This window comes from Bradyrhizobium sp. sGM-13, from assembly GCF_018398875.1.
Lineage (GTDB): Bacteria > Pseudomonadota > Alphaproteobacteria > Rhizobiales > Xanthobacteraceae > Bradyrhizobium.
In genome coordinates this window covers 1-54,972 of sequence record NZ_JAGWDK010000013.1, presented here as the reverse complement: position 1 = coordinate 54,972, position 54,972 = coordinate 1, and the positions used below count along the sequence as shown (strand labels likewise).

General features: G+C 63.2%; 57 protein-coding genes. 29 read left to right on the top strand and 28 right to left on the bottom strand.

The genetic code is table 11. The features are described from left to right. Positions 1–121: 121 nt before the first annotated feature. From KJQ96_RS20900 to bfr, 3 genes are all read left to right on the top strand, one after another. Positions 122–301, top strand: a complete 180-nt coding sequence (locus KJQ96_RS20900) for a hypothetical protein (RefSeq protein WP_213288429.1) — start codon at positions 122–124, stop codon at positions 299–301. Between the two features lie 30 nt (positions 302–331). Beyond that, positions 332–607, top strand: coding sequence for a bacterioferritin-associated ferredoxin (locus KJQ96_RS20895; RefSeq protein ID WP_213288428.1), 276 nt, complete (start codon positions 332–334; stop codon positions 605–607). A gap of 146 nt (positions 608–753) precedes the next feature. After that, a complete protein-coding gene (gene bfr / locus KJQ96_RS20890) occupies positions 754–1,239 on the top strand; it encodes a bacterioferritin (RefSeq protein WP_057841789.1) in 486 nt (161 codons plus the stop codon). Between the two features lie 207 nt (positions 1,240–1,446). Here bfr and KJQ96_RS20885 read toward each other — a convergent pair whose 3' ends face one another. The 4 genes from KJQ96_RS20885 to KJQ96_RS20870 all read right to left on the bottom strand — a co-directional run bounded on the left by KJQ96_RS20885 (position 1,447) and on the right by KJQ96_RS20870 (position 4,063). Next, positions 1,447–2,049 carry an MSMEG_1061 family FMN-dependent PPOX-type flavoprotein gene (locus KJQ96_RS20885; protein WP_213288427.1) on the bottom strand — a complete coding sequence of 201 codons (603 nt, stop codon included), beginning with the start codon at positions 2,047–2,049 and terminating at the stop codon, positions 1,447–1,449. A gap of 65 nt (positions 2,050–2,114) precedes the next feature. After that, positions 2,115–2,468 carry a hypothetical protein gene (locus tag KJQ96_RS20880; RefSeq protein WP_213288426.1) on the bottom strand — a complete coding sequence of 118 codons (354 nt, stop codon included), beginning with the start codon at positions 2,466–2,468 and terminating at the stop codon, positions 2,115–2,117. A 193-nt stretch (positions 2,469–2,661) separates the two neighbouring features. Then, positions 2,662–3,726 carry an alpha/beta fold hydrolase gene (locus KJQ96_RS20875; protein WP_213288425.1) on the bottom strand — a complete coding sequence of 355 codons (1,065 nt, stop codon included), beginning with the start codon at positions 3,724–3,726 and terminating at the stop codon, positions 2,662–2,664. Positions 3,727–3,823: 97 nt separating this feature from the next. Then, positions 3,824–4,063: a DUF2188 domain-containing protein gene (locus KJQ96_RS20870; protein WP_213288424.1), complete on the bottom strand. Its 240-nt coding sequence runs from the start codon at positions 4,061–4,063 to the stop codon at positions 3,824–3,826. A 127-nt stretch (positions 4,064–4,190) separates the two neighbouring features. Between KJQ96_RS20870 and KJQ96_RS20865 the strand changes: the two genes are divergently transcribed. Further along, positions 4,191–4,457: a DUF2277 domain-containing protein gene (locus KJQ96_RS20865; protein WP_028347019.1), complete on the top strand. Its 267-nt coding sequence runs from the start codon at positions 4,191–4,193 to the stop codon at positions 4,455–4,457. Between the two features lie 34 nt (positions 4,458–4,491). Here KJQ96_RS20865 and KJQ96_RS20860 read toward each other — a convergent pair whose 3' ends face one another. Both KJQ96_RS20860 and KJQ96_RS20855 read right to left on the bottom strand, forming a co-directional pair. Then, entirely contained in the window at positions 4,492–5,250 is a 759-nt protein-coding gene (locus KJQ96_RS20860) for an SDR family NAD(P)-dependent oxidoreductase (protein WP_213288423.1), read from the bottom strand. 186 nt (positions 5,251–5,436) lie between these two features. Further along, the gene (locus KJQ96_RS20855) at positions 5,437–5,691 is read right to left on the bottom strand and encodes a hypothetical protein (RefSeq protein WP_057841778.1); all 255 of its coding nucleotides are present in this window, start codon (positions 5,689–5,691) and stop codon (positions 5,437–5,439) included. A gap of 179 nt (positions 5,692–5,870) precedes the next feature. Between KJQ96_RS20855 and KJQ96_RS20850 the strand changes: the two genes are divergently transcribed. Next, complete coding sequence (locus tag KJQ96_RS20850) at positions 5,871–6,419, top strand: DUF2380 domain-containing protein (RefSeq protein ID WP_213288422.1); 549 nt, start codon at positions 5,871–5,873, stop codon at positions 6,417–6,419. Positions 6,420–6,469: 50 nt separating this feature from the next. Here the strand turns inward: KJQ96_RS20850 and KJQ96_RS20845 are convergent, their stop codons facing one another. Then, the gene (locus tag KJQ96_RS20845; RefSeq protein WP_213288421.1) at positions 6,470–6,859 is read right to left on the bottom strand and encodes a RidA family protein; all 390 of its coding nucleotides are present in this window, start codon (positions 6,857–6,859) and stop codon (positions 6,470–6,472) included. A gap of 377 nt (positions 6,860–7,236) precedes the next feature. On the opposite strand from KJQ96_RS20845, the gene KJQ96_RS20840 reads away from it, so the two are divergent. Next, positions 7,237–7,677: a hypothetical protein gene (locus KJQ96_RS20840; RefSeq protein WP_213288420.1), complete on the top strand. Its 441-nt coding sequence runs from the start codon at positions 7,237–7,239 to the stop codon at positions 7,675–7,677. Positions 7,678–7,808: 131 nt separating this feature from the next. Here the strand turns inward: KJQ96_RS20840 and KJQ96_RS20835 are convergent, their stop codons facing one another. Further along, on the bottom strand, positions 7,809–8,312 hold the full coding sequence (locus KJQ96_RS20835) for a DUF1993 family protein (protein ID WP_213288419.1): 504 nt from the start codon (positions 8,310–8,312) through the stop codon (positions 7,809–7,811). Between the two features lie 170 nt (positions 8,313–8,482). Next, positions 8,483–9,832 (bottom strand): lytic murein transglycosylase, encoded by a 1,350-nt coding sequence (locus KJQ96_RS20830; RefSeq protein WP_213288418.1) that lies wholly within the window; start codon positions 9,830–9,832, stop codon positions 8,483–8,485. Between the two features lie 293 nt (positions 9,833–10,125). Here KJQ96_RS20830 and KJQ96_RS20825 point away from each other — a divergent pair, with 293 nt between their 5' ends. The 5 genes from KJQ96_RS20825 to KJQ96_RS20805 all read left to right on the top strand — a co-directional run bounded on the left by KJQ96_RS20825 (position 10,126) and on the right by KJQ96_RS20805 (position 15,457). After that, positions 10,126–10,995 (top strand): xanthine dehydrogenase family protein subunit M, encoded by an 870-nt coding sequence (locus KJQ96_RS20825; RefSeq protein ID WP_213288417.1) that lies wholly within the window; start codon positions 10,126–10,128, stop codon positions 10,993–10,995. Between the two features lie 3 nt (positions 10,996–10,998). Continuing rightward, on the top strand, positions 10,999–11,475 hold the full coding sequence (locus KJQ96_RS20820) for a (2Fe-2S)-binding protein (RefSeq protein WP_213288416.1): 477 nt from the start codon (positions 10,999–11,001) through the stop codon (positions 11,473–11,475). A gap of 17 nt (positions 11,476–11,492) precedes the next feature. Then, positions 11,493–13,766 (top strand): xanthine dehydrogenase family protein molybdopterin-binding subunit, encoded by a 2,274-nt coding sequence (locus KJQ96_RS20815; protein WP_213288415.1) that lies wholly within the window; start codon positions 11,493–11,495, stop codon positions 13,764–13,766. A 119-nt stretch (positions 13,767–13,885) separates the two neighbouring features. Then, a complete protein-coding gene (locus KJQ96_RS20810) occupies positions 13,886–14,455 on the top strand; it encodes a DinB family protein (protein ID WP_213288414.1) in 570 nt (189 codons plus the stop codon). A gap of 588 nt (positions 14,456–15,043) precedes the next feature. Then, a complete protein-coding gene (locus KJQ96_RS20805; RefSeq protein WP_309142445.1) occupies positions 15,044–15,457 on the top strand; it encodes a VOC family protein in 414 nt (137 codons plus the stop codon). A 169-nt stretch (positions 15,458–15,626) separates the two neighbouring features. On the opposite strand, the gene KJQ96_RS20800 is transcribed toward KJQ96_RS20805, so the two are convergent. The 3 genes from KJQ96_RS20800 to KJQ96_RS20790 form a co-directional block, all read right to left on the bottom strand. Beyond that, entirely contained in the window at positions 15,627–15,908 is a 282-nt protein-coding gene (locus tag KJQ96_RS20800) for a hypothetical protein (protein WP_213288412.1), read from the bottom strand. A 270-nt stretch (positions 15,909–16,178) separates the two neighbouring features. Then, positions 16,179–16,424: a hypothetical protein gene (locus KJQ96_RS20795; RefSeq protein WP_057841767.1), complete on the bottom strand. Its 246-nt coding sequence runs from the start codon at positions 16,422–16,424 to the stop codon at positions 16,179–16,181. 502 nt (positions 16,425–16,926) lie between these two features. Next, positions 16,927–18,372: a short-chain fatty acyl-CoA regulator family protein gene (locus KJQ96_RS20790; protein ID WP_213288411.1), complete on the bottom strand. Its 1,446-nt coding sequence runs from the start codon at positions 18,370–18,372 to the stop codon at positions 16,927–16,929. A 186-nt stretch (positions 18,373–18,558) separates the two neighbouring features. On the opposite strand from KJQ96_RS20790, the gene KJQ96_RS20785 reads away from it, so the two are divergent. The 3 genes from KJQ96_RS20785 (at position 18,559) to KJQ96_RS20775 (ending at position 21,280) form a co-directional block, all read left to right on the top strand. Beyond that, positions 18,559–20,196, top strand: a complete 1,638-nt coding sequence (locus tag KJQ96_RS20785; protein ID WP_213288410.1) for an isocitrate lyase — start codon at positions 18,559–18,561, stop codon at positions 20,194–20,196. A 73-nt stretch (positions 20,197–20,269) separates the two neighbouring features. Next, positions 20,270–20,479, top strand: coding sequence for a hypothetical protein (locus tag KJQ96_RS20780; protein WP_028347002.1), 210 nt, complete (start codon positions 20,270–20,272; stop codon positions 20,477–20,479). Between the two features lie 246 nt (positions 20,480–20,725). Then, positions 20,726–21,280, top strand: a complete 555-nt coding sequence (locus KJQ96_RS20775; protein WP_213288409.1) for a hypothetical protein — start codon at positions 20,726–20,728, stop codon at positions 21,278–21,280. On the opposite strand, the gene KJQ96_RS20770 is transcribed toward KJQ96_RS20775, so the two are convergent. Further along, on the bottom strand, positions 21,277–22,167 hold the full coding sequence (locus KJQ96_RS20770) for a metallophosphoesterase (RefSeq protein WP_213288408.1): 891 nt from the start codon (positions 22,165–22,167) through the stop codon (positions 21,277–21,279). The genes KJQ96_RS20775 and KJQ96_RS20770 overlap by 4 nt on opposite strands. A gap of 95 nt (positions 22,168–22,262) precedes the next feature. Between KJQ96_RS20770 and KJQ96_RS20765 the strand changes: the two genes are divergently transcribed. From KJQ96_RS20765 to KJQ96_RS20755, 3 genes are all read left to right on the top strand, one after another. Further along, positions 22,263–22,751, top strand: a complete 489-nt coding sequence (locus KJQ96_RS20765) for an NUDIX domain-containing protein (RefSeq protein ID WP_213288407.1) — start codon at positions 22,263–22,265, stop codon at positions 22,749–22,751. A gap of 671 nt (positions 22,752–23,422) precedes the next feature. Continuing rightward, positions 23,423–24,358 (top strand): glycosyltransferase family 2 protein, encoded by a 936-nt coding sequence (locus tag KJQ96_RS20760; RefSeq protein WP_213288406.1) that lies wholly within the window; start codon positions 23,423–23,425, stop codon positions 24,356–24,358. A 69-nt stretch (positions 24,359–24,427) separates the two neighbouring features. After that, positions 24,428–24,940, top strand: coding sequence for a GNAT family N-acetyltransferase (locus KJQ96_RS20755; protein ID WP_213288405.1), 513 nt, complete (start codon positions 24,428–24,430; stop codon positions 24,938–24,940). 30 nt (positions 24,941–24,970) lie between these two features. On the opposite strand, the gene KJQ96_RS20750 is transcribed toward KJQ96_RS20755, so the two are convergent. The 3 genes from KJQ96_RS20750 to KJQ96_RS20740 all read right to left on the bottom strand — a co-directional run bounded on the left by KJQ96_RS20750 (position 24,971) and on the right by KJQ96_RS20740 (position 29,820). Further along, positions 24,971–26,767: a cation:proton antiporter gene (locus tag KJQ96_RS20750; protein ID WP_213288404.1), complete on the bottom strand. Its 1,797-nt coding sequence runs from the start codon at positions 26,765–26,767 to the stop codon at positions 24,971–24,973. Between the two features lie 133 nt (positions 26,768–26,900). Further along, complete coding sequence (locus KJQ96_RS20745) at positions 26,901–29,291, bottom strand: TonB-dependent receptor (protein ID WP_213288403.1); 2,391 nt, start codon at positions 29,289–29,291, stop codon at positions 26,901–26,903. 106 nt (positions 29,292–29,397) lie between these two features. Next, complete coding sequence (locus tag KJQ96_RS20740) at positions 29,398–29,820, bottom strand: DUF2946 family protein (protein WP_213288402.1); 423 nt, start codon at positions 29,818–29,820, stop codon at positions 29,398–29,400. 317 nt (positions 29,821–30,137) lie between these two features. On the opposite strand from KJQ96_RS20740, the gene zigA reads away from it, so the two are divergent. Next, complete coding sequence (gene zigA, locus KJQ96_RS20735) at positions 30,138–31,346, top strand: zinc metallochaperone GTPase ZigA (protein ID WP_213288401.1); 1,209 nt, start codon at positions 30,138–30,140, stop codon at positions 31,344–31,346. Positions 31,347–31,473: 127 nt separating this feature from the next. On the opposite strand, the gene KJQ96_RS20730 is transcribed toward zigA, so the two are convergent. The 4 genes from KJQ96_RS20730 to KJQ96_RS20715 are packed head-to-tail and all read right to left on the bottom strand — an operon-like array spanning position 31,474 to position 38,293. Beyond that, positions 31,474–33,537: a hypothetical protein gene (locus tag KJQ96_RS20730; protein ID WP_213288400.1), complete on the bottom strand. Its 2,064-nt coding sequence runs from the start codon at positions 33,535–33,537 to the stop codon at positions 31,474–31,476. 3 nt (positions 33,538–33,540) lie between these two features. Continuing rightward, positions 33,541–36,351 carry a DUF4159 domain-containing protein gene (locus KJQ96_RS20725; RefSeq protein WP_213288532.1) on the bottom strand — a complete coding sequence of 937 codons (2,811 nt, stop codon included), beginning with the start codon at positions 36,349–36,351 and terminating at the stop codon, positions 33,541–33,543. Continuing rightward, on the bottom strand, positions 36,351–37,295 hold the full coding sequence (locus KJQ96_RS20720; RefSeq protein ID WP_213288399.1) for a DUF58 domain-containing protein: 945 nt from the start codon (positions 37,293–37,295) through the stop codon (positions 36,351–36,353). Before KJQ96_RS20720 ends, KJQ96_RS20725 begins: the two co-directional genes overlap by 1 nt. After that, complete coding sequence (locus KJQ96_RS20715) at positions 37,295–38,293, bottom strand: MoxR family ATPase (protein ID WP_213288398.1); 999 nt, start codon at positions 38,291–38,293, stop codon at positions 37,295–37,297. Before KJQ96_RS20715 ends, KJQ96_RS20720 begins: the two co-directional genes overlap by 1 nt. 261 nt (positions 38,294–38,554) lie before the next feature. Here KJQ96_RS20715 and KJQ96_RS20710 point away from each other — a divergent pair, with 261 nt between their 5' ends. From KJQ96_RS20710 to KJQ96_RS20690, 5 genes are read left to right on the top strand one after another with little or no spacing between them, the layout of a single operon-like run. Then, positions 38,555–39,196 carry a DUF1285 domain-containing protein gene (locus KJQ96_RS20710; protein WP_213288397.1) on the top strand — a complete coding sequence of 214 codons (642 nt, stop codon included), beginning with the start codon at positions 38,555–38,557 and terminating at the stop codon, positions 39,194–39,196. Between the two features lie 8 nt (positions 39,197–39,204). After that, on the top strand, positions 39,205–39,867 hold the full coding sequence (locus tag KJQ96_RS20705) for a CoA pyrophosphatase (RefSeq protein ID WP_375293191.1): 663 nt from the start codon (positions 39,205–39,207) through the stop codon (positions 39,865–39,867). After that, entirely contained in the window at positions 39,864–40,127 is a 264-nt protein-coding gene (locus KJQ96_RS20700) for a DUF6111 family protein (RefSeq protein WP_065745882.1), read from the top strand. Before KJQ96_RS20705 ends, KJQ96_RS20700 begins: the two co-directional genes overlap by 4 nt. Then, a complete protein-coding gene (locus tag KJQ96_RS20695; RefSeq protein WP_213288395.1) occupies positions 40,124–41,383 on the top strand; it encodes a CCA tRNA nucleotidyltransferase in 1,260 nt (419 codons plus the stop codon). Before KJQ96_RS20700 ends, KJQ96_RS20695 begins: the two co-directional genes overlap by 4 nt. Further along, positions 41,380–42,141, top strand: a complete 762-nt coding sequence (locus tag KJQ96_RS20690; protein ID WP_213288394.1) for a sulfite exporter TauE/SafE family protein — start codon at positions 41,380–41,382, stop codon at positions 42,139–42,141. Before KJQ96_RS20695 ends, KJQ96_RS20690 begins: the two co-directional genes overlap by 4 nt. A gap of 6 nt (positions 42,142–42,147) precedes the next feature. Here KJQ96_RS20690 and KJQ96_RS20685 read toward each other — a convergent pair whose 3' ends face one another. The 8 genes from KJQ96_RS20685 to KJQ96_RS20655 form a co-directional block, all read right to left on the bottom strand. Continuing rightward, positions 42,148–43,188, bottom strand: coding sequence for a hypothetical protein (locus KJQ96_RS20685; RefSeq protein ID WP_213288393.1), 1,041 nt, complete (start codon positions 43,186–43,188; stop codon positions 42,148–42,150). Positions 43,189–43,345: 157 nt separating this feature from the next. Further along, entirely contained in the window at positions 43,346–43,705 is a 360-nt protein-coding gene (locus KJQ96_RS42065; protein WP_375293190.1) for an HAD family hydrolase, read from the bottom strand. 12 nt (positions 43,706–43,717) lie between these two features. Then, positions 43,718–44,071: a hypothetical protein gene (locus tag KJQ96_RS42060; RefSeq protein ID WP_375293188.1), complete on the bottom strand. Its 354-nt coding sequence runs from the start codon at positions 44,069–44,071 to the stop codon at positions 43,718–43,720. Between the two features lie 73 nt (positions 44,072–44,144). Next, the gene (locus tag KJQ96_RS20675; protein WP_213288392.1) at positions 44,145–44,498 is read right to left on the bottom strand and encodes a YodC family protein; all 354 of its coding nucleotides are present in this window, start codon (positions 44,496–44,498) and stop codon (positions 44,145–44,147) included. Between the two features lie 69 nt (positions 44,499–44,567). Continuing rightward, entirely contained in the window at positions 44,568–45,452 is an 885-nt protein-coding gene (gene hemF, locus KJQ96_RS20670; protein ID WP_213288391.1) for an oxygen-dependent coproporphyrinogen oxidase, read from the bottom strand. Between the two features lie 6 nt (positions 45,453–45,458). Next, entirely contained in the window at positions 45,459–45,824 is a 366-nt protein-coding gene (locus KJQ96_RS20665; RefSeq protein WP_213288390.1) for a 6-carboxytetrahydropterin synthase, read from the bottom strand. 16 nt (positions 45,825–45,840) lie between these two features. Further along, positions 45,841–46,473 (bottom strand): 7-carboxy-7-deazaguanine synthase, encoded by a 633-nt coding sequence (gene queE, locus KJQ96_RS20660; protein WP_213288389.1) that lies wholly within the window; start codon positions 46,471–46,473, stop codon positions 45,841–45,843. After that, entirely contained in the window at positions 46,470–46,955 is a 486-nt protein-coding gene (locus tag KJQ96_RS20655) for a tRNA (cytidine(34)-2'-O)-methyltransferase (protein WP_057841743.1), read from the bottom strand. The genes queE and KJQ96_RS20655 overlap by 4 nt, the downstream gene beginning before the upstream one ends. Positions 46,956–47,231: 276 nt before the next feature. Here KJQ96_RS20655 and petA point away from each other — a divergent pair, with 276 nt between their 5' ends. The 6 genes from petA to KJQ96_RS20625 all read left to right on the top strand — a co-directional run bounded on the left by petA (position 47,232) and on the right by KJQ96_RS20625 (position 54,790). After that, the gene (petA, locus tag KJQ96_RS20650) at positions 47,232–47,762 is read left to right on the top strand and encodes a ubiquinol-cytochrome c reductase iron-sulfur subunit (RefSeq protein ID WP_057841864.1); all 531 of its coding nucleotides are present in this window, start codon (positions 47,232–47,234) and stop codon (positions 47,760–47,762) included. A gap of 67 nt (positions 47,763–47,829) precedes the next feature. Beyond that, a complete protein-coding gene (locus tag KJQ96_RS20645) occupies positions 47,830–49,902 on the top strand; it encodes a cytochrome c1 (RefSeq protein ID WP_213288388.1) in 2,073 nt (690 codons plus the stop codon). A 143-nt stretch (positions 49,903–50,045) separates the two neighbouring features. After that, positions 50,046–50,720 (top strand): dienelactone hydrolase family protein, encoded by a 675-nt coding sequence (locus tag KJQ96_RS20640; protein ID WP_213288387.1) that lies wholly within the window; start codon positions 50,046–50,048, stop codon positions 50,718–50,720. A 33-nt stretch (positions 50,721–50,753) separates the two neighbouring features. Then, positions 50,754–51,656 carry an NAD-dependent epimerase/dehydratase family protein gene (locus tag KJQ96_RS20635; RefSeq protein WP_213288386.1) on the top strand — a complete coding sequence of 301 codons (903 nt, stop codon included), beginning with the start codon at positions 50,754–50,756 and terminating at the stop codon, positions 51,654–51,656. Positions 51,657–52,068: 412 nt separating this feature from the next. After that, on the top strand, positions 52,069–54,234 hold the full coding sequence (locus tag KJQ96_RS20630; protein WP_213288385.1) for an anthranilate synthase component I: 2,166 nt from the start codon (positions 52,069–52,071) through the stop codon (positions 54,232–54,234). Between the two features lie 16 nt (positions 54,235–54,250). Further along, entirely contained in the window at positions 54,251–54,790 is a 540-nt protein-coding gene (locus tag KJQ96_RS20625) for an adenine phosphoribosyltransferase (protein WP_057841738.1), read from the top strand. Positions 54,791–54,972 lie beyond the last annotated feature (182 nt).

The following is a 54,972-nucleotide window of genomic DNA, read 5'->3' as shown; positions in this document are numbered from 1 at the left end:
ACGTGAGGCAGGTCACGGTGCGAAGATACCGAAATGCTCTCCTTTTCTTGAGAAACCACGACACGACGACGGTGAGCGGAATGGCGGTATTCATGCTGGCGGGCACTGAGCGGAGGAGGCGATGGCAACGGCGGCGACATGGCAGCGACTGATGCCGGAAACACCGGGAAATCAGCGTCCATTTGATTTACCGCAACGCCGCCTTTTAGATTCATTCCAGTATTTCCCCGGCATCAGTTTGGAATTGCTTGAAAATGCGGCTTTTCCTTTTGCATCTCGCAGCTCTCTTCCATATCGATGAGCAGGCATCACCAAGGGTTCTACCGGTTTCATGATCGTCTGTTCCTGCAACGTCCTGAGCGACCACGATGTCCGTAATGCAGTGAATGCAGCTTCGGACCTGCCGCGAAATCCCAAACAGATTTACGGTTGCCTCGGTTGCAGCGCCGAGTGCGGTCGCTGCGCGCGCACGCTCAAGACCATCATCGACGAAGCGCTCGGCGCCTGCGCCAAGGAGTGCTGCGAGGGTTGTCCGCACACGCGTCAGGCCGCCAACGACGAGCCGGCGCAGGAAACCGCTCCGGCCTTCGCCCTTGCGGCCTGCTGAAATCTAAAATCCCCTCTGAAACGCCCTGATTTCTCAGGTTCCCACCGCTTTTTCCGCGGAACAGTTGCCCTCGGCACCAAACTGATTTAGAAGCGTTCTAAATGCAGTGTCGGGCCGCGTCTGGCCTGGGAAAATTGGAGTGGACCATGCAGGGCGATCCCAAAGTCATCGACTATCTCAACAAGGGCCTGCGCAGCGAGCTCACCGCGATCAACCAGTACTGGCTGCACTACCGGCTCCTGAACAATTGGGGTCTTTTGGAATTCGCCAAGGTCTGGCGCAAGGAATCCATCGAGGAGATGGAACACGCCGACAAGTTCACCGATCGGATTCTGTTCCTCGACGGTTTTCCCAACATGCAGGTGCTCGATCCGCTCCGCATCGGCCAGAACGTCAGGGAAATCATCGAATGCGATCTAGCAACCGAGATGACCGCGCGCACGCTCTATCAGGAAGCGGCGACCTACTGCCATGGCGTGAAGGATTACGTCTCGCGCGACTTGTTCGAGACCGTCATGAAGGACGAGGAACATCACATCGACTTCCTCGAAACCCAGCTTGACCTGATCCAGCGTATCGGGCTTGAGCTCTATACCCAGAAGCACGTCGGCGGCCTCGAGAACGGGGATTAGCCTTTTACCCTCCCCTGGAGGGGTCCGAGACGAGCGAAGCTCGCTCGTGGGTCGACGCGAAGCGGCGGGGCGGGGTGACGGTCTCTCCGCATCGAATACTGCCCGAGTGGAGAGATCACCCCACCCCGTCTCGCATTTCGCTTCGCTCTATGCGAGCCGACCCTCCCTCTCCAGGGGAGGGTGATCCGATCTCGCCCAACAATTTCCTTACAACTGCGTCTTGTAGCGCTCGTAGATCTCCGCCTGGCTTTCGCGCTCGCCAAGTCCGGTCTGGTCGTGGATCACTTCGCCGATGCTCGGCATAACCGAGCGTTCGACCTGCGTAGCCGCCCACAGTTTCGAGCGCATCAGCGCCTTGCCGCAGTGGAAATAGGCTTCCCTCGCGTCGATATGCAGCACCGCGCGCGGCGGCTTGCCGAATTCGATCATCGACGCCATCAACTCCGGATCGACAGATAGCTTGCCCTTGCCGCCGACGCGCAGCGTCTCGTCGATTCCGGGCACGAAGAAGATCAACTGCACGAAGCCTGATCCCTCGACGATGTTGCGAAAACTGTCGATCCGGTTGTTGCCCGAACGATCCGGCATCAACAAGAGGTTCGGTCCGCCGACATGAACGAAGCCGGGATTGCCGCCGCGCGGCGACGCATCGACGCTGCCGTCCGAACCTGAAGTCGCTAGCACGCACAACGGCGACATGCCGATGAATTTTTTCGCATGCGCATCGATCTCTGGCCGCGCCTTAGCGATCACGCGCGGCGTGGGAGCGGGATAGATCGTGGCAAGATCAGAAGGGGCAAGATCGGACAAGGGCGGCTCCTTTGCGATTTTCCATCAGATTATCATCCGCCGGTGTCACCGTCATCTTGAAGAATCTAAACCGCGTCCGCCGGCACGAAGCAGCTAATGATGATGCTGCCGCGGTGGTGCACGTACCACACTACGGCTTCGCCGATCGGGTTGCCCTGGTCGCGAATGACCGCGCGCTCGGGCACCTGCATCCATTGGCCCTCGATCGGCACCCAATAGGCGCCGCCGCGAACGTCGTAGCTGGTGCGATGGCCGTCGGAAATATCGCAACAGGGTACGCCGTTCGGCGCGATCACGCTCTTGAACCAGGCGCGGATATCAGGTGGCACATGGTCGTACTGGCCCCTGTCGACGGCGAGCGCTGCGCCGGCCGACATCGAAAGGCAGGCCAGCAGGACCAATGGCGCAAGCCTTCGCATCCGATCCTCCGCTGCTTGTCCTCGCGACGGCGCAGGCCATCGGCGATTCGTAATGCAAGGACAATTCAAGCGGAGCCCCCTTGTCGATGCACGCTCAAATAATGAGCGATGAAAGCGAGGCAGGTTTGATGCGGTGCGAAATCATGGCTTCTTCTTGTTGCGCGCGCATTGCGCTCCTTCCAAAGGCCCAGGCTTACATCGCCCGCTGCGGCGCGCTCTGCAGCAATTCCTGCAGCTCCTTCTTGTAGAACTTCGCATTGCCGGTGGTGAGATGGCCGCGCGTCTCGCTGGAGGCCGGGATCAGGAACAGTCGACCGTTCTTGACGCGCTTCATCGCCGCCTCGGTGACGCCGGTTTCCGGCGGATTGCGCTCGTCGTCGGCGGCATTGATCAAGAGCAACGTGGCTTCGATCTTCTCGAGCGAAGGCGCCGGATTGTAATCGTGCGAGGCTTCCCACTGGTAGATGAAGTCGTTGGCATCGGCAGTGATCGCGGTTGCCAGCCGGTCGTCGACCAGCTTGTCAGCTTTCGCCGCCGTCGGCGCCAGCTCTTGATAGGCCAGCGTGCCGCCGCCGGTCGCAGTGCCGAAGGCGTTGATGGCGTACTTCATCATGCGCGGCTGGGTGATGTAATTGCCGCGATTGTAATCGGGATCGTTCTTGATGGTGTCCAGCATCATCCGCCGCAGCATCCAGTTGCGCGCCGCCATCTCGGTCGGTTGCGAGGCCATCGGCACCAGCGCGTCCATGAAGTCAGGATATTTGCCGCCCCAGATCCAGGTGTGCATGCCGCCCATCGAATTGCCGATCACGAGCCGCAGATGCTTTACGCCGAGGCCTTCCGTGACCAGGCGATGCTGCGCGTCGACCATGTCCTCGTAATTGTATTTCGGAAACGCCGTCTTCATGCCGTCCGAAGGCTTTGACGATTTGCCGTGGCCGACACTATCCGGAATGATGATGTAGTACTTCGTTGCATCCAGCGGCTGGCCGGGGCCGAACAACTCGCCGCCGAAGGTGGCCGTCAGCATGCTGGCCGCCGAGCCGCCCGAGCCGTGCAGCACCAGCACCGGCTGGCCGGTCGGCTCGCCGATCGTGGTGTAGTGCAACCGTAGCTCCGGCAGCGTCTCGCCGGTGTGAAATTTGAAATCTTTGGCGATCCAGTCGCCCTGCTTAGGTCTGGGATAGTCGGCTGCGAAAGCAGTGATGGTGGTCAGGGCCAATGCGGCGGCCGAAAAGGCGGCGTGCGAGAAATTCATCATAGTCTCCCCAAAGCTGCGGCTATCTTTGCGAACCGCTTGGCGGGGAACCTAGCACACCGGCTATTTCTCCGTCACGACATCGCCGCACAATGCACTAACCGTCCACCTCGGTTTCCGGCCGGTCGTTGCCGGCGGCGGTCTCCGAGTGCCATCGTCCGTCAGCGGTTTCGTATTCGATCACCTCGGTGCGGCCGGGCACCCGCTGCTCGGCGGCCGCGCGCCGGGCGGCTGCCAGCGCCGCGGCGCGGTTCGGAAACGGCTCGGAAAACACACCGTCGACGGTGTAGGCCCAGCCGCCATCATGTTCGACGATCTTGTAGGTCACACGGGCCATCGGGAACTCGCTGTTCCAGGTACCACAGGGTGAACGCGCCACTGGATTCATGACAGAATAAGCCACGCTGTCGGATTTTGCACCGGCCGTTCGTCCTTGATCGAAGACCTCTGCAGAAGAGAGAACCATGTGCCGTAACATCAAGACCCTGTTCAATTTCGATCCCCCGGCCACCCACGCGGAGATCCATGCCTCCGCGCTGCAATTCGTGCGCAAGCTTTCCGGCTTCAATTCGCCGTCGCAGGCGAACGCCGAGGCGTTCAACCGCGCGGTTTCCGAAGTCTCCGACAGCGCGCGGCGTCTGCTCGCCTCGCTGCAGACCAACGCGCCGCCGCGCGACCGCGAGGTCGAGGCCGAGAAGGCGAGGGAGCGCTCGCGGGCGCGGTTTGGGTAAATCCTGGGGAAGCAATATCCCGAGCGATCAGACCTCACACCGCCCGATAGCCGCCGTCGACCATCACGATCGATCCGGAGACGTAAGCTGACAGATCGGATGCCAGGAAGATCGCGGGGCCGACGATGTCCTCCGCGGTGCCGGGCCGACCGAGCGGGGTGTGATCCATGAAGGTCTTCACCAGTTCCGGATTGTTGGCGCGGGCGGTGGCGTTCAGTGGCGTTGCGATGAAGCCCGGGCCGATTGCATTGACGCGGACGCCTTCCTTGCCGAGTTCGGCGGCGAGCGCCTTGGTGAAGCCGAGCACGCCGTGCTTGGAGGCGGTGTAGGCCGGCGAGCTCGGCGTGCGCACATGCACGAAGGACTGGATCGAGCCGATGTTGACGATGCGCCCCTTGCTTGCGCGCAAGGGATCGAGAAAGGCATGCGTCACGTTGAAGACGCCGGTGAGGTTGATCGCGATAATGTCTTCCCAGTCGCTGATCACGGCCTCCGCTGCGCCCAGCATGCCGTTGCGGCGGACGATGCCGGCATTGTTGACGAGGATCGAGACTTGGCCGACCTTATCGGCGACCTGCTTAGCCATCGCGACGCAATCCTCGCGTTTTGCGACGTCGAGCGCAAAGCTGACGGCCTTGTCGCCGATTTCCCTTGCCGCTTCTGCTACAGCGTTCTCGTCCCTGTCGAGCAGCACGACCCGCGCGCCCTCTCGTGCATAGCCGTTCGCAATCGCGCGCCCGATACCGGAACCTGCGCCGGTAACGACGGCGATGTGATTTTGGAGAAGGGGCATGGCGCGTTTCCTCTTGCTTGGTTTTGCCGGAGGATAGCAAGCGCGCCCGCTTGTACAAGGTCGTTGGCGGCGACTACGTCAGGAATTGAAGGGTGGGCAAAGCGACAGCGTGCCCACCATTCAGATCACCGGTTGGAATGGTGGGCACGGCGCTCGCGCGCCTTTGCCCACACGACAGATGTCGGGTCAGAACGAGCAGGTGCCGTTGCGCAGCATGCCGTCCTTGAACACCAGCGCGTCGCCGAACGTCGGCACCTCTGAGCCCGCGATCACGGCGTAATTCCCGGGATACGGCGCGGTCGGGATGCTCCGGTCCCAGATCTGGCAGAAGCCGGTGTCCTGCCAGCGGATCAGATGATACGAGGCCTGGGCCGGGCTCGACGCGGCAAGCGCGGTGAAACCGATAGCGGCAACGGCGCAAAGGGCAAAAATGCGACGCATCTTCAATCTCCTGTTTTGAGTACGGGGCTGAGCGCCCGATCACCGATTGAGTAGCGACGAGGGCGAGAAGGTTCAAAGACTGAGCCGCGGAATGGGTTAGCGAAATCCTTAGGCCCTGTTACAATTTGCTCCCGTCGGCAGCAGGGCGATGCCGACGTCGGAGTTGAAGGAGGCCAGGCATGACGCAAACGGCAACCGGATGGCGCGCCTCACGCCGGCGCAATGGCGCGAGCGCCGTGCTGACGATGCTCTGCGCGCTGGCCGCATTGTCGCTCGCATCGAGCGGATCGCCGGCCGCCGCGCCGATCGCGGTCGCGGTAGCGGATTTCGATTATTTCGATACTTCCGGCGAAGTCGTGGACCAGAGCGCGGAGCATCGCGCCCGCGTCGCGTCGTTTGCCGCGTTGCTGCGCGATAATCTCGCAGCGCAGGGCGGTTATCGCGTGGTGCCGATCGAATGCCCCGATCACCCCTGCACCGCCACCAGCATGTCGCAGGACCTCTTCATCGCTGCCGCCCGCAAGGCCGGCGCGCGGCTCGTGGTCTATGGCGGCATCCGCAAGATGAGCACGCTGGTGCAATGGGGCGAAATCCAGTTGCTCGATCTCGAAGCCGAGAAATTGCTGATGCGGCGAACGGTGACGTTCCGCGGCGACAACGATGCCGCCTATCGCCATGCCGCCGATTTCGTCGGCAATACGCTGAAGGAATCCATGCCGAAGCCGTGAGGTCGCACCGACGATCGCGAGATTGGCGGATTACGCTGCCGCCAATCCGCCTACGCCTTCGTCAGTGAGGCAACGGCTTCGATCTCGATCAGCATCTTCGGGTCGGGCAACGCCTGCACCACGCAGGTGGTGCGGGCCGGGTAGGGCGCCGGCCCGAACGCCGACGCATACAGCACGTTCATCGTGGCGACGTCGGATGCGCGCGTCAGCAGCACGTTGACCTTGACCAGATCGCGAAACGTCGCGCCGGCCTCGTCGAGCACGCGCTTGATATTGGCGACGACGAAGCCGAACTGCGCCTCGAAACCATCCGCCAGCGCGCCCTTGTCGTCAAAACCCGGAATGCCCGAGATGAACAGCAGGTCGCCGGTGCGCGTGGCAAAGGATAGCGGCGGGGCCTTGACGCCGGCGGGCGGCGCAAAATGCTGGATCGGGGGCATGGGACACCTCGTGGATGGTTCGGTGCCTTGAAGCCTAGCGCGCCGCTGCCTCGCTGGAAAGGCAGCGGCGCACGCGCTTCACGACCCGCCGATTGGTTTGACGGTCCCGCCCGTCAGGGAAATTCACCCGACACGACATAGCGGGTTACGCTTGCTGCGACAGTAATGCAGTTCACGGGTCCGCAATTTTTTGTTCGTGCAATCGTGATGAAATTGTGTCGGGCGTACGGCGCGGGTCGGTACAGAGCGCGTCGCGCAGGGCCTGAATATGCTTTGCCCCTTGCGCCGGTCGGCTACAATCCGATAGTTGCGACTCAACCTGCACCGCAACGCCCGCCACACTTTTCCGATTTGCAACACCTCCGGAGATACGATCCATGAACATGCCATCCGCCATTCGCGCCACCGTGCTCGCGTTTGCGGCCTTTGCCGGCGTCACGCTGTCCTCCGCCGCGCATGCCGACGAAGGTTTCGTGCAGCTCACGATCTACAAGGCGGGATGGATCATCGGCGGCTCCGGCGGCAGCGGCGTTCTGAATTTTCACGGGCGACGCTATCCGCTGTCGACCGGCGGGCTCGACTACGGCCTGGTGTTCGGCGGATCGAAGACCGTGCTGCGGGGGCGCGTCAGCAACATCTGGCGCCCCTCCGATGTCGCGGGCGTCTACGGCGCAGCCGGCGCGGACCTGGCGGTCGGCCGCGGCGCGCGCGCGATCGTGCTCACCAACCAGAAGGGCGCGGTGCTGGAATTGACCGGGCACCAGGTCGGGTTGATGGCGAACGCCGATCTCAGCGGACTCGCGATCACCATGCGGTAGAATCTTGTAGGGTGGGCAAAGGCGCGGAAGCGCCGTGCCCACCATCCGGCATCTCGCTAGCAATGGTGGGCACCGCTTCGCTTTTGCCCGCGAAAACCTTGCGCGCGAGCTGGCCGCTTTTTCGCTGACGATTACCTCACCCCGAGAAAATCCCGCTTGCCGATTTCCACGCCATTATGGCGCAAAATGCCGTGCGCGGTGGCGGCGTGGAAGTAAAAATTCGGGAAGGCGAAATTGACGAGATATTGCTGGCCCTTCACCGTCATGGTGTTGCTGGGGCCGATCGGGAAGGTCACCTGGCGCGTCTCGCCGCCCTCGAACTGCGCCGGCTTGAATGCCTTCACATAATCGGTCGTTTTCGCGATCCGCTGCTGCAATTCCTCAAAGGTTTTTTCGGTGTCCGGCGTGGACGGCACTTCGCTGCCGGTGAGGCGCGCGCAGGTCTTTGCGGCAAAATCGCAGACAGTCTGCACCTGGCGTGTCAGCGGATACATGTCCGGGTAAAGCCTGGCATTGAGCAGCACCTCGGGCTGAATGTTCTTTGCCTTGCAATGCGCTTCTGCCTTGGCGAGCAGGCCCGAAAGGCTGCCGAGAATCTGCAGGAAGGCCGGCACGGTTAGGTCATGGAAAGACATGCGATGCTCTTTTCGTGATGTGGAAATTCATCTCGAGAGGATGAGGTGTTGTTCGAGATGGGAAGTGCCCTAGGAAATGCAACTCGGGCAGGATGCTGATGCAGCGAAATATTCCGAACGCGCGTGACACTGCTGAACCTCGCCCCGCGAAGAGCGGGGAGAGAGAAGAGCTACCGCGCCGCGGGCATCAGCAGGCCGGCGGGCTGCGCCTGGACGCTGGGGCCGCGCATCCGCGCCAAGAGCTCCGCCGTCGGCCAGGAATCCGCCGGCAGGCCGTATTTGATCTGCATCGCCTTCACCGCCGTGCGGCTCAACTGTCCCATCACGCCGTCGACCTTGCCGACATTGTAGCCGGCGCGCACCAGGAGCTGCTGCAGCTCCTTCAGCTCGTTGAGCGGCAGTTGTGCGACCGGCGCCGATGGCTGCCGCATTGGCGGGGCGCCGGCGATGCGGCTGGCGAGATAGGCGGCGGTGGTCGAATAGATCAGCGAGTTGTTCCACTCGGTATAGGCGGCGAAATTCGCATAGGCCAGAAACGCCGGTCCGGTGCGGCCCATTGGCAAGAGCAGCGAGGCCGGCAGGTCGTCATTCGGCAGCGGACGGCCGTCGGGATAGGTGACGCCGAGCTGCGCGAATTTTGCGCGCGGCAGTTTTGTCGTGAGGTCAGCCTGCTCCCACGGAAAATTTTGCGGCGCGCGCACTTCCTGCAGCCACGGCTCGCCGCGCCGCCATTTCAATCCGTTGGCTATATAGTTTGCGGTCGAGCCGATCACGTCGGACGCGCTGCGCAACAGGTTACGGTGGCCGTCGCCGTCATAGTCCACCGCGTAGTTGAAGTAGTGCGTCGCCAGGAACTGCGTCTGCCCGAGTTCGCCGGCCCATGCGCCGATCATCTCGCTTGCCGTGAGATCGCCGCGGTCGATGATCTTCAGCGCGGCGATGGTCTCCTTCTGGAACATCTCGGAGCGGCGGCAGTCGTAGGCCAGCGACACCAGCGAGCGCAGCGTATGCAGATTGCCTAGCTCGGCGCCAAAACTGCTCTCCAGCCCCCAGAACGCGGCGATCACGGCCGGCGGCACGCCATATTCCTTCTCGGCGCGGTTGAACGCAGCCGCATGCATCCGGATTCGCGCCTGCGCATTTTTTGCTGCGCCATCGGAGGCCCTGTTCCGCGCGAACTCGGTGAACACCTGGCCAAACACGCGCTGGCCGCGGTCGCGGTTGACGATGCCCTGGTCATAGACGAGGTAGGGCGCCGCTTCGGCCAACGTGCGCTGCGACACGCCCTCCGCGGCGGCCTGCTGCTTGAGGTCGGCCAGGAAGCGGTCGAACGATAGGCCATTGTGGCAGGCCGCGCCGCGAGGTGCGCGCGGAGCGGCGGCCGGCGGCTGCTGACCGGGTGCCGGCGCGACCACAGGTCTCGGTGCGGGACGAACTGGGGCGGGGACTGGTTGGGCGATGGCGAGAGATGAAAGAAACAGGGACGCCGTGGCAGCAACGAGGGATCTGTGAAGCAGCATCAATGTCACCGGCGAGCAGGAATTGTAGGGTGGGCAGAGCGAAACGTGCCCACCATTTCAAATCCGGCCAGTTCAATCAATATGGTGGGCACGGCGCAAGTGCGCCTTTGCCCACCCGCCTCGGAGCAATCGGCCGCGCAAGCCCCGTCACGCGCATAGGAGCCTGCCGTATCAACCTGATCTCGCAGGCTGTTCCAACCGCTTTTCCCCGTGTAGGCTTGGCCTCTGCCCGACTTTTGAAGGTGAGCCGACAATCACTGGGGCGGGCGGAACGAGGGAGATGGCGGAAGACCATGACGGAACTCCGATATTTGGCGCCTGATACGCTTGACGAAGCGGTCGGTGCATTTGCGAAAGCCGGCAGCGCCGCGCGCATCCTGGCCGGCGGCACCGATCTTCTGGTGCAGATGCGATCGGGCGTGCTCAAGCCCGGCGTGATCGTCGACATCAAGAAAATCCCCGAACTGACGGCAATCGAACAGACCACCGATGGCGGCTTTCGCATTGGCGCCGCTGTTTCCGGCATGGCGCTCGCGGAACACGAGACGTTCGGCAAGGTCTGGCCCGGCGTGCTCGAAGCGGTCAACCTGATCGGTTCCAAGCAGGTGCAGGGCCGCGCCTCCGCCGGCGGCAATCTTTGCAACGGCTCGCCCGCCGGCGACAGCGTGCCCGCGATGGTCGCGGCCGGCGCCATCGTCACCGTGCAAGGCCAGGATGGCCGCCGCGAGATGAAGGTGGAAGACGTCCCCGCCGGCCCCGGCCGCACCAACTTAAAGCCTGGCGAAATCCTCGTCAGCTTCACGCTGCCGCCGCGCCCACCCGGATCGAGCGATGCTTACTTGCGCATGATACCGCGCACCGAAATGGACATCGCCGTGGTCGGCTGCGGTGTCAGCCTCACCATGAAGGACGGCGTCGTCACATCAGCCCGCGTTGGCTTAGGGGCGGTGGCGCCGACCGTGCTGCTGGTGGAAGACGCCGCAAAGGCGCTGATCGGCTCCAGGCTCGACGACGCCGCGCTGGCGAAGGCAGCCAGCGCCTGCTCCGCCGCCTGCCGCCCGATCGACGACAAGCGCGGCACCATCGCCTACCGCACCAAGGTGGCCGGCGTGCTGCTCAAGCGCACCGCCGCGATCGCTGCCCAACGCGCGCAAGGAAAGTAGTTCATGGCCAAAGTTCACGTCACGACCACCATCAACGGCGAGCCGATGGAATTTCTGTGCGAGCCCAACGATACCATGCTCGACGCGCTGCGCGGGCCGCTGGGCTTGACCGGCTCCAAGGAAGGCTGCGCCTCAGGCGATTGCGGCGCCTGCTCGATCACGATTGACGATCGGCTGGTCTGCTCGTGCCTGATGCTCGCGGTCGAATCCGAGGGCCACGAGATCAGGACCATCGAGGGCCTGGCGCAGGGCGAGCGTCTGCATCCGCTGCAACAGAAATTTCTGGAAATGGCCGCGCTCCAGTGCGGCATCTGCACGTCGGGCATGCTGGTCGCCTCCGACGCGCTGCTCAAGAAACATCCGGACCCGAGTGAGGAGGAAGTCCGCTTCTGGCTCGCCGGCAACCTCTGCCGGTGCACCGGCTATGACAAGATCGTCCGCGCGGTGATGGAAACCGCTGCCGAAATGCGCGCGCAATAGTTTCGGGAGACAACCCAATGAACGTCGTCACCAACAACAAGTGGATCGGCCAGCGCACCATCCGTCCCGACGGCATGGACAAGGTTACCGGCCGCGCGCAGTTCGCCGCCGACACCACCATGCCCGGCATGATCTGGGGCAAGGTTTTGCGCAGCCCGCATCCGCATGCGCGCATCAAATCGATCGACACCTCGAAAGCGGAGAAGCTGCCGGGCGTGAAGGCCGTCGTCACCTCGAAAGACATCGTCGATTTCCCAATCGAGAAGGGCGCAGTCATGCTGGGCATCCAGGACATGCGCTGGATGTGCCGCAACGTGATGGCGCGCGACAAGGCGCTGTTCCCCGGCCACCCCGTCGCCGCCGTCGCCGCGACCACGGAAGCGATCGCTGAGGAAGCCTGCAAGCTGATCGAGGTCGATTACGAGGTGTTGCCGTGGTCGATCGAGATCGACGATGCGCTCAAGCCCGACGCGCCCATCCTGCACGAGTTCAACAAATTCGACGGCAAGCCCTCCAATATCGTCGGCCGACTCGAGCACAAGAAGGGCGACATCGCGGAAGGTTTTAAAAAGGCCGACGTCGTCATCGAGCGCACCTTCACCACGCGCCCGGTGCACCAAGGCTATATCGAGCCGCATGCCTGCCTGATTTCGGTGGCGCCCGACGGCAAAACCACGATCTGGAGTTCCAGCCAGGGCCAGTTCATGGTGCGCGCGATGACGGCCTATCTCACCGGCATACCGCAGAGCGATATCCGCGCCATCCCCGCCGAGATCGGCGGCGGTTTTGGCGGCAAGACCATCGTCTATCTCGAACCGCTCGCAACCTTGCTCGCAAAAAAATCCGGCCGCCCGGTGAAGATGGTGATGACGCGCGAGGAGGTGATGCGCGCGACCGGTCCCACCTCAGGCTCGAAAAGCACGGTGAAGATCGGCGCGACGAAGGACGGCAAGATCGTCGCCGCGCACGGCACCTTCTACCTGCAGGCCGGCGCGTTTCCGGGCTCGCCGATCCGCGGCGCCGCGGGCTGCAGCTTCACGCCCTATGACATTCCGAACCTGCTCTCGGAAGGATATGACGTCTGCTCCAACCGCTCGAAGGTCGCAGCCTATCGCGCGCCGGGCGCGCCGATCGGCGCCTATGCGGTGGAATGCGTGCTCGATGAAGTCGCGGAAGCCTTGAAGATGGACCCGCTCGACTTCCGCCTGAAGAACGCCGCCATGGAAGGAACGAAGGCCGCGCACGGCCCGGTGTTCCCGCGCATCGGCTATATCGAGACGGTAGAAGCGGCGAAAAGCTCGCCGCATTACGCCGCGCCGCTCGGCGACAGCCACGGCAAGCTCAGGGGGAGGGGCGTGGCTAGCGGCTTCTGGTTCAACGCCGGCGGCGAATCTTCCGCGCAGGTCAACATCACCGAGGATGGCAACGTCGTCGTCACCACAGGGCATCCTGACATCGGCGGTTCGCGCGCGGGCATCGCCAACATCTGCGCCGAGTTGCTCGGCATCGATTACCGCCGCGTCTCTGTCATCATCGGCGACACCCAGACGGTCGGTTTCTCCAACTTGACCGGCGGCAGCCGCGTGCTGTTCGCGTCTTCAATGGTGGTGACGCAGTCGACCGAAAAGATCATCCAGACGCTGCGCGAGCGCGCGGCCAAGATCTGGGAGATCGATCCCGAAGCGGTGAAGTGGGAGAACGGCGCGGCGCATCCGGCGAGCCCGAACGCCGGTCAGTTCGAGCCGCTGACGCTGGAAGAGCTGGCCGAGAAGGCGCCCGCGATGGGCGGCCCCATCGGGGCCGGCGTGCAGCTCAACACCCAAGGCGCCGACGGCGGTTTCGGCACGCATGTCTGCGACGTCGAGGTCGACGTCGATCTCGGCATCGCACGCGTGATCCGCTACACCGCCGTGCAGGATGTCGGCCGCGCCATTCACCCCGGCTATGTCGAGGGCCAGCTCCAGGGCGGCGTCGCGCAAGGCATCGGCTGGGCGCTGAACGAGGAATACATCTACACGAAGGAGGGCAAGGTCGATAATCCCGGCTTCCTCGACTACCGTATGCCGGTCTGCTCCGACCTACCGATGATCGACTGCATCATGGTCGAGATCCCGAACCCGAAACACCCGCAAGGCGTCAAGGGCGTCGGCGAAGTGCCGCTGGTCCCGGTGATGGCGGCAGTGGCGAATGCGATCTACAACGCGCTGGGCAAGCGTTTCTACGCCCTGCCGATGTCGCCGCCGAAGGTGCTGGAGGTGCTGGAAGCGCCGACGCAGCAGGCGGCGGAGTAGGATGAGCTTCGTAGGATGGGTTGAGCTCTTGCGAAACCCATCATCTGCCACGAAACGCAAAAGATGGATATCGCTTCGCTCCACCCATCCTACAGATTTGCGCAGACCCGACGACGCCAATGAATGACGTGCTTCCCTATCGCACCATGGCGTACAACAATGCCTGGGCAAACCACCGCCTCCTCACCGCCTGTGCGCGGCTGTCGCAGGATGAGTTCATTGCGAAGCGAACCGGCTTCTTCCCAAGCCTGCGCGCCACGCTCAACCACATCCTGATCATCGACCACTTTTACGTCGACGCGATGGAAGGCGGCACGCTCGGCCCGGCCGCCTTCGCGGATCGGGAGCCTTGTGCAACGGTCGCCGCGCTGAAGGAAGCGCAGGCCGCAGTCGATCAACGTTTGCTCAACGTCGTTGAAGCGCTCGACGCCGCAGGCTTGCAGCGCATCGTGTCGGTGCATCGCGGCACTTCCATCCAGCGCGAGCGAATGGACCGTTTGCTTCTGCATCTGTTCCAGCACCAGGTGCATCATCGCGGTCAGGCTCACTGCATGCTGAGCGGCACGTCCGTGAGCCCGCCGCAACTCGATGAGTTCTTCTCGGCGGGTGAAGCGCCATTGCGGGCGGCGGAATTCGCGGAACTGGGTTGGACGGAGGAGAGGATCTGGGGTTCGAACGCCGAGACCTGATCGAATCCGATGCAGCGCGCGTTGGGCGGACTGTCAAACTGTCGTCCGTAGCCGGGATAGGTAGAGCAATATCCGGGCCTTGTTGTGCCGATTCCCGCTTGTGCGGCCTACTGGTTCACTTGATCTTATTGATCCGCCGCAAATCCTGATCGATCCGCGACTGCCATGTACTTCTCGATCAACTGGCCGGATAGCCGAAACGCCACCAGCTTTTTCGTCGGAGCCTTGTAAGCAGCTTCCTTTCCTTCCGGCCTTTTGCGCCATTTCGCTTGCGCAGCGGGCGCAGCTCCGGGTGAGCGAGGCGCCATCCGGAGCTTCCTTCTGGTTCCCGCATGTCGCAACGCTCATGCGGGCTACACGTGGCCGAGGATATATGCTCTTCTAGCGTGTATGACTAGAATCCGAAAACCCGCCTCCGTTAAGCCGACGATGCATCGGCGCCAAAAGCGGGAATCCTGTCGCTTGAAGGGCGCTCTGACCGGCGAGACTCTGAGTGCCGCGATGCAGACATCGCCCCTGTCGCGATATCAATATCGAACCTGAACGGATGCCAATGTCCGTACGCAACGTCTCATTGTGGAAACGCTCGTGAACGAACCGCAGCCATCCACCCCATCCCCCTTCCACTCCATCCGCGCCGTCGACTACACCGTCATCTTCGTGCGCGACATGGCGGCGATGCGCCGCTTCTATGAGGGCGTCCTGTGCTTTCCGCTAACGCGCGAGCTATCGGCGGGATGGATCGAATATCAGATCGGGGGCAACACGCTCGCGCTGGCGCGGCCGGGCCGGACGGCGAAGGATGCGCCGACGCCCACGGGGAGCGCTTCGCTGCAGCTCGCGTTCAAGGTTGCCGCTGATGACGTCGATCGCTGCGCCGACGAGCTGGTGCGGCACGGCGTCGATCTGCTCGAGCCGCCGACCAACCAGCCCTTCGGCCATCGCACGCTGTTCTTCAGGGACCCGGATGGGAATTTGCTGGAGGTGTATGCGGAGATCTAGCGGCGTGCTGGAGTAGCCCGGATGAGCGACTTGTCCGCCGTAGCTCAACGAGCGTAGGCGGAAGCGATATCCGGGATTCTACGGGTCCCGCATATCGCGGAGCCTGTCACCGAGCGCGCGTTCATGCGATCCGTCGGCTCATGCGGGCTACAAACAGTTTTACTGCCACCTAGTTCAGCCACACCAGGTTGCAGTCGGTGTGACAGGTGTTGCAGCGCGCCGGCTGGTTGAACGTGTTGGCGAGCTGCCATTCCTGCGCTTCGTTGCTCCATTGCGCCGTGGCATGGCAGATGATGTCGTCGGAACCGCAGGCGGCGCAGACCGGCGTGGAACGGGCGGCGCGATTGATCACCTTGCGTTCGATCGGCTGCGGCCGGTCGTGGGTGATCCGGTCTTGGGTGACCCGGTCTTGGGCGATTTCGAACGGGTTCATCAGCTTGGCGAGTCGCAACATCGGTCCTGCATCCATTTGCGAGTTCTGAGAATCGCTACTCTCAAACTAGCGAATCGGCTTGGCCGTTCCATCGCAAAATTGCGGAATACCCACGTTTTAAATGTGATCGTCACCAGCGGGACACAGATGCGGCTTTCCGGTGAGAGAAAGCGGTCCATTGATGCATCGCACTGCGCCAATGACGCGAGACCTGCAGAAAGATCGAGCCTGTGGAGACGCGCACGCAAAACGGCCCGGCATCGATGCCAGGCCGCTGTTGGAGTAGGACTAGTATTTCTTCTTCGTAGCGGATCCGGTTGTCGTCTGCTTGCCGGGCGCGCTTTCCGAATGGCCCTTCGCCGTCTTCTTCTGATGTCCCGGCGCATATTCCGATGCACCCGGTGCGGTCGAAGTCTTGCTCTTCTGCATCTTCTGTCCCGGGGCGTATTCGGACGAACCCGGAGACTTCGTGCCCTGCGCAAACGCAGCCGTGGTGAGCAGCACGGTCGAAACGGTAATCAAGGTCTTCAGCATTGGAGGTCTCTCCTGTTGTAGGAAGCCAAGCAAACGCCGCGCTCGCGGTGGTGTTCCACTTTTTCCCGCCTGCGGTCGCAGCCGGCGCAATGCTGATGAACATCCCTTCATCTTCCGGGCAACCACACGATCCCGCGACGGCGATTTTTCGTACGCAGGCGGCGGTGCGGGGTGCTGCGCGTAAGGGAAGGTCGGTTGTTTCGGCTGATACCTGTATGTGCGTTCCTTAGCGCTTATTGCACACGAGACCGCGGGTGCCAGCCAGCACCCGGCCTTCCCTGCGCCCTCTAATTTCGGGGGTGAAGAATTCAAGCAAAGCCTGGGCGCGCGGTGCGTCGCAGGAATGCGAACGCATATCCATCCGTCGTCCCTGCGAACGCAGGGACCCATAACCACAAATGTTCATGTTCTGCCAGGCCGTGGCTACAGCGCCTCTCACAACGTCCGCCGGTGGCTATAGATCCCTGCGTCGCAGGGACGACGGCACGAGAGAGCTCGGCCCTCACAACTCCCGCGCATTCGAGAACGCGAACGACGACACCCGCCGCGTGTTCTCGTCCAGGATCAGCGTCCGCGTGATCGGCGGCTCGGCGCGCTGGCTGCAGTTTTCGCGTTCGCAGAGCCGGCAGTTGACGCCGATCGGCGTGCCCTCCGCCTTCTCCAGATCCATCCCGGCGGCGTAGATCAGCTTCGAGGCATGACGGATTTCGCAGCCCAAGCCGATCGCAAAGCGCGGCTGCGGCTGCGGGTGCGGCGCGATCGGGCGGCGCACCATCTGCGCGATGGAAAAATAACGCGTGCCGTCGGGCAGTTCGATCACCTGCTTGAGCAGGCGGTCCGGTGTGTCGAAGGTCGAATGCACGTTCCAAAGCGGGCAAGTGCCGCCGAACTTCGAGAACGGAAACGTGCCGGAGGAGAATCGCTTGGAGACATTGCCGGCATTGTCGACGCGCAGCAGGAAGAACGGCACGCCGCGCGCATTCGGCCGCTGCAGCGTGGTGAGTCGATGGCACACCTGCTCGAAGCCGGCATTGAAGCGCTGCGCCAGCACGTGCACGTCGTAGTTCAGGTTTTCCGCAGCGGTGTGGAACGGCTGATAGGGCATCATGACGGCGGCGGCGAAGTAGTTCGCCAGCGTAATCCGGTAGAGCCGCCGCGGCGTATCATCGAGCGGGCCGGCGCGGTTCACGATGGCGTCGATGGATGCGCCGCATTCGGCGAGCCCAATCTGCAGCGCGAGCTGGAAGGCCCGACCCGAGCTGTCGACCAGTTCGGAAATCAGAAGCTGCCGGCGATGGCGGTCGAACCGCCGCAGCGTCTCACGCATGACGTCGACCGGCATGATGCGGGTGACGATCGAATGCTTTTCGCGCAAGCGCGCCGAGAGCGCGGCAAACAGTTCCTCGGCGGAGGCGTGGAGTTCGTCGCGCAAATTTTCCGCGGCCTGTTCGAGCTCCGGAAAATAATTGCGGTTGGCTTCGATCAGGTCGCGCACGCGCTCGATCGGGTTGGCCTCGAAGCGGGCACCCTCATTGCGGTCGGCCATCTGGGCCGCCACCAGCGTCTCGCCGCGGCGGGCCTCGGTATAGGCGGCGTAGAGGCGCTGCAGCGAATGGGTCACGCCCGGGCAGAGTTCGGCGAGGTCGCGCAGTTCCTGCTTCGGCAGGTCGATCTGGCGGAACAGCGGATCGGAAAAAATCTCATTCAGCTCGGCAAAAAAGCGGTCCTCGTCGGCGGTGGCGAGATCGCGCAGGTCCAGATCATAGGTTTCGGCGAGCCGCAACAGGATCTGCGCCGTTACCGGGCGCTGGTTCCGCTCGATCAGGTTGATGTAGCTCGGCGAAATCCCGAGCCCCTCCGCAATCTGGGTTTGCGACAGCCCGAGCTGCTGGCGGATCCGCCGGAAACGCGGGCCAACGAAGAGTTTTTTTCCGGATTCGGTGGCCATGGGAGTCCTGGATGTGACAAATTTTACAAAATGACATCTGCTACAAGTTCATATGTTACATGACATCACTAATAAAAGACAAGGCATCTATACGGATTTCTCTTTTCCGCGTTTAGCTCTCAGGACGTTTCGCAATGCACTGTCAACAATGTCGATCGAAGACAGTGGAAGACAAGGATTACGCACATGAACTACCAGCCACGTGGAATCAGTGACCGGACTATCCAGGGACCGGCTTCCTATCTGAGCGAGATTAAAGCTGCTGAGGCGCTCCTTAAGGCCCAGCCGACCTGGAATGGCGTCACCGCCGAAGCCGTGGCGCGCATGCGTCTGCAGAACCGCTTCAAGACGGGCCTGGACGTCGCCCGGTACACCGCGGCGCTGATGCGCAGCGATATGGCTGCCTATGACGCCGATCCCACCAAATACACCCAATCGCTGGGTTGCTGGCATGGCTTCATCGCGCAGCAGAAGCTGATTTCGGTCAAGAAGCATTTCGGCACGACCGATCGCCGCTATCTGTACCTCTCCGGCTGGATGATCGCCGCGCTTCGCTCCGAGTTCGGACCGCTTCCTGATCAGTCGATGCACGAGAAGACCTCGGTGCCGGCCCTGATCGAAGAGCTCTACACCTTCCTCCGTCAGGCGGATTCCCGCGAGCTCAACGATATCTTCCGCGCGCTCGATGCGGCCCGCAAGGAAGGCGACAAGACGAAGGAAAAGGCGCTGATCGAAAAGATCGACAACTTCCAGACCCATGTCGTGCCCGTCGTCGCCGACATCGACGCCGGCTTCGGCAATGCCGAGGCAACCTACCTGCTCGCCAAGAAGATGATCGAAGCAGGTGCGTGCGCGCTGCAGATCGAGAATCAGGTCTCCGACGAAAAGCAGTGCGGCCACCAGGACGGCAAGGTGACCGTGCCGCACGAGGTGTTCCTGGCGAAGATCCGGGCCTGCCGCCATGCCTTCCTCGAATTGGGCGTCGAAGACGGCATCATCGTGACCCGCACCGACTCGCTGGGTGCCGGTCTCACGCAGCAGATTGCCGTGAGCCACAAGCCCGGCGACCTCGGCGATCAGTACAACAGCTTCCTGGATTGCGAGGAAGTGACAGCGGCCAATGCCAAGAATGGCGATGTCATCATCAACCGCAACGGCAAGATGATGCGTCCGAAGCGGCTTGCCAGCAATCTCTATCAGTTCCGTGCCGGCACTGGCGAAGATCGCTGCGTGCTCGACTGCATCACCTCGCTGCAGAACGGTGCCGACCTGCTGTGGATCGAGACCGAGAAGCCGCATATCGAGCAGATCGCCAAGATGGTTGACCGCATTCGCGAGGTCATTCCAAACGCGAAACTGGCCTACAACAACTCGCCGTCATTCAACTGGACGCTCAACTTCCGTTGGCAGGTGTACGATGCGATGAAGGAAGCCGGCAAGGATGTCAGCAAGTACAACCGAGCCGACCTGATGAAGCCGGAATACGACGATACGCCGCTGGCCATTGAAGCCGACGAACGCATCCGCACCTTCCAGGCCGATTCAGCAAAGCGTGCTGGCATCTTCCACCATCTGATCACGTTGCCGACCTATCACACGGCAGCTTTGTCGACTGATAATCTCGCGAGGGAGTATTTCGGCGAGCAGGGCATGCTGGGCTATGTGAAGAACGTTCAGCGCCAGGAGATCCGTCAGGGTATCGCCTGCGTCAAGCATCAGAACATGGCCGGCTCCGATATCGGCGACGATCACAAGGAATATTTCGCGGGTGAAGCCGCTCTGAAGGCGGGCGGGGCCCACAACACGATGAACCAGTTCGGCTAACGCTGGAATTGATCAGTCTGGGGCCTAGCCGGATTCCAGACTGATCACGCTACTCGGACAACAGGAGACGAAGATGACCAAAGGCAGCAATTTCTGGGTGATCGGCGGCGAGTTCGGCTCGATGAACTTCCACAAGCTCGTCGAAGGCTCGGCCCAGGTCAGAGGCCCGTTCAAGACCCGCAAGGAAGCCGAGGAGTGCTGGAAGGAGGTCTCGGAAGAGAGCCGCCACAAAGCCGGCGTACGCTTCTCGATCGTCGAAGAGCCCTCGCGCGTCTCGGCCTGACCGGCTGCTGCCGATCTATCAGAAGAAACGTCCAAGGACAGGCGGCCCCATCCGGAATTCCGGCTGGGGCCGTTTTGCGCTCAACTCCCCCTCTCCCGCTTGCGGGGGAGAGCCGGGGTGGGGGTATCGCCGCGCACTCGAAAGCCAGTGGATCGCTAACCCATTGCAACTAAACAGCCTTTGCGCGCAACATAGTTGCTGCTAGGTTAATCCCGCCAACCCCCTGCAGGATAAAGGCGGCTCCCGATGTCAAACGCGCAAAATACCGGCAACGAAGCCCGCGACATGCGACCGACCCGGCTGCGCGACGCGCTTCGCCAGGCCCGGATCGAGGCCGCCGATCGGACCGGCGTCGTGGTCGAACTGCGCGATGCCGAGGTCGCCCGGCTCGAGATCCTGAACGAGGCGCTCGATCCGCTGTTCGCGGAGGTGCCGGAGCAAGTCGACTTGTTCGATCGCGGTGTCAGCCAGGGCGAAACGCCGCGGCTGTGGATCGACGTGGTTGCGCATATCGTGATGGGACGCGACAAGCGCATCTACCGCTTCGTGCAGGATACGCGCTTCGGCCGCATCGTGCTTGCCGAGTCGCATGAGGTGCCCGTCATCGTCGATGCCGTCACCGGCTATGTCGCCCGCCGCATGGTCGAGCGCGAGCATGCGATGGTGACAATGCCCGTGGCCGAACCTGTTGTGGAAAAGAAACCGCGCCGCCGCGGCCTGGGCATGTTCGTGCTCGGCTTCGTGCTGGGCGCGGTGGCGCTGTTCGGATTGGCGCTGTATGCGAGCCTGAAGAACTTTTAAAGCAGCGTCGCCTGCTTGATCTGCTTGACACGGAAGTCGGCATCGACGGCGCGCACGGTCTGCACGCAGCGCCATTTGCCGCCGTCGCGCGTGATCGAAAACAGGTTGTAGGCAGCGGCCGGATAATGCCGGTGCGCCAGCGCCGATGCCGAGGGCACGCCAACCGCGGGGATCTGGTGGCCGGCGCCTTCAAGCCACATCGTCGAATGGATGTGGTCATGGCCGTGCAGGACCAGTTCCGCGCCGCGCCGCTTCAGCACGGCGCGCAGCGCCTTCGAGTCGGTCAACCGCTTCATCCGCGAACTCGATTGCAGGGGGTGGTGGACCAGCAACACCCGGAATGCCTCGTCCGGCGGCAACTGGGCAAGCTGGCGGTCGAGCGCATCGAGCTGCGCGCGGCCGAGCCGGCCGGTTGCCATCAATGGCAGCGTCGGCACCGCCGAGGAGACCCCGATCAGCACCAGCGGGCCGCGCCGGCGCACGAACGGAAACGACGCTCCGTCCGTCGCGGCATCGCCGCGCAGATATTGCTCGAACGCGCCAGTGAAATGATGCCGCGTCGCCCGCACATACGCGTCGTGATTGCCGGGAACGACGGTCACCTGTTGCGGCGTGCCAACGCTTTCGAGCCAGGCCTGGGCCGGGGTGAATTCCGCCTCCAGAGCCAGGTTGACGAGATCGCCGGTCACCGCGATGTGGTCCGGCCGCTGCGCCTGCATATCGGCAACCAGTGCGTCCAGCACCTCGCGGCGGTGATATTTATGGCGGTTGCGCGTCCAATTGAAATAGCCGAGCGCACGTTTGCCCGCGAGATCGCGCAGCCGCGCCGCGGGCAGCGGCGGCAGATGCGGGTCCGACAGATGCGCCAGCGTGAAGATATCGGTCATTCGCGCTCCGCCGCATTCTCTGTGATATAGAGCCGTCGCACCATCATGCCGGCGATATAAGGATCAAACGTGATAACTGTCCATCCGAGGTTGGCGTGACAGCGCTGCAGCACTTGCGAAAGCGTCTGGAGCCGCAATTGCGGCAGGCCTTTCATCTCTATTGGCGGATGGCCCGCGGCATGACGCTCGGGGTTCGCGGCGTCGTGCTCGATGGCGACGACAAGGTGTTCCTGGTCAGGCACAGCTATGTCGCCGGCTGGCACCTACCGGGCGGCGGGGTCGAGGTCGGCGAAACCTTTCTCGAAGCCTTGCGAAGAGAGCTGGTGGAAGAGGGGCGGATCGAATTGGCCGGAGAGCCGGTCCTGCACGGCCTGTTCTTCAACGGCCATGTTTCCCGCCGCGACCATGTCGCGGTCTATGTCGTCAGGCAGTTCCGGCAGGACCGCCTGCCGGAGGCCAACCACGAGATCGTCGAGTGCGGGTTCTATGCGGCAGGAGCGCTGCCGGCGGAGACGACCAGGGGCACACGGCTCCGGATCGCCGAAGTGCTCGACGGTGCGGCGCGGACTGCGACCTGGCGCTGACTAGCAACGTCTGGAGCATTTCGCGTTGGAGCGAAAGCCGCGGTGTCTATGACGACATCTGCTATCTGCGGCAGGCGCATCTGTTCCAGAATACGGTCGGGACGGGTTCAATGCCGACATCAAACGCGACGACGATCGTTTCCTCTCCGGCAAGCTGAAGGAAATCAGCTTCTTTGACTGAATGCGAAGACGAACAAACGCGCCCTGCAATACTCTCTGGGGACCGGATTTGCGTTGGCGTTGTTTCCGAGTGGATTTCAGGTGATACCGCTCTGCGCGGTGCGATCAATGCAGGTAGTTCGTTCTCGACCACCTATGGTGGCGTTGACGTCGCTCCGTCCGAGCTGAATCTAAGCGGTACTCTTGAGCTGTCTCGTTGACGCTCAATTCACCTTGCTGGCGATCTGGGCCGCCTGGACTGCCCGGCGCTGGCGTTTCGATCAGAGCCGCGCCAGATAGGTCGCCCCCTTCCTGGTCGCGGTAAACCTGATTTTCTTCATGACCCGTCCGATTTTTACGCCAAATTATATCATTCCGGTCGACAAGCTTTCTCTCTGGACCCCCTGCTGTTCGCAATGCTCGATTTGCGCCACGAACGAGCCGCCGACAGCCGGCCAACGCCTGATTGCGATATGACGCGCCATGGACAGACTTGATTCGGTGAGCGAGCGATGACGACACCAGCGCTGCGGATCGCGGTTCTGGTGCCGTGCTTCAATGAGGAAGCCGCGGTCGCTACCGTGGTCTCGGATTTCCGCAAGGCGTTGCCGACGGCTCAGATTTTCGTCTACGACAACAATTCCAGAGACCGCACCATCGAGGTCGCGCGCGCAGCCGGCGCCATCGTGCGCAGCGAGCGCCGCCAGGGCAAGGGGCATGTGGTGCGGCGCATGTTCGCCGACATCGATGCCGACGTCTATGTACTGGTCGATGGCGACGCCACCTATGATGCGCCGAGCGCGCCGCGCATGATCGATGTGCTGGTCAAAGACCACCTCGACATGGTGGTGGGCTTTCGCGTCGACCAATCAGTCGCGGCCTACCGGCCCGGCCACCGCACCGGCAACTGGATGCTGACGAGCTTCCTTTCCAACGTGTTCGGTCAAGCATTCAACGATATCCTTTCCGGCTATCGCGTCTTCTCGCGTCGCTTCGTCAAATCCTTCCCGGTGCTGTCCGACGGTTTTGAGATCGAAACCGAGCTCAGCGTTCACGCGCTCGAACTGGCGCTGCCGGTGATGGAAGTCGAGACGCCGTATTACGCCCGGCCCGAGGGATCGTTCAGCAAGCTCAACACCTGGCGCGATGGTTTCCGGATCCTCGGCACCATCCTGAAGTTGTACCGGTCGGAAAAACCGCTGCGGTTCTTCACGGTGATCGGCATCTTTCTGACGCTGGTCTCGATCGGCCTCGCGATCCCGGTGATTGTCACCTATCTCGAGGAAGGCATCGTTCCACGGTTACCGACGGCGGTGCTGTCGATGGGCCTGATGATCGTGGCGGTGCTGTCGGTCAGCTCGGGGCTGGTGCTGGATACGGTGACGCGCGGCCGCCGCGAGATGAAGCTCCTGGCCTATTTGTCCCAGCCCGCCCGTGTCAGCGATTGAGGCAATACAGGGATTGCCGTCTTCCAGCGATGGACCGCGCCGTCGCCAGATGCTATCCCGCGCTCCATCATGAGCGAACTTGACGTCACCATCCTGGCCGAAACACCGAAGGACGCTCAGGCGATCGAACGGCTGCACGAGCGCACGTTCGGTCCCGGCCGTTTCGTGCTGAGCGCCTATCGCCTGCGCGAGCATGTCGATCACCTGCTGGACCTCTCGTTCACGGCGCGGATCGGCACGTTGCTGGTCGGCTCGGTGCGCCAGTTGCCGATCTGCATCGGCGATACGCCGGCCCTGATGCTCGGACCGTTGACGGTCGAGCCGCCGTTTCGCAGCCGCGGCGTCGGCCGTATGCTGCTCGATCGTTCGCTGCGGGATGCCAAGGCCAAGCGCCATCGTTTGGTCATTCTGGTCGGCGACGAACCCTATTACAGCCGCGTCGGCTTCAAGGTGATACCGAAGGGACGGGTGACCATGCCGGGCCCCGTAGATTACAGCCGTCTGTTGGTGGCGGAACTGGTCGAGGGCGCGTTCGACGGCGTATCCGGCAATATCCGGCCGGACTGGAGCAAGGCGCGGTAGGGCCGTTGGCGCGCGGCCGCCGTCGCGGGGTCAGAAAAATCGACGCCTTTTGGTGCCGGTCGTCCGAACCGGCGCGGCCCCTGCGCCTCCTGCGGCCTTCTGCAATTCGTGCCGGAACTCCTCGCGCTTCTCGTGGATGCTGGCGACGACATGACCCATCGCCACCCCGAGCCCGATCAGGGCAGCTTCCGACAACAGCAAGCTTGCCTCGATGGTCTCCGGCACCGCGTCGGTAACGCCGATCTGGTAGAGATGCCGCGCGTGGTCGGCGTCGCGGGCGCGCGAAACCACCAGCATGTCTTTCCTCAGCGCGCGGACCTGCGTGACAATTTCGTCGATGCCTTCAGGTTGGTTGATCGTGACGATGACGGCGGCGGCGTCCATCAGGCCGCAGCTCTTCAGAAACTCCGGGTTTGTTGCGTCACCGTAAAAGACGGTACGCCCCTGTCTTCGCTGCTCGGGGACGGCCGCGGCATCATTGTCGACCGCAATGTACTTGAACTGGTGCCGGTCCAGCATCGCGCAGACGACCTGTCCCACCCGGCCGTGTCCGACGACAATGGCATGGCCGCTCCCGCCGCTCGGCGCCACCGCAAGCTCGGGGTCAAGCGGCTTGTCTTCGCGCAACATCGGCGCCAGCCGCCGCGCGACATGAGACAACGCCGGGGTAAGCATCATGGTCAGCGAGGTCAGCGCGACCGTGAAGCTCGATATGCTGGCGTCGATCAGACCAAGCGTCGTCGCCATTCCGATCCCGACTAAAGCGAACTCGCCGCCGGGACCCAGCAGCAGCCCGACTTCGATAGAGGCCGGCCATGAGAGGCGAAACATTCGCGCCAGGAAGATGAGGATGAGGGCCTTTACCGCGATCAGCCCGGCCGCACCCGCAATCAGCCAGACCGGGTCGCGGGCGAGCTCGCGGAAATCGATATTCATGCCGACCGTGAAGAAGAACAGGCCAAGCAGAAGGCCCTTGAACGGATCGATGGCGGTCTCGATCGCCTTGCGGAATTCCGTTTCGGCAAGCAGCAGTCCGGCGACAAAGGCGCCGAGCGCCATGGAAAAGCCAGCCACGGCGGCAGCCACTCCCGTTGCGACGATCACGAACAGCGTCGTGGCGACGAACAGGTCGCTCATGCCCACTGATGCCACCAGACGGAACAGCGGTCGCATTACGACGCGGCCGACGATGACGATTACTGCGAGCGCGACGGCAGCGTTGGTAAGTGCGAGAACGAGCGTCGCAACGACCGAACCGGACTCGCCCGCGCCAAAAATGGAGATAAAAAGCAGGAGAGGGGCGACTGCCAGGTCTTGCGCGAGCAGCGTCGCGAAGCTTGCCCGGCCTGCGCTTGTGCTGAGTCGCCGTTGCCTGGAAAGGATCTCGACGACAATGGCTGTCGAGGATAGGGCAAGGCAGGCGCCGAGGATCAGCGCTACCGGAGCTTTGTTGCCGACAAGGGCCGCGGCCGCGCCGATTGCCACGGTGGAGAGTACGATCTGCAAGCTGCCTAACCCAAATATCAGGCGGCGCATTGCCTTCAATCGATCGTAAGATAGCTCCATGCCGATGAGGAAGAGCAGGAACACAACTCCGAGATTCGCAATGCCGGAGACGTTTTTGGGATCGACGACCGTGAACCAGTAGAGAAGCGGAAAACTATCGATGAACGATCCTAATCCGAGAGGGCCCAGGATCGCGCCGGCGCCTAGATAGCCGAGAACGGGATTGAGGCCGAACCGCCGCACCAAGGGAATGATGACGCCCGCGGTGCCGAGCAGAACGAGCGCGTCGCTGTAGACGGGAATATTGATAGGCGCAGTCATCTAGCGGTTGTGCATTTGCTTCCACGGGCTGGAACATGACGATGAATACGCGCGGTATCCACCGTCATTCCAAATGAACGTTAGCTGGTGGCACCAGCTAACGCCACCCCTGGGAAGCCGCACCGCCCGCGCTCTAGAACTTCAGGTTGGCAAATGCGCGCACGCCAATGCCCGGCAATAAGACCTCATCCTTGTTGAACGACGCCGAATTGCGGATGTTCTCGTTTAAGAGGTTGTTGCCGACGAGCCCAACCAGCATTTCCCGCGCGCCGAACCAGGTTGGATCGAGCTTCGTCCTGTAGCTGACCTCAGCCTTCAGCAGGTTATAACCCGCGGTCGGCGTCTCGCCGATCGGGGCGATATCGTTCTGGGCGAAGGCGTGCAGCAGGTTGATCCGCGTCAGCCAGTTGGCATCACGCCAGAACAGGCCGCCGCCCACGCGCACGGGTGGGATGCGCGGGACATTGGTGCCGTCGTTGAAGGTTGCGCGCACGACATCGAACTGGTTTTCGATGCCCCAGATGCCGCCGTAGAGCGGCCCGACATCCAACTGGCTTTGGAACTCGCCGCCGCGGAAAGTGGCGTCGCGCTGCGAATAGATCGCCTGGTTCAACTCAAGGGGAAAAGCCGGGTCCGCAGGACCGACGCAAGCGACGTCCTCGCAGGTGTTGCCGGTGAGACGACGGAAAATGAAGCCATTGAATTTGGTGTAGTACGCAGTTACTTCGAATCGGAACGGGCCAGTGGCGCGTCGTAACCCGATCTCGATCGATTTGGCGGTTTCGATGCCGAGATTGGGATCGCCGATATCGAACGTGGCGGTCGCATCGTGCGGTCCGCGCGAAAACAATTCCGCCGGCTTCGGCGCGCGCTCGACGTATTGAGCGGTGATGCTTGCGACCAGTTGACCTGGAAGATCCTGGATCAAGCCGATGCTCGCGCTCTTCGGCGTGAAGCTTAGATTGCGCGCCGTGGGCGGGCCTATATCGCCGGGATTGGCATTGAGGTCGAACAGCTCCGGAACAAATGCCGGCGTCGTTCCGCTGAGGCTGACATGCTCGATACGGCCCGCGATCTGCGCCTTGGTTGAGTCAGTGAACTTCAACTCGTTGAAGACGTAGCCGGCGGCCCTGTTATTCTTGTTAGGATCAAACAACCCGTTGAGCGGACTGCCCGGATCGTCCGGGCTTGATGCCGTCAGTTCCTGATGCCCCGCCTGCAGGCCGAAGGCGGTCGTAACAGCGGCAAAGCGCGCGTTGAACGGCGCCATCTGCACCTCGACGCGCCCTTCCTGCTCCTTGTTGGTAAAGGTTTGCCGCACGCCGGCGGACGACAAGTCGGCGGGATCTGCAAGACCGATCTCGTCGTGCTTGTAATTGGTCGCGCCCGCCCAGAAACGTACTGCGTCGATTGCCGCCGCGTCCGGCCTGTATTCGCCCTTGGCCGTGAATTTGGTCTGACGCGCGTCGATGCGGGTCTGGTGATCGGCGCCGTCGATGCCCGGAATCCGATAGAGCGTGTCATTCTGCGTAATCGCCGCGCCGATAAATCCGCCATCGAAGATGTAGGAGCCGCCAATCGATGCACCAGCCGCCTGCATCGCCGAATTGGGCTGTCGGCCGTTGACCGGGCGGGTCTGGTCGAACAAGTACGGATAGCTCGGAATGCTGTAATCGCTGGCCTTGCGGCCATAGGCATCGGCGTGGAACGCGAAATTGCCGCCGCCGGCATCAATCAGGATGCCGCCATCGACACCCCGGTCGACGGAACTGACGGCCGTTCGGGTTTCGACAGTGACGCACGAAGGTGACCCCACGTTTGCAAGCGGCGCCTTCGCCGGCAGCCCGTAAGTCTGGAAGGGTGCTGCCGTGCATGAAGGCAAGGCGTCAGGGATGCGATTGTTGGTTGCGCTGACGACGCCGCCGATCGATGTTGATCCGTACCGCATCGCCGCCGGACCGCGGATGACTTCGACCTGGTTTGTCGCTAGCGGATCGACCGGCACGAAATGGTCTTCGCCGAGATCGGAGGCGCCACCAGCGTTGGTACCGTTCTCGAGGATGCCGACGCGATTGACGTCGAGGCCCCGGATGATCGGTCGGCTCGAGGCTCCCGGCGCGAAGGTCGAGCCGGTAATGCCGGGCTTCGAAAACAGGAGATCGCCAAGCTGGGCGGTGCCTTGGCGGCGGATCTCCTCGTTGGGCACGACGGTGACGGTTGCGAATTGATCGGTGACGATCGGCAGCACGCCCTGTTGCGGCGCGGCCGCGACAGGCGCAGCCGGTGGTTCTGGCGCGCGCTCGCGGGTCTGGCCGGGCGCTGCGCGGGTGACGCGCGCCGGCGTTCGCACGGGCGCGGGTTTGCGCCGCACGATCGGGCTCGGCGCCGTCACGGTAATTTCGGGCAGAGGTGTCGATGCGGTTGGCGACGCCGCGCCCTGCGCCATTGCGCCGTTGCCTGCCGCGCACAGCAATAGCCAGCTAGCCCCACCGATGTGGAACGCACGATTCTTCTTGAATATCATTATCCCGATCCTGATTCCGCCGATGTGCGACGGACGATTCCGATTTTCCCTCAGGAACCGCGCCTGACGCGGCAATCCCTTGGGGAGTGCATTGATTCAATCGGCGTCAGGAGGCGGGCGGTGCGCGAGACTGGAACGCGAGATAGGACGAACCGAGATGCGCGAATTCAGCGCCGGTGACCAGGTACAGAAGTTCGACAGCCCCCGGCAACTCCAGCACGGGCGGCGTGATGAACAGGAAATTGTTGGCCAGGGAGAGGACGGCGCAGACCGCGCAGACATTGGCCGTGTGCTGGTCGTCATCGTGGCCCGCAGGCTGCTGCGGCCGTGCGGCTTCGGGGTGCGCATCTTGTGCGGCAACGGATGTGGCGATCGCAAGATTGGCGTCGGTCAGCCCGCTTTGAACGGCTGGCGGGGCCTGCTGCGTGGCTGCCGCGTGAAAATGCCCGCACGACAGCGCAAACTGGATCGCGAGCGCAAACAGCGCCAGCCGCGAGCCGTGCTTGAGGTGCTTTCGGAACCAGTTCACGACGATTGACGCCTTGTCCCCCGGACGGCTCTGGCATGTCGCCGCCCCAATGTTACATTATAACGTCGCGAACACCGCGGAGTGTCAATCGACACCGGGCTGCCGTCTTTCCGGAGCCCCGACAATTCCGCCAAGTGTGAGATTCGCGCAACATCGGCGCTTTTGCCCCGCGCATCGCGTCCGTTATGCCAATTGACAACCTCTCGGTCTTACGTTGTTATGTTATAACATAACATAATCCGTCACCAACGGGGTCCCTTGCATGCGTCTTCCTCCCCGGTTGGGGCCCCGTGAGCTCAAGAGGCTTTTCGATCTCCATGCGAAAACTCCCCGTCACCGTCTTGTCCGGCTTCCTCGGGGCTGGAAAGACAACTTTGATGAATCACGTGCTCAACAATCGCCAGGGCCTGAAGGTTGCGGTGATTGTGAACGACATGAGCGAAGTCAACATCGACGCAGACCTCGTCCGCGATGGCGGTGCGAACCTCTCGCGGACTGACGAAAAGCTGGTCGAGATGACCAATGGCTGCATCTGCTGCACGCTGCGCGATGATTTGTTGAAGGAAGTGCGGGCGCTCGCCGAGAGCGAACGGTTCGACTATCTGCTGATCGAATCCACCGGCATCTCGGAACCGCTGCCGGTCGCGGCAACCTTCGATTTCCGGTCCGAAGACGGCGAAAGCCTGTCCGATGTGGCAAGCCTTGACACGATGGTCACGGTCGTCGATGCCGTCAATCTGCTGAAGAACTATTCCTCTACCGTTTTTCTGGCGGATCGCGGCGAGTCGCTCGGTGAAACCGATCGGCGCACACTGGTGGATCTCTTGGTCGAGCAGATCGAATTTGCCGATGTGATCGTACTCAACAAGATCGATGCGGCGTCACAGGGAGAACGGGACTCCGCCCGAATGATTATCCGGTCTCTGAATCCCGAGGCCGATATCATCGAAACCAATTTCTCCAATGCGCCGCTGGAGCGCATTCTCAATACCGGTCGCTTCGATTTCGAGCGCGCGCAGCAACACCCGCTATGGTTCAAGGAGCTTTATGGCTTTGCAGACCATACGCCGGAGACCGAGGAATACGGCGTCAAGAACTTCGTCTATCGCGCGCGACGGCCGTTCGAGCCTGCGAAATTTCACCAATTCCTGAAAGAAAGCTGGCCTGGCGTCATCCGCGCCAAGGGACATTTCTGGATCGCCACTCGCCCGCAATGGCTCGGCGAATTGAGCCAGGCCGGTGCGATCGTCCGCACCGAAGGGCTGGGCTTCTGGTGGGCGAATGTGCCGGCAGATCGCTGGCCGGACGATCCGTTCTGGCGACAATCGCTCAAGAGGAACTGGAGCGAGATGTATGGCGATCGCCGCCAGGAGATCGTCTTCATCGGCACGAATATGGATCAGGACGCGATTACGGCGCGTCTCGATGCGTGCCTTGTTTCAGGAAAACCGGGAATGCGCGTTGCGGAATGGTCCGGGCTTGCCGATCCATTTCCGAGGTGGAGGCGCGCGGACGAGGCTGCCTAGAGCATGATCCGGAAAAGTGCGAAGCGGTTTTCCGAAAAGATCATGCTCAAACAAAGAGATGAGATCATGATGCGATTCTACGAAATCGCATCATGATCGAGGGCGCATCGGCGAGGCGGGCATGCCGTTAGCGCCCCTCGCGCACCCAGGTCGCGGCGAACGCGCCGAGCAACAGCAATAGCCCGACCAGTCCCGCAAACATCGGCAGCACGCCGACGCCCTTGACGACGCTGGCGTCGCGCATCTTGACGCCCATCCAGCCGTCGCCGTGGAAGATGCCGGAGGCGCGTACCGGCACGACGCGGGGCAGGTCGACGCTTCCGCCATCCGCGACGCGGCGGGCATCGCCGCCGGTAGCCTGCGCCAATGGCTTCAGCATTTCGGTCGTCGAGGTGACTTCCGAAAATTCCTTCGGGTTGGTCGGCCCGACATTGATCAGCGCTTTCAATGCGCCGTCGGTTGCCTGCCACAGCCCGAGCTCGTTGGCGGGAATGGTCGCGCGCCAGGTGCCGGGCTCGCTTGCGGTCAGCGTCAGCTCCTTGGTGGCGCCGCTCGGCGAGGTCACCGTTACCGGCGGCACGTTATCGGCCATGGTCTGGCGCAGCACCACGAGGTCCTTGCCCTGGATTTGAAGGCGCAGCGCTTCTTCGTCGAGATCAGGCTGCTTCATCAGCCAGTGCGACATCCGCCGCAGCAGATCCAGATGCGGGCCGCCGCCCTCATAGCCGCGCGCCCACAGCCAGATGTGATCCGACAACAGAAGTGCCACGCGGCCCTCGCCGAAGCGCGACAGCAGCAGCAACGGCTTGCCGTCGGCGCCGGTCATTACGGGGGACCCGATCGCGTTGCGCGTATCGACGGTGCGGAAGAAGCGGCTCCAGCGTGGCGGCTCGCTGGCGGAGCCTTCGAGGCCGCGCGTCACCGGATGACGCTTACCTGCGTCGCTCAGATGCGCGTAGAACGGCTTCTCGGTGACGCCAACGGGCTCGGCCGGCAGCACCGTATCCAGCGGCGTGCGCCAGATACTGGTGGTGGAGGCGTAGTCGGGGCCGGCCGATACCAGCACCGCACCGCCGGCGCGGACATAGCGCGCCATGTTGTCGAAATAGGCAATCGGCAGCACGCCTTGGCGGGCGTAACGGTCGAAGATGATCAGGTGAAAATCGTTGATCCTCTGCTGGAACAACTCGCGCGTCGGAAACGCGATCAGCGACAATTCGTTGATCGGCGTGCCGTCCTGTTTTTCCGGCGGTCGCAGAATCGTGAAATGCACCAAGTCGATGCTGGCGTCCGACTTCAGCAAATTGCGCCAGGTGCGTTCGCCGGAATGCGGCTCGCCTGATACCAGCAGCACTCGGAGCTTGTCGCGCACGCCCTCGATCGCGACCACGGCGCGGTTGTTGACCGGAGTCAGTTCGTTCTCGAGCGGCGAAGCCTCGATCTCGACGATGTTCGGGCCGGCATGCTTGATGTCGACCTCGACATTGGCGGTCTGGCCGCTCGAGAGGTTGCGCTCATTGATCACCTCGCCGTCGCGGCGCACCACGATCTTGGCGCGCTGGCCGGTAACGCCCTGATCGTCGAGCCGGTAGGTGATGGTCTGCGGTTTTCCGACGATACCGAAACGCGGCGCGGCCGAAATTGCGATGCGGCGATCGCGCTCGTCCTTGCGGCCGGTGATGAGTGCATGCACCGGCGCCTGGAAGCCGAGGGCCGCGGCATTGGCGGGAATGTCGTGGACCCGGCCATCGGTGATCAGGAACGCGCCGGCGACGCGGTCGACCGGAACGTCTGATAGCGCCGAGGACAGCGCGCCGAACAGTTTTGTGCCGTCGGTCTCGCCGTCGGCCTGTCCAGCCTCGACGACGCGGACTTCCAGTCCCTTTGTCTTCTTCAGCGTATCGACCAGCGCCTCCTGCGCCTTGGCGGTCTCTTGGTTGCGGGTGCCGAAATTCTGGCTCGGGCTCTTGTCGATCACGACGGCGGCGACGGATGATAACGGCTCGCGCTCCTCGCGGGTGAAGGAGGGGTTGGCGAGCGCCAGCAGGATCAGCGCCAGCGCCGCGACGCGCACCGCGGCGCCACGCGCGCGGCCGAGCAGCAATAGCGCAGAAATCGCGACGATCGCGGCCAGCGCGATCCAGAGCACGATTGCCGGAACGAGGGGGGTGAACGCGATGCCGTAGTTCATGGCCTATTGCCCCAACCGTTCGATCAGGGCGGGCGCGTGGACCTGGTCGGCCTTGTAGTTGCCGGTCAATGTGTACATCACGATGTTGACGCCGGAGCGGAAGGCAAACTCGCGCTGGCGCGGCTCGTTCGGCGTCAGCGGCAGCATTGGCTGGCCGTCCGGTCGATGCGCCCAGGCGCCGGCGAGATCGTTCGAGGTAATGATGATGGGCGAGACGCCGTCGCCGCCGCGCGCCGGACGGGAGGCCGTATCGTCTTCATCCTCGCGCGGCAGAGTCTCGACCCAGGTCTGGCCCGAGGTGAAGCGGCCGGGAAAGTCGCGGAGTAGATAAAACGTCTTGGTCAACACGTGCTCGCGCGGCACCGGCTCCAGTTCAGGCACGTCGAGGGAGGAGAGAATCTCGCGCAAGGTGCGCATGCCCGAGGTCTGCGACGCGCCGTTCTCGCCCGGCGGCGCCTCGACGGCGTCGCGGGTATCGAACAGGACCGTGCCGCCCTGTTTCATATAGGCGTCTATGCGGTTGATGGCGTCCTGCGGCGGCTTCGGCGCGCCCGGTACCACCGGCCAGTAGATCAGCGGGAAAAACGCCAGTTCGTCCTTTGCGGGATCGATGCCGACGGGATCGCCGGCCTCCAGCGCTGTCCGCTGCGCCAGGAACAGCGTCAGTCCGGCCATGCCCGCCTTGACGATGGAATCGACGTCGGCATTTCCGGTGACGACATAAGCAAGCCGCGTCTGCGACACCGACTTGATGGCGAATTCATCGTTGCCCTGAGCGCGCGTCGGCGAAGGCACCGTCGAGGCCGCGACCAGGATCAAGGCCAATAGAACGGAGGCCGCCGCCGTGCGCCGCCCCCACAGAGCGGCAAGGCCCGCGCCCAGCATCGCGACCACGACCGCGTCGATCAGGAACAGCACCAGCGACGACGACAGCAGGATGCCGCGCAAATCGCGCGGTTCGGCATTGGTGTAGCTGGCGCGCTGCGCGCGCAACGAGGATGTATCGAGCGGCGCGATGCGATCGGCCGAGGCCAGAGTGTTGACCGCGATCGGGCCATCGGCCGGGCCGTAGAAGCCCGGTGGATGTTCTGCTGTGGCGCGATCGCGATAATCCGCGGGCATCGGCTTGGCGGTCGAGGGCGGTGGCCCGAAGGCGCCGAAACCATCGAGTGTGCGCAGTGGCGCCACCGTCTCGACGTTGGTCGCCTCGCTCGCAACGCCAGCCCCGGGCTTCGTGGTATAGCCGGACATGTCAACCAGCCGCCGCAGCATCTCGACGAAGCTGCCGGACATCGGCAAGTCAGACCAGCGCGAGTCGGCGCCGACATGGAACAGGCTGATAATGCCCCTGCCGCGATGCTCGCCGGTCACTAGCGGCGTGCCGTCTTCCAGCGACGCCCAGGTCTTGGTGGCGAGCACCGCATCGGGCTCGGCCAGCACCTGCCGGTTCACGGTGACATCCTTGGGCACTGCGAGGCCCGCGAACGGAGCGTCGGCGGCGAAGGACGCCAGATGCTGCGGCTTTTCCCAGGTCAGGCTGCCGCCGAGGACGCGGCCGCCGCGACGCAGTTTTACCGGCACCAGATCGTCATCGGCCTGCGCCAGGCGGGGACCTGCGAAACGCACCAGCACGCCGCCCTGATCGATCCATGCGTTCAGCCGCTCACGGATTTCGGGCGACAGCGTGCCGACATCGGCGAGCACGATCATCGGCAGCCGCTGATCGAGGAATTGCGCGATCACCTGTTGCGGCGCGCCGCGGTCGCCGAGCCGCACGTCGGCGAATGGCGACAGGGCGCGAGTAAGGTAGAAGGTCGATGCCAATAGCGGTTGGGCGGTATCGCTGGTCGCGCCGGTGACGACGCCGACGGCGCGCCGCCGCCATCGCTTGTCGAGCAACTGCACGGCGCCGGCCGATCGTTCACCCGAAATTTCTAGCCGCGAAATGTCGTTGCGCAGTTCGACCGGCAGATCGAACGCCGCTTCGCTTTCGCGGTCCTGCATGCCGAAAGCGTAGCGCGCCTCGCCGATCGGCGAACCCTTGGCGTCGGTCGCTCGGACCACGCCGGCTGCGATGCCGCCGGTGGTGCGCAGCACTTTGACGGTCATCTTCGCCGCGGCGTTTTCGGCCGCGACCAACGCCTGCGCCGGCGGCGCGCCGCCCTCGAACACCGTCAGCTTGCGCTCGCCGATGGTCTTGGCGAGATTCTCGACGAATTCGGCGCCGCGCCCGGTATCGACGCCGTCGGACAACCACGCGATCTCGGCATCGCCGGTGGCCTTCAGGAAGCGATCGAGCGCGCCAAGCGTGTCGACGCGGTCGATCGAATGCGGCTTTGGTGCGATCTGGCGCAGCGCGACGCGTGCGGTACCGGCCGGCATCAGCGTGATGTCGCGTGCGGTTTCGGAGAGCGGAACCAGTGCCACGCCGCGGCGGTCGTTGTCGGCATTGGCGATCAATTCGTCAGCAGCCTTGATCCGGGTGTCCCAGCTTGCCGCCGCGCTCCAGCCGTCGTCGAGCAGAATCACCAGCGGCGCGTTGCTGCCGCCGACCCCGGTCTGCGGATTCCAGATCGGGCCTGCGGCGGCAAGGATGACCAGCGCCGCGGCAGCAAGACGCAGCGCCGTCAGCCACCACGGCGTCCGCGACGGGGTTTCTTCCCTGGGCCTGATGTCGAACAACAGCCGCGTCGGCGGAAATTCGATCCGTCTCGGCCGCGGCGGCATCACGCGCAACAGCCACCACAGCACCGGCAGGCTCAACAGGCCCAGCAGAAGCAGCGGCTGCGCAAAGCTTAGGGGGATGCCCGCCATCATGCGCTGCGCCCCGCCTTGACCGTTGAGCCGCGCACGCTTCCCTTGACTGCCATCATGCCGGAATGCAGGAACAGCAGCAGTTCGGCGGCGGACCGGCTGGTGGTGTGGGTCGAGAACAGCCAGTCGAGCCTGTTGGTCTCACTGCGGATCTCGTCGCGATGCAGCGTGACGCGCGCGACATAGTCGCTGGCCCAGCTCTCGGCGCGGCCGGCGGTGATGACGCCAAAACCTTCCGGCTCGACGAACTCGATGCGGCCGGCGTAAGGAAAGGTCTCTTCGGCAGGATCGACGACCTGGATCAGCGTGCCATGGGCGCCGGAGGCCGAAAGCCCGGCGAGCATCGTCCTGATTTCGCTCATCGGCGACCAGAAGTCGGACAGCACGACAATTTCCGCCAGTGCCGACGGCACGAAGGAGGGCGGCAGGCTGGCGCGCACCGCATCGTCATGGAGCATCGCCTGCGCCATTTTGTCGATCACGTTGCGGCTTGCGGTCGGGGTCATCAGGCCGGGAATGCCGACGCGCTCTCCGCCCGAAACCAGAAGTTCGGCGAGCGCAAATGTCACGATCAGGCCACGCTCCAGCTTGGAGTCGCGGGCACCCTTGGAAGCAAATGCCATCGACGGCGAACGGTCGGGCCACAGCCAGATCGTATGCGCAGCCTCCCATTCCTGCTCGCGGACATAGAGATGATCGTCGCGCGCCGAGCGCCGCCAGTCGACGTTCTGCGACGGCTCGCCCGAGACGAAGCGGCGATATTGCCAAAAGCTCTCGCCGGCGCCGGCGCGACGCCTGCCGTGCAGGCCGTGGATGACGTTGGCAGCGATGCGGCGGGCATCGAGCACGAGACGGGGCAGCGATGCGGCGAGCGTTCGGCTTTCGCCATCGGCACGTCGGATCGCAACAATCTCCCTGCTCTCGTGGCTGGTCTCTGCGGCCATCAACCAATCCGCGTCTTCAATTGTCTGATTACGTCGGGAATGGTGCGGCCTTCCGCGCGCGCCGAGAAGGTCAGCGCCATGCGGTGCTTGAGAACGGGTTCGGCGAGATCGAGCACGTCGTCGATTGAGGGCGCAAGGCGGCCGTCGAGCAAGGCGCGGGCACGGACTGCCAGCATCAGCGATTGGCTGGCGCGCGGGCCCGGTCCCCAGGCGATCAGCTTGTCGCCGCCGTCTTCGTTGGGACGTGCGGCGCGTACCAGCGACAGGATCGCCTCAACGACGCTGTCGCCGACCGGCAGGCGGCGTACCAGCCGCTGCGCCGCGATCAGGGTTTCCGCGTCCATCGAAGCCTTGGCAAGCGTCTCTTCCGCGCCCGTGGTCTCGAACAGGATGCGGCGTTCGGCGTCGCGATCGGGATAATCGACGTCGATTTCCATCAGGAAGCGGTCGAGCTGCGCCTCGGGCAGCGGGTAGGTGCCTTCCTGCTCCAGCGGGTTTTGGGTGGCGAGCACGTGGAACGGCTTGGGGAGATCGTGCCGCGCGCCTGCAACGGTGATGTGCTGTTCCTGCATGGCTTGCAGCAGCGCCGATTGCGTCCGCGGGCTGGCGCGGTTGATTTCGTCGGCCATCAGGAGCTGCGCAAACACCGGTCCGGAGATGAAACGGAACGACCGCTTGCCGGAATTGCTCTCGTCCAGCACCTCGGCGCCCAGAATGTCCGACGGCATCAGGTCAGGCGTAAACTGGATGCGCTTGGCATCCAGCCCGAGCGTGATGCCCAAGGTTTCGACAAGCTTGGTCTTGGCGAGGCCGGGAACGCCGATCAAGAGCGCGTGGCCGCCGGACAGGATCGTCACCAGTGTGTTTTCGATCACCCGTACCTGGCCGAAGATGACGGTGGAGATCGCTTCCTTCGCGGCGCGGATCTGGCCGGCGACCTGCTCGGCCGACCGGACGATCGCGTCCTCGAGTTTCTCGACACCGTCTGCGCTCGCCATGTCTTTCTCCTTCAACAACCTAACCGCTTCATGACGCCGTTGGTTGCGTCGTCATGCCACGAACCTCATGCTAAGCCCGCGTAAAGGCCATGCATTCGTTTGAATTAAACTATCCCCACATTATCGGTATTTCGGGGTATGAACGGCATCACGATATGGCGACTTGATCCGCAATAGTACGGACACAAATCGTCGGGAACACATATCTCGGTATATGTGCACCAATCGTGCCAATCGACGCGCCGAGACTCAGGGCAAACAATGGCGAAGCAAGGGCAAACCAGCGGCCAACGGCACGAAGGCAATGATTCTGACGGCAAGGGCATCGAAGGGCTGACGGCCGCCGCCAGGGAAGCCGTCAATGGCACGACGGCCGGGAAGGGACTGCCTCCGGTCCATCTGTGGAATCCGCCGTTCTGCGGCGATCTCGACATGCGAATCGCCGGCGACGGGACGTGGTTCTACATGGGGACGCCAATCGGGCGGCCGGCGCTAGTGCGGCTGTTTTCGACCATTCTCAAGCGCGAGGACGGCAAGCACTTTCTCGTTACCCCGGTCGAGAAGGTCGGCATCCGCGTCGACGATGCGCCGTTCCTGGCAGTGGAGATGCAAAACGAGGCCGGCGATCGCGGCCGGCTGTTGCGCTTCCGCACCAACGTTGACGACTGGGTGCCATGCGATTCCGCCCATCGCCTGCGCTTCGAGATGGCCGCCGACGGCGGGCTGACGCCCTATCTGCACGTCCGCGCCGATCTGTGGGCGAAGGTGACGCGCGCGCTCTATTACGATCTGGTTGACATGGGGGAGGAGCGGATGGTCGATGGTCAGCCGATGTTCGGCGTCGAGTCCGGCGGCGAGTTCTTTGCCATGGCGGACGCGAAGCAGGTGAGGGATGCGGTTTGAACGAGCCGATGCTGACGAAGATGGAGGCGGCTCCGATCAGCTCGACGGAATTCTTTGCGCGAAGCAAGACCCGGCTGAACTTCGACGTGCCGCCCGGCCTGATCGATCCCAATGTCATTCCGAAGACGGGCGATGCGGGCAATGATCGCATGCTCGAGATCGTGGCGCGCGAGCAGCCGGTTCGCCCGGCGGCGGTGCTGATCCCGGTGGTCGATCACCGCGAGCCGACGGTGTTGCTGACGCAGCGCTCGCCGCATCTTTCCAGCCACGCCGGCCAGATTTCCTTTCCGGGCGGCAAGATCGACGCAATCGACGCTTCCCCGCTCGATGCCGCCTTGCGCGAGGCAGAGGAGGAAGTCGGCCTCAAGCGCGAGTTCATCGAGCCGATCGGCTATCTGGATCTTTATGGAACCGCCTTCGGGTTTCGCATCCTGCCGACGGTGGCGCGTGTGAAGCCTGGCTTTGAGCTGACGATCAACGAAGGCGAGGTGGTCGACGCCTTCGAGGTGCCGCTGGCGTTCCTGATGAATCCCGAGAACCATCAGATCCATTCCAAGGAATTCCGCGGCATGGAGCGCTCCTATTACGCCATGCCGTTCGCCGAGCGTTACATATGGGGTGCGACCGCGGGCATCCTGCGCGTGCTATATGAGCGGATTTATCTCGCATGATCCGTCCGATTTTGACCGAAATCGCAATATTCCTGATCCCGTTCGTGGCCTACGCACTGTTCCTGATTGCCACCCGTTCCGGCGTCTTCGCGTCCTCCTCCTGGCCGGCACATCTTGTCGCCAAACTGGCGCTGGGGTCGCTGCTGCTGGTTGCGATCAGCTTCGTGCTGCTGGCGCAGTTCTCCGGCGCGCCGCCGAATTCGACCTATGTTCCGGCGCATCTGGAGGACGGCAAGCTGGTTCACGGAGGAGAGAAATGAGCGAGGCACGCGTGCTGTCGGACGCGCCCTGGCTCAGATCCGGTCCGGCCGCGCGCGTGCTTGCGTTGCTCAATGGCGATGGCGAGGAAGCCCGCGTGATCGGCGGCGCCGTGCGCAATGCGCTTCTGAAAATTCCTCTCGGCGACATCGATATCGCGACGACAGCGTTGCCCGACGAGGTCGTCCGCCGCGCCAAGGCGGCCGGCATCAAATGCGTCCCGACCGGGATCGACCACGGCACGGTCACGCTGGTCGTCGAATCCCACCCATTCGAGGTCACGACCTTGCGTGAGGACACCGAGACCTTTGGCCGCAAGGCCAGGGTCGCGTTCGGGCGCGACTGGGTTCGCGATGCGGAACGGCGCGATTTCACCATCAACGGGCTTTCGGTCGATGCCGAGGGCGTCGTGCATGACCATGTCGGCGGGCTTGCCGATATCCAGGCCAAACGCGTGCGTTTCATCGGCGACGCCGGCCAGCGCATCGCTGAGGATTATTTGCGCATCCTGCGCTTCTTTCGCATGCATGCAGCCTATGGGGCGGGCGAGCCCGACCGTGCCGGATATCTCGCCTGCATCGACGGGCGCGCCGGGCTTTCGAGCCTTTCCGCCGAACGCGTGCGCATGGAGATGTTGAAGCTGTTGATCGCGGAAGGCGCCGCGGTTGCAGTGCAGGCGATGGCGGATGCCGGCCTGCTGCTCCTGATCTTCGGCGGCGTCACCTACACGGGGACATTCGCGGCGATGATCGCGGCCGAACGGGCGCTGGGCCTGCCGCCGAGTGCCGTGCGCCGGCTCGCCGCGCTCACGGTCGCCGTCACCGAAGACGCCAGGCGCGTCTCGGCGCGGCTTCGGCTTTCCAACGCGGAAACCAAAGCGCTGGATTCGATGGGCCATCGCTGGTGGCGGCTTGCAAGCAAGGACGACGCGCGGGCGCGGCAGCTTCTCTATCGGCTCGGCGAAGATCCCTACCGCGACCGGCTGATGCTGGCATGGGCGCGGGCAGGCGGCGTCAGTAATGGCGCCGCGCGCTGGCATGTGCTTGCAACCTTGCCGCAGCGCTGGAGCGCGCCGAAATTTCCACTGAAGGCGGCCGATTTCATCTCCCGCGGCATTGCCGAAGGTCCCGGCCTCGGTCACGTGCTGGCGCTTGCGGAAGACGCCTGGCTGGCCGCCGATTTTCCGCTTGAACCATCCGCCCTTGCCGCGATCGCCGACCAGGCCGCCGCCCGTTTCACCCGCGATCACCGGCTGTGAATATTCTGGCCGGGTTTGCCGATGTTTCGCTCGGTCAACTCGTGCTGGTTGGAGGCATGGCGCTATTGGCCTCCGTCGTCGGCGCGCTTGCCGGCTATGGTACCGGCGCCTTGATGCCGCTGGTGCTGGTGCCGCTCGTCGGCGCCGAGCCCGTGGTGCCGATCATCGCGATCTCGGCAATCTTCACCAATATCAGCCGCTTCGTGGCGTATTTTCGCTACGCCGACCGGCGTCGTGCGCTGATCGTGATCGGCGCCGCCATGCTGACGACGGCGCTCGGCGCCTATGGCTACACGCGGCTGACCAGTGCCGGCGCGGCGTTGGTGATCGGCGGCATGTTGATCCTAAGCGTGCCGCTACGCCGGCTGGCCAAGCACCGCGATATCAAGATCGGCGATACCGGCCTTGGCGTGAGTGCGGTGGGTTATGGCGTGGCGGTCGGCGGCACATCAGGTTCCGGGGTGATCCTGCTGTCGTTGCTGATGGCGTCCGGCCTCGAGGGAGCTGCCGTGATCGCTACCGACGCGCTGATCTCGGTCGTGACCGGTCTCATCAAGATTTCGGTGTTCGGCCTTGCCGGCGTCGTCACTGCACAGGTGCTTGCCTTCGCGCTCCTGATCGGCGCCATTGCAATTTCCGGCGCGTTCCTCGCCAAGGCCTTCGTTGAGCGCATGCCGGTGCAGATCCATACTGCGATCCTCGACGCCGCGGTGATTGTCGGCGGCCTCGTCATGATCACCGCGGCGCTGCGGCAGTGATCGGTGTTAATGCGTGAGCGACGCCGTGCGGATCGGGAAGCAGTTCAAGCTTGATATGTTCCAGACAAACGGCACGTTGCACCAAAGGCCGGCCGGGCGATACTTCACCCGAATTTGCTCCAACTGATACAGTGCCAGACTGCTGAACGCATTGATCCGGCCAGCGAGATCGTCCAGTTCGGCGTTGATCTCCTTTTCTCCCTGGAGAATATCGCTTTCCTTCTCGGCGTCGCCGACGCTCCCGGCGGCCCATTGCCGCGCTGCCGCCAGCTTGTTGTGCGCGGCCTCAACGCAGTAATGCATCGTCAGGACATGGTGTTTGGCGCTGTACCAGTAGATTCGCTTTGCTGCCCTGTCTTGAGGGCCGGCGCAGATTCGGATGAACGCGTCTTTCGGTTTGGTCGTATCGTCAACGCCACGTTTTTCGGCCATCGCGCAATATTTGTCGTCGGCGACTTCCTTGGGCGGCGTGTCGTCGTCCGGCGCATGCACGTTTCCGAAGGCCGGAAAATTGAACTTGTCGGAACAATCGAAGGCATAGTCGCGCAACACCCGTCGTGACAGCGGATCGTCATTGACGTTACGCTTCTCGGCCGGATCGCGATATGTATTGCTGGCCCAGTCGATGTAGATTTCGGCCTTTCGCGTGAGGAGGTCGATGTTTTCACGGAGTTCGTTCCGTGCTTTCTCATAACGTTCCGAAATCGCCTGCGCGTTCTTGGTGGCCAGCGCCTTGTCGCTGGCATCGGATTTCTCGTCGACGGCGCGCACGAAATCGGTGTAAAGGGTTTGCTGCAACCCCTGCATTTTGGAGAACGCGTGTGAGATCTCCGTGAAAGTTGCGGCGGCCGAGTTCATGTCTTCCCTGGCCTGGCTGCTCACCTTCTCCTGATAGGCATTGAGATATTGGAAGTAGCCGACCAAGAGGCTGCTCAGCACCGTGAACAGCGACAGGCCTTTGACGATGTCGAGCCCGTGATTAAACTTCCAGATCCACCTGAGCGGGGCGGCTTTCGGTGCGATGTCATGCGTGCTGTCGTTCGGCATCGGTGAACTCCCCAACCCGTGGACTTCAACCTTGAACCAATCTCGACACAATCTGGGATTGTCAGCCTCGGCACTGTGAGACAACTCACACTACACGCGATCGTGTGATGGGCGGGGAGCGGCGGGGACTTCAGGGGCGCCGTCAGCTCTTGGGCCGTCAACCCTGGCGGGGCAGCAGTTCCGTCAGCGAGCGGATGATGCGGTCGGGCTTCACGGTGGAATCCGGCGGCAGGCCGTCGCCATGCACGTCGATCCAGATGGCATAGATGCCGAGCCGCTGCGGCGCCACCACCTCCCATTCCAGATTGTCGCCGATCATCCAGGTCTCGGGCGCGGTGACGCCGAGCGCCTGCATCGCGTGCAGATAAGCGCGCTCGTCCGGCTTGCCGAAACCGTGCTCGCCCTCGATCTGGATGTGATCGAAACGGTGCGACAGCGCGAGCGTTCGACCTTGGCACGCTGGGCGCCGGCGGCGCCGTTCGTCACCAGCGCCAGCTTCACGCCGCGTGCCTTCAATTCGTCGATGGCGTCATGCGCGCCGGGGAAGACGCATTTCCTCTTCACGGTAGGCGGTAAAGCGGTCTGCCAACCGTATCGCGAGGTCTTCAGGCAGGACGGGGCCGTCTTCGGCAAGCGCAGCAAATCCGTTCCTGACGGTGACGCGCCGCGCTTCGTCGAGCTTGAGCCGCCATTCGGCTTCGGCAACAGCCCAGAATTTGCGCGCGGAATCCAGAACGGCGGCGGCAACCTGTTGCGAGGTCAGGGGCCCGAACTCGGCGGCGAACTCGGACGTGACATTGTGCCAGGCGATCTCCGGACGTCCATAGGCCGACAGGATGGTGTCGTCCATATCGATCAGCATCGCACGGGGCAGGTGGGTCATTGTTTCGCGGCCATCTCACTTCAAGCGTCATCGGCCGCGGGAAGCAGCGGCGGACTTTGCCGCGAATATCAGATCACCCGCACCGGGTCCAATCCCGGGAAACCACGCCGCCGGACCATGGTAGCCCGGCGGCGTCAAACAAACTGCCTAACGCAACCTTGTTGGCGCGGTCGTCCTCTTCCTCGTCCTCGGCTTCCTCTTCGTCCTCGTCTTCGTCGTCTTCTTCTTCGTCGTCTTCTTCGTCTTCGTCGTCCTCCGACGTATCGGCTTCGGCGAGCTCTAGGACGGCAAGCGGCAGCGTCTCGCGGAACAGATCGCCTTCATTGCCCATCCATACGCACGCAACGTTGCCGTCTTTGACCTCCACCACACTGAGAGGATGGCCGCCGGACTTCAGAATGACGACGTCGCCTGGTTTCAAATCCATGATCTACTCCTCGGATTACATGACACGAATCGCACCATAGCGATCAGTCATGACAACCCGATCATGCGATCATGGCCACTTTACCTCCGGCGGCATCGACGAGAGGATGGAATCCACATTGCCGCCAGTCTTTAGCCCGAAGATCGTGCCGCGGTCGTAGAGCAGGTTGAACTCGACGTAGCGCCCGCGCCGGACCAACTGTTCCTCGCGGTCGGCGGCATTCCAGGGGAGGGCGAAATTGCGGCGGACCAGTTCAGGATAGATTTTCAGGAAGGCGCGGCCGACCTCCTGGGTAAAGGCGAGGTCGGCGTCCCAGTCACCTGAATCGTGCCAGTCGTAGAAGATGCCGCCGATGCCGCGCGCTTCCTTGCGGTGCGGCAGATAGAAATATTCGTCGCACCATTTCTTGTACTTGTCGTAATCGGCAACGCCGTTCGATCTCCCGCAGGCCTCCTTCATCGCCTGATGGAAGGCGAGCGTGTCGGGGTCATCCTGGGTGCGCCGGCGGTCGAGCAGCGGCGTCAGATCCGCCCCGCCGCCGAACCAGGCCTTGGTGGTGACCACGAAGCGGGTGTTCATGTGAACCGCCGGCACATGCGGGTTGCGCATGTGCGCAATCAGCGAAATGCCCGACGCCCAGAACCTGGGATCGTCGGCCGCGCCGGGTATCTGCGCGCGGAATTCCGGTGCGAACTCGCCATGCACGGTCGAGCAGTGCACGCCGACCTTCTCGAACAGCCGCCCGCGCATCATCGACATCACCCCGCCGCCGGGCTTGCCGGTGTGGTCGGTGCGGTCCCAGGGCGTGCGCAGGAAGCGGCCGGCCTCGCCGGGATAGAGGGCGGGCGGCGCGTCGTCTTCCAGCTTTTCGAAGGCCGCGCAGATATCGTTGCGCAACGCTTCGAACCAGGCTCTCGCGCGCGTCTTGCGATCCTCGATGACTGACATGTCCATTGGAGCTCAGCCCTGCGGCCCGAAATACGTGCAGCTCTCGTTGCAACTGTCGCGATGAACGCTGACGCGGGTGACCTTGCCTGCGTGCTGGACCCGCTCGAAGATGTAGCGCGAAATGTTTTCCAGCGTCGGCGTCCCCAGCGCCTCGACCTTGTTGAGGAGCTTGTGGTCGAGTACTTTCCGAACTTCTTCCATGCTGCGTTCGAGCAGGCCGAGATCGAGCACCATGCCGGTTTCCGGGTCGGGCGTGCCGCGCACACTCACTTCGGCGCGAAACGAGTGGCCGTGAATTTCCTCGCTGGCCGCGCCGAAGGTCGTTCCCTTCAGGGAATGCGCAGCTTCGAAGCGAAACGATTTCGTCAGTTCCCACATCTTGAAAATCTGGATCCTATCTGATGCCGAGTGTCTTGTGCGTCTGCAGGCTGAGCCGCCATTGCGGATGGCGCAGGCAGTAGTCGACCGCACGCGCGGTGTTTTCGAGCACGTCGGGTCCATCCATCGGCTGCAGCGAAAAGCGCTCGAAATCGAGCCTCGCAAAATCTTCCGGCGCTGCGCCCGCCTGCGGATAGACCAGCTTCAATTCGTGGCCGCGGCGCACCACGAGATCGGCGCCGGCTTTCGGACTGACGCAGACCCAGTCCATCCCTTCGGGCGGTTCGATCGTGCCGTTGGTCTCGATGCCAATGGCGAAGCCGCGTGCGTGCAGCGCATCGATGAAGGGGGAATCGACCTGCAGCAGAGGCTCGCCGCCGGTCAGGACCACGTAGCGGTTGATATTCTCGCCGGTCCATTGCGCGGCGATGGTGTCGGCGAGTTCGTCCGCCGTGGCATAGCGGCCGCCGAGCGTGCCGTCGGTGCCGACAAAGTCGGTATCGCAAAACTGGCAGGTGGCGCTCACGCGGTCCTGTTCGCGGCCGCTCCAGAGGTTGCAGCCGGAGAAACGGCAAAACACGGCCGCGCGGCCGGCGTGCGCGCCTTCGCCCTGCAAGGTCAGAAATATTTCCTTGACCGCGTAGCTCACCATCTCTCCTTGGACCGCAGCCCTTCCGGAAGCGCGGAACCGGTCTGCCGCAGCGCCTCGCCCAATGCCATGGCAGCCGCCATCGCCACATTGAGCGAGCGCAAGCCCGGCCTGATCGGGATCACCAGCCTCGCATCTGCAGCGGACGCGACCTCATCCGTAACCCCTGCAGATTCCCGCCCGAATAGTAGGACATCGTCCCTCTCGTAGCGGAAATCCAGATAGGAACTGGCCGCCTTGGTCGTAAACAACACCAGCCGGAAGCCCGCTTCGTTACGCCATTGCTCGAATTTTGACCATGAGTCATGACGGGTAATGGCCACATGATCGAGATAGTCCATTCCCGCTCGACGGAAATGCCGGTCCGAGATCGGAAACCCCGCCGGCTCGATAATATGGGCCGCCACGTCCAGGCACGCACACAAACGCAGAATCGTCCCCGTGTTCTGGGGAATGTCAGGCTGGAAAAGCGCTATATGCATAGAGTAGGGCTTCGGAAGCGCGGATGAAATGACTGAATAATCACGGTCGGGCGCAGATTTAGTGCATTGCACGCTTGCGAGCCGATAGCGGGCTTGCGCTCTCTCGGCAAGGGTGCCAATAGAACGATTCTGGACTGCTTGTTCCGCCGGAATGGGGGAGGAAAAGCGGTTTTTCTGCCGCCGCGGGGGCCGCGGGCGCCGGCAGCCTCTCTCAGGGCGCGCTTTCGTGTGTCCGGGGCGGTTCCGCTGGCTGCAGACAAGAAAGGGCTTGAGATCGTGACGACAGCGTCTTCGGCGGACAATCCGACACGCCGTGATTTCCTTTATGTTGCAACGGGAGCCGTCGCCGCCGTAGGCGGGGCCGCCACGGTGGTGCCGCTGGTTTCCCAGATGAATCCGGATGCCTCCACGGTCGCGGCGGGTGCGCCGATTGAGGTCGATCTGACCCCGATCGCTGAAGGGCAGGACATCAAGGTGTTCTGGCGCGGCAAGCCGATCTACATCAGCCACCGGACCAAGAAGCAGATCGAAGAGGCCCGCGCGGTGTCGGTATCGAGCCTGCCCGATCCGCAGAGCGATGAGCAACGGGTCAAGCCGGGCCATGACCAGTGGCTGGTCGTGGTCGGCATCTGCACCCACCTCGGCTGCATCCCGATCGCCCATGAGGGCCAGTACGACGGCTTCTTCTGTCCGTGCCACGGTTCGGTGTACGACACGTCGGGCCGGATTCGGCAGGGGCCCGCGCCGACCAACTTGGCCGTGCCGCCCTATACCTTCGTTTCCGATACCAAAATCCAGATCGGCTAAGGGCTCGGACGCCAGTCCGAGACCTCCCTTAAGCCGTTGCGTCGTTTACTTCCTCAGGATCGCATCAATGAGCGGACCATCCGATTTCCAGCCGACCAATCCCGCCTTGAAGTGGATCGAACGGCGCCTCCCGATCATGGGACTCATGCACTCCTCGTTCGTGGCGTATCCGACGCCGCGTAACCTGAACTACTGGTGGACGTTCGGCGCCATCCTTTCGTTCATGCTGGGCGTGCAGATCCTGACCGGCGTGATCCTGGCGATGCACTACACGCCGCATGCCGACATGGCGTTCAAGTCGGTCGAACTCATCGTCCGCGATGTCAATTACGGCTGGCTGCTGCGCAACATCCACGCCAGCGGCGCGTCGATGTTCTTTTTCGCGGTCTACATCCACATGTTCCGCGGCCTCTATTACGGGTCGTACAAGGAGCCGCGCGAAGTGCTCTGGATCCTCGGTGTCATCATCTATCTCTTGATGATGGCGACCGGCTTCATGGGATACGTGCTGCCGTGGGGCCAGATGAGCTTCTGGGGTGCCACCGTGATCACCAACCTGTTCTCGGCCGTGCCCTATTTCGGCGAGAGCATCGTAACGCTGTTGTGGGGCGGCTATGCCGTCGGCAATCCGACGCTGAACCGCTTCTTCTCGCTGCACTACCTGCTGCCGTTCGTGATCGCCGGCGTCGTCGTGCTGCACATCTGGGCACTGCATGTGGCGGGCCAGAACAATCCGGCCGGCGTCGAGGCAAAGACGGAAAAGGACACGGTGCCGTTCACGCCTTACGCGACCATGAAGGACATGTTCGGTGTCTCCTGCTTCCTGCTGTTCTTTGCCTGGTTTATCTTCTACATGCCGAACTATCTCGGCGACCCCGAGAACTACATCCCGGCCAATCCCGCGGTAACGCCCGCGCACATCGTGCCGGAATGGTACTACCTGCCGTTCTACGCGATCCTGCGCTCGATCCCGAACAAGCTCGCCGGTGTCGTCGCGATGTTCGGCGCGATCATCATCCTGGCTTTCCTGCCGTGGCTCGACAGCGCCAAGACGCGCTCGTCGAAATACCGTCCGCTGGCCAAGCAGTTCTTCTGGATGTTCGTTGTCGTCTGCATCGGCCTTGGCTATCTCGGCGCCCAGCCGCCGGAGGGCATCTATGTCATCGTCGGCCGCATCCTGACCTTCCTCTACTTCGCCTATTTCCTGATCCTGCTGCCGTTGCTGGCCCGGATCGAGAAGCCCCGCCCGGTGCCGAACTCGATCGCGGACGACGTGCTGGCAAAGACGGGCGGCAAGCCGGCGCCGATGGTATCGACCGTGATCGCTCTGATGGTGGCCGGTGGTCTGTTCCTGGGCGGCGCCGAGACCGCTCGCGCCGCCGAAGGCAGCACCAAGCCGCCGGCGCAGAAATGGTCGTTTTCGGGCCCGTTCGGCAAGTTCGACCGCGGCGCCATGCAGCGCGGTCTGAAGGTCTACAAGGAGGTCTGCGCCTCCTGCCATGGCCTGTCGTTCGTCGCCTTCCGCAATCTCGCCGAAGCCGGCGGTCCCGGTTACTCGGTGGCGCAGGCCCAGGCGTTCGCTTCCGAATACAAGGTCAAGGACGGCCCGAACGACCAGGGCGAGATGTTCGAGCGGCCGGGTCGGCCCGCCGATTATTTCCCGTCGCCGTTCCCCAACGAGCAGGCGGCGCGCGCGGCCAATGGCGGCGCCTTTCCACCGGACCTGTCGTTGATCACCAAGGCGCGCAGCTACAGCCGTGGCTTCCCGATGTTCCTGATCGATTTCTTCACCCAGTATCAGGAGCAGGGACCGGACTACGTCACGGCGCTGTTGCAGGGCTATGAGGACAAGCCGCCGGCCGGCTTCAATCTGCCGGAGGGTTCCTACTACAACACCTACTTCCCCGGCCACGCCATCAAGATGCCGAAGCCGCTGAACGATGGTCAGGTTACCTACGACGACGGCTCGCCGGCCACGGTTGCGCAGTATGCCAAGGACGTCACCCACTTCCTCATGTGGGCCGCAGAGCCGCACATGGAGGCGCGCAAGCAACTTGGCCTGCAGGTGTTCGTGTTCCTGATCCTGCTCACCGTCTTGCTGTACTTCACCAAGAAGAAGGTCTGGGCTAATGCGCACTGAGCTTCGTTGAAGCGTCATGAATTCGGAAAGGCCCCTTCGGGGGCTTTTTTGTTGGGCCCAGCAATGCGCCGGCGGGCGATTGCGTCTCGATCCCGCAGCGGCCAAAATGGCTGCAACCGATCGAGAAGTCAGCGGAGGAACTCATGGGCACCCACATCACCTTCAAGCGTCCGGACGGCAAGGAAACCGCCGGCTATCTCGCCAATGCCGCGCGCGGCAACGCGCCGGGCGTGGTGGTAGTGCAGGAATGGTGGGGCCTGTCGGAGAACATCAAGGGCCTGTGCGACCGCTTTGCGGTGGCCGGCTTCGATGCCCTGGCGCCTGATCTCTACAAGGGCGTCGTGGTGCCGTATCACGATACGGACGCGGCCAATGCGCAGATGAACTCGCTGGATTTCATGGACGCCACTACCCAAAATGTACGCGGCGCCGCGCAATATCTCGCACGCAACGGCGCCAAGGTGGGGCTCACCGGCTTCTGCCTCGGCGGCGCCGTAACCATCATCGGCGCCACCAAAATTCCGGAGCTCACGGCGGGTGTCGTATTCTACGGCATCCCGCCGGAGCAGGCCGCCAAACCTGCCGACGTGAAAATCCCGCTGCAGGCGCATTTCGCCAACAAGGACGACTGGTGCACGCCGGCCGCGGTCGACGCCTTCGAAAAGGCGATGAAGGACGCCGGCAAGTCGCTCGAGCTGTTCCGCTACGATGCCGAACATGCCTTCGTGAACGAGCAGCGCATGGCCGTGCATGACCGCCAGGCCGCCGAGCTTGCCTGGGGCCGGGCGGCGGACTTTTTCAGGAAGCATCTAGGTTAAGTTGAGCGCATCTCGGCGAAGGGTTGGCCGCGCATGAAAATCTTCTGCACGGGCGCATCGGGCTATATCGGCGGTTCGGTTGCGGCTCATCTCATTGCCGCCGGACATCAGGTGACCGGATTGGTTCGCTCGCCTGAAAAGGCCGAGGCGGTTCGCGCGCGAGGCATCAAGCCCTTGCTGGGAACGCTCGACGACAAGGACATTCTGGCGCAAGCGGCGCAGGCCGCCGACGTCGTCGTCAATGCGGCGAGCGCCGACCACAGAGGCGCGGTCGAGAGCCTGCTCGGCGCGCTCGCCGGAAGCGGCAAGCCGTTCATCCACACATCGGGATCGAGCATCGTCGGCACCCGCGCCAAGGGCCAGCGATCGGATGCGATCTTCGACGAAGACACCCCCGTTACGCCATCGCCCGCGCGCACAGCGCGGGTCGCGCTGAACGAGTTCATTCTGTCCCATCGCGATAACGAATGTCGGCCGGTGATCATCTGCCCGAGCCTGATCTATGGCAGAGGCCTTGGCGCAGGACCTGACAGCGTGCAGGTGCCGTTGCTGATCAATCTCGCAAAAAAACGTGGCAACGCGGCGCATGCCGGGCCCGGCGAGAACATCTGGTCGAACGTGCATGTCGACGATCTCGTGACGCTCTACGCGCTTGCCATCGAGAAGGCGCCGGCAGGTAGCTTCTATTTCGCCGAGAACGGCGAGAGCTCAATGCGTGAAGCGTGCGAGGCCATCAACCGTATGCTGAGTTTTGCAGGGCCGCCGACGGCGATGTCGATGGCCGAAGCCGCCGCCGAATGGGGCGAGGGCACGGCCGAGGACACGATGGCGTCGAACAGCAGGGTGCGGGCAAAACGCGCGCGACAGGAGCTTGGATGGCAGCCGAAGGCGCGGGGACTGATCGAGGAGATCGAGAGCGGGTGTTATCGGGAGTAGCGCCGCAAACCCAGCTGTCGTCCCTGCGAAACGCAGGGACCCATACGCCGCGGCCTCTCATTTTAGCAAGGCTTTCGACGACTTCGCGCAACGACCGCTCCCTGCGGTTATGGGGCCTGCGGTTCGCAGGGGACGACGCGGTTGTTGGGCGACACTTCTGACGGCTAACCACCCAAAGTTGGGCTTGCGGCGGGCGTCCCGGCCCATCCCTCCCTTGACATCGCCTCCGCCGGATGGTGATTAGGTTCCCATGAGCACCGTTGTTGCCCCCTGCCGTCTCTGGTGGCGCACCTCCTAAGAGGTGGCCGGTGCGATTTCATTTTTTCAATCGTCGAAGGTCGCCATCGCAGTGCGACGGTTCCTTCGTTTGTCCTGTGTGGCGCGCCCTCCCGAGGTTTCGTAAGAGGATCACATGAACAGGACAGCCTTCTCCCTGCCGGAGCACAGCGAATACCGGACCAGCGGCGGTCTGGCGATTTCGCGCGCCGTCGAGCAGTTCACCGGCAACGCCAAGCGCCTTGACGACCTGATCGAGCTGCTCGATCGCCGCCGTGGCGTGGTGCTGTCCTCCGGCACGACGGTGCCGGGGCGTTACGAAAGCTTTGACCTCGGCTTTGCCGATCCGCCGCTGGTGCTGGAAACGGCCGGCTCGAATTTCTCGCTCCAAGCGCTGAACGCGCGCGGCGAGGTGCTGATCGCCTTCCTCGGCGATGTACTGCGCGAGCCCTGCGTCGTCATTTCGGAGCGGAGCGACCGGCGATTGGCGGGCCACATCATCCGCGGCGCCGCGCCGGTCGAGGAAGATCAGCGCACCCGCCGTGCCAGCGTGATGTCGCTGGTGCGCGATCTCGTCGCCGCCTTCACCGCAAACGACGATCCGCTGCTCGGCCTGTTCGGCGCCTTCGCCTACGACCTCGTGTTCCAGATCGAGGACCTCGTGCAGAAGCGGGCGCGCGAGGCTGACCAGCGCGATATCGTGCTCTACGTGCCGGATCGCCTTCTGGCCTACGACCGTGCCACCGGCCGTGGCGTGGTGTTGAGCTACGATTTCTCCTGGAAGGGAAAGTCCACCCAGGGCCTACCGCGCGACACCGCCGAGAGCGTTTACGCCAAAACGCCGCGGCAGGGATTCGCCGATCACGCACCTGGCGAATATCAGGCAACCGTCGAGGTCGCGCGTGCGGCGTTTGCGCGTGGCGACCTGTTCGAGGCGGTGCCGGGGCAACTCTTCGCCGAGCCCTGCGAGCGTTCGCCGGCGGAGGTGTTCCAGCGGCTGTGCCGCATCAACCCGTCGCCCTATGGCGCGCTGATGAATCTCGGAGACGGCGAATTTTTGGTGTCGGCCTCGCCGGAAATGTTCGTGCGCTCCGACGGCCGCCGGGTCGAGACCTGCCCGATTTCGGGCACGATTGCGCGCGGCGTCGATGCGATCGGCGATGCCGAGCAAATCAGGCAATTGCTGAACTCGGAAAAGGACGAGTTCGAGCTCAACATGTGCACCGACGTCGACCGCAACGACAAGGCGCGCGTCTGCGTCCCCGGCACGATCAAGGTGCTGGCGCGGCGGCAGATCGAAACCTATTCGAAGCTGTTCCACACCGTGGACCACGTCGAAGGTATGCTGCGCCCGGGCTTCGATGCGCTGGATGCCTTCCTGACGCACGCCTGGGCAGTTACCGTGACCGGTGCGCCGAAATTGTGGGCCATGCAGTTCGTCGAGGACAATGAGCGTTCGTCGCGGCGCTGGTACGCCGGCGCCATCGGCGCGGTGAATTTCGACGGCAGCATCAACACCGGGCTGACCATCCGCACCATCCGCATGAAGGATGGGCTGGCCGAAGTGCGCGTCGGCGCCACCTGCCTGTTCGATTCCGATCCGGCCGCCGAAGACCGCGAGTGCCAGGTGAAGGCGGCCGCTCTGTTCCAGGCGCTGCGGGGCGACGCGCCGAAGCCGCTGTCGACCTTTGCGCCCGACGCGACCGGTTCGGGCCGCAAGGTGCTCTTGATCGACCACGACGACAGTTTTGTTCATATGCTGGCGGATTATTTCCGGCAGGTCGGCGCAAGCGTAACTGTGGTCCGGCACGTGCATGCACAGGAGATGCTGAAGCGGAAGGGCTGGGATCTCCTGGTACTATCGCCAGGCCCCGGTCGCCCGGAGGATTTTGGAATCTCGAAGACCATTGGAACGGCGCTCGACCGAAAACTGCCGATCTTCGGTGTCTGCCTCGGCGTGCAGGCGATCGGCGAGTATTTTGGCGGCCAGCTCGGTCAGCTCACCCAGCCCGCGCATGGACGGCCGTCGCGGGTTCAGGTGCGCGGCGGACGGCTGATGCAGAACCTGCCGAACGAGATCGTGATCGGCCGCTATCATTCGCTCTATGTCGAGCGCGACAGCGTGCCCGATGTTCTCGAAGTCACCGCGACCACCGAGGACGGCGTCGCGATGGCGATCGAACACAAGACCTTGCCGGTCGGCGGCGTGCAGTTTCACCCGGAATCGCTGATGTCGCTCGGCGGCGAGGTGGGACTGCGCATTGTCGAGAATGCCTTTCGTCTGAATGCGCCAGTCAATTGAGGATTGCGAGATACCGATGACATTCGATCACGACATCAAGGCCACCGTCCGCACCATTCCGGATTACCCGAAAAAAGGCATCCTGTTTCGCGACATCACGACGCTGCTGGCGGATGCGCGCGCCTTTCGGCGTGCGGTCGATGAGCTGGTGCAGCCCTGGGCGGGATTGAAGATCGACAAGGTCGCCGGCATCGAGGCGAGGGGCTTTATCCTCGGTGGCGCGGTGGCGCATCAGGTTTCCGCGGGCTTCGTGCCGATCCGGAAAAAAGGCAAGCTGCCGCATACCACCGTACGGATCGCCTATTCGCTGGAATACGGCCTTGATGAGATGGAAATGCATGCCGACGCGGTCCATCCCGGCGAGCGCGTCATCCTGGTCGACGATCTCATCGCCACCGGCGGCACCGCGGAAGGCGCGGTGAAATTGCTGCGCCAGATCGGCGCCAACGTGGTTGCGGCCTGCTTCATCATCGATCTGCCCGATCTCGGCGGCGCCGCCAAGCTGCGCGCGATGGAAGTGCCAGTGCGTACACTGATGGCGTTCGAGGGGCATTAAGTTTTTTGCGCGCGAAACTCTCCGCGATCGTCCCTGCGAAAGCAGGGACCCATAGGCACCGTCATTAGTTGGTAGAAAAAGCGTCAGCCATGTCGCCTCAACCGCGAGAACAACGTCGTCCCTGCGTTCGCACTAGGGCATGCACAGATCTGGTGCGGCGGATTGACTCGGGTCGCGTGCGG

What these genes read in the sequence shown, in the direction of transcription:
- KJQ96_RS20720 (WP_213288399.1), bottom strand. Translation starts at nt 37,295, where the DNA reads ATGGCCGCAGAGACCAGCCACGAGAGCAGGGAGATTGTTGCGATCCGA.
- KJQ96_RS20685 (WP_213288393.1), bottom strand. Translation starts at nt 43,188, where the DNA reads ATGCCGAACGACAGCACGCATGACATCGCACCGAAAGCCGCCCCGCTC.
- KJQ96_RS20760 (WP_213288406.1), top strand. Translation starts at nt 23,423, where the DNA reads ATGACGACACCAGCGCTGCGGATCGCGGTTCTGGTGCCGTGCTTCAAT.
- KJQ96_RS20775 (WP_213288409.1), top strand. Translation starts at nt 20,726, where the DNA reads ATGTCAAACGCGCAAAATACCGGCAACGAAGCCCGCGACATGCGACCG.
- bfr (WP_057841789.1), top strand. Translation starts at nt 754, where the DNA reads ATGCAGGGCGATCCCAAAGTCATCGACTATCTCAACAAGGGCCTGCGC.
- KJQ96_RS20840 (WP_213288420.1), top strand. Translation starts at nt 7,237, where the DNA reads ATGAACATGCCATCCGCCATTCGCGCCACCGTGCTCGCGTTTGCGGCC.
- KJQ96_RS20830 (WP_213288418.1), bottom strand. Translation starts at nt 9,832, where the DNA reads ATGCTGCTTCACAGATCCCTCGTTGCTGCCACGGCGTCCCTGTTTCTT.
- KJQ96_RS20845 (WP_213288421.1), bottom strand. Translation starts at nt 6,859, where the DNA reads ATGCCCCCGATCCAGCATTTTGCGCCGCCCGCCGGCGTCAAGGCCCCG.
- KJQ96_RS20865 (WP_028347019.1), top strand. Translation starts at nt 4,191, where the DNA reads ATGTGCCGTAACATCAAGACCCTGTTCAATTTCGATCCCCCGGCCACC.
- KJQ96_RS20825 (WP_213288417.1), top strand. Translation starts at nt 10,126, where the DNA reads ATGACGGAACTCCGATATTTGGCGCCTGATACGCTTGACGAAGCGGTC.
- KJQ96_RS20700 (WP_065745882.1), top strand. Translation starts at nt 39,864, where the DNA reads ATGATCCGTCCGATTTTGACCGAAATCGCAATATTCCTGATCCCGTTC.
- KJQ96_RS20630 (WP_213288385.1), top strand. Translation starts at nt 52,069, where the DNA reads ATGAACAGGACAGCCTTCTCCCTGCCGGAGCACAGCGAATACCGGACC.
- hemF (WP_213288391.1), bottom strand. Translation starts at nt 45,452, where the DNA reads ATGGACATGTCAGTCATCGAGGATCGCAAGACGCGCGCGAGAGCCTGG.
- KJQ96_RS20665 (WP_213288390.1), bottom strand. Translation starts at nt 45,824, where the DNA reads ATGTGGGAACTGACGAAATCGTTTCGCTTCGAAGCTGCGCATTCCCTG.
- KJQ96_RS20875 (WP_213288425.1), bottom strand. Translation starts at nt 3,726, where the DNA reads ATGAATTTCTCGCACGCCGCCTTTTCGGCCGCCGCATTGGCCCTGACC.
- KJQ96_RS20695 (WP_213288395.1), top strand. Translation starts at nt 40,124, where the DNA reads ATGAGCGAGGCACGCGTGCTGTCGGACGCGCCCTGGCTCAGATCCGGT.
- KJQ96_RS20880 (WP_213288426.1), bottom strand. Translation starts at nt 2,468, where the DNA reads ATGCGAAGGCTTGCGCCATTGGTCCTGCTGGCCTGCCTTTCGATGTCG.
- KJQ96_RS20815 (WP_213288415.1), top strand. Translation starts at nt 11,493, where the DNA reads ATGAACGTCGTCACCAACAACAAGTGGATCGGCCAGCGCACCATCCGT.
- KJQ96_RS20625 (WP_057841738.1), top strand. Translation starts at nt 54,251, where the DNA reads ATGACATTCGATCACGACATCAAGGCCACCGTCCGCACCATTCCGGAT.
- KJQ96_RS20835 (WP_213288419.1), bottom strand. Translation starts at nt 8,312, where the DNA reads ATGTCTTTCCATGACCTAACCGTGCCGGCCTTCCTGCAGATTCTCGGC.
- KJQ96_RS20655 (WP_057841743.1), bottom strand. Translation starts at nt 46,955, where the DNA reads ATGCATATAGCGCTTTTCCAGCCTGACATTCCCCAGAACACGGGGACG.
- KJQ96_RS20635 (WP_213288386.1), top strand. Translation starts at nt 50,754, where the DNA reads ATGAAAATCTTCTGCACGGGCGCATCGGGCTATATCGGCGGTTCGGTT.
- KJQ96_RS20900 (WP_213288429.1), top strand. Translation starts at nt 122, where the DNA reads ATGGCAACGGCGGCGACATGGCAGCGACTGATGCCGGAAACACCGGGA.
- KJQ96_RS20750 (WP_213288404.1), bottom strand. Translation starts at nt 26,767, where the DNA reads ATGACTGCGCCTATCAATATTCCCGTCTACAGCGACGCGCTCGTTCTG.
- KJQ96_RS20860 (WP_213288423.1), bottom strand. Translation starts at nt 5,250, where the DNA reads ATGCCCCTTCTCCAAAATCACATCGCCGTCGTTACCGGCGCAGGTTCC.
- KJQ96_RS20730 (WP_213288400.1), bottom strand. Translation starts at nt 33,537, where the DNA reads ATGAACTACGGCATCGCGTTCACCCCCCTCGTTCCGGCAATCGTGCTC.
- KJQ96_RS20870 (WP_213288424.1), bottom strand. Translation starts at nt 4,063, where the DNA reads ATGGCCCGTGTGACCTACAAGATCGTCGAACATGATGGCGGCTGGGCC.
- KJQ96_RS20785 (WP_213288410.1), top strand. Translation starts at nt 18,559, where the DNA reads ATGAACTACCAGCCACGTGGAATCAGTGACCGGACTATCCAGGGACCG.
- KJQ96_RS20725 (WP_213288532.1), bottom strand. Translation starts at nt 36,351, where the DNA reads ATGGCGGGCATCCCCCTAAGCTTTGCGCAGCCGCTGCTTCTGCTGGGC.
- KJQ96_RS20780 (WP_028347002.1), top strand. Translation starts at nt 20,270, where the DNA reads ATGACCAAAGGCAGCAATTTCTGGGTGATCGGCGGCGAGTTCGGCTCG.
- KJQ96_RS20705 (WP_375293191.1), top strand. Translation starts at nt 39,205, where the DNA reads ATGCTGACGAAGATGGAGGCGGCTCCGATCAGCTCGACGGAATTCTTT.
- KJQ96_RS20810 (WP_213288414.1), top strand. Translation starts at nt 13,886, where the DNA reads ATGAATGACGTGCTTCCCTATCGCACCATGGCGTACAACAATGCCTGG.
- KJQ96_RS20855 (WP_057841778.1), bottom strand. Translation starts at nt 5,691, where the DNA reads ATGCGTCGCATTTTTGCCCTTTGCGCCGTTGCCGCTATCGGTTTCACC.
- KJQ96_RS20710 (WP_213288397.1), top strand. Translation starts at nt 38,555, where the DNA reads ATGGCGAAGCAAGGGCAAACCAGCGGCCAACGGCACGAAGGCAATGAT.
- KJQ96_RS20895 (WP_213288428.1), top strand. Translation starts at nt 332, where the DNA reads ATGATCGTCTGTTCCTGCAACGTCCTGAGCGACCACGATGTCCGTAAT.
- KJQ96_RS20640 (WP_213288387.1), top strand. Translation starts at nt 50,046, where the DNA reads ATGGGCACCCACATCACCTTCAAGCGTCCGGACGGCAAGGAAACCGCC.
- KJQ96_RS20795 (WP_057841767.1), bottom strand. Translation starts at nt 16,424, where the DNA reads ATGCTGAAGACCTTGATTACCGTTTCGACCGTGCTGCTCACCACGGCT.
- KJQ96_RS20645 (WP_213288388.1), top strand. Translation starts at nt 47,830, where the DNA reads ATGAGCGGACCATCCGATTTCCAGCCGACCAATCCCGCCTTGAAGTGG.
- KJQ96_RS20675 (WP_213288392.1), bottom strand. Translation starts at nt 44,498, where the DNA reads ATGGATTTGAAACCAGGCGACGTCGTCATTCTGAAGTCCGGCGGCCAT.
- KJQ96_RS20790 (WP_213288411.1), bottom strand. Translation starts at nt 18,372, where the DNA reads ATGGCCACCGAATCCGGAAAAAAACTCTTCGTTGGCCCGCGTTTCCGG.
- zigA (WP_213288401.1), top strand. Translation starts at nt 30,138, where the DNA reads ATGCGAAAACTCCCCGTCACCGTCTTGTCCGGCTTCCTCGGGGCTGGA.
- KJQ96_RS20755 (WP_213288405.1), top strand. Translation starts at nt 24,428, where the DNA reads ATGAGCGAACTTGACGTCACCATCCTGGCCGAAACACCGAAGGACGCT.
- KJQ96_RS20770 (WP_213288408.1), bottom strand. Translation starts at nt 22,167, where the DNA reads ATGACCGATATCTTCACGCTGGCGCATCTGTCGGACCCGCATCTGCCG.
- KJQ96_RS20745 (WP_213288403.1), bottom strand. Translation starts at nt 29,291, where the DNA reads ATGATATTCAAGAAGAATCGTGCGTTCCACATCGGTGGGGCTAGCTGG.
- KJQ96_RS20850 (WP_213288422.1), top strand. Translation starts at nt 5,871, where the DNA reads ATGACGCAAACGGCAACCGGATGGCGCGCCTCACGCCGGCGCAATGGC.
- KJQ96_RS42060 (WP_375293188.1), bottom strand. Translation starts at nt 44,071, where the DNA reads ATGACCCACCTGCCCCGTGCGATGCTGATCGATATGGACGACACCATC.
- KJQ96_RS20820 (WP_213288416.1), top strand. Translation starts at nt 10,999, where the DNA reads ATGGCCAAAGTTCACGTCACGACCACCATCAACGGCGAGCCGATGGAA.
- KJQ96_RS20715 (WP_213288398.1), bottom strand. Translation starts at nt 38,293, where the DNA reads ATGGCGAGCGCAGACGGTGTCGAGAAACTCGAGGACGCGATCGTCCGG.